Origin of the sequence: Paenibacillus vortex V453 (genome assembly GCF_000193415.1) — a bacterium.
GTDB lineage: Bacteria > Bacillota > Bacilli > Paenibacillales > Paenibacillaceae > Paenibacillus_AQ > Paenibacillus_AQ glucanolyticus.
This window is the reverse complement of the sequence record NZ_ADHJ01000001.1, coordinates 346,029-403,699: the sequence shown is the minus strand read 5'-3', so window position 1 is coordinate 403,699 and position 57,671 is coordinate 346,029. Positions and strand designations below refer to the sequence as shown.

General features: G+C 46.6%; 57 protein-coding genes, 1 tRNA gene and 5 pseudogenes (2 of these 63 cut by a window edge). 51 read left to right on the top strand and 12 right to left on the bottom strand.

All coding sequences use genetic code 11. The annotated features are described in order from the left end of the window. From recF to PVOR_RS31245, 5 genes are all read right to left on the bottom strand, one after another. Positions 1-419: the 5' end (the start) of a DNA replication/repair protein RecF gene (recF, locus tag PVOR_RS01910; RefSeq protein WP_006207388.1), read on the bottom strand. The gene continues 694 nt to the left of window position 1, outside the view; the window shows 419 of its 1,113 coding nt (coding positions 1-419); the start codon lies at positions 417-419; its stop codon lies off the left edge, out of view. A 56-nt stretch (positions 420-475) separates the two neighbouring features. Next, positions 476-691, bottom strand: a complete 216-nt coding sequence (gene yaaA / locus PVOR_RS01905) for a S4 domain-containing protein YaaA (RefSeq protein WP_006207387.1) — start codon at positions 689-691, stop codon at positions 476-478. A 38-nt stretch (positions 692-729) separates the two neighbouring features. Further along, positions 730-1,872: a DNA polymerase III subunit beta gene (gene dnaN, locus PVOR_RS01900; protein WP_006207386.1), complete on the bottom strand. Its 1,143-nt coding sequence runs from the start codon at positions 1,870-1,872 to the stop codon at positions 730-732. 203 nt (positions 1,873-2,075) lie between these two features. Next, complete coding sequence (gene dnaA / locus PVOR_RS01895) at positions 2,076-3,422, bottom strand: chromosomal replication initiator protein DnaA (protein ID WP_006207385.1); 1,347 nt, start codon at positions 3,420-3,422, stop codon at positions 2,076-2,078. A 143-nt stretch (positions 3,423-3,565) separates the two neighbouring features. Continuing rightward, positions 3,566-3,712, bottom strand: a complete 147-nt coding sequence (locus PVOR_RS31245; protein ID WP_155984610.1) for a hypothetical protein — start codon at positions 3,710-3,712, stop codon at positions 3,566-3,568. Positions 3,713-4,157: 445 nt separating this feature from the next. Between PVOR_RS31245 and PVOR_RS31240 the strand changes: the two genes are divergently transcribed. Beyond that, entirely contained in the window at positions 4,158-4,541 is a 384-nt protein-coding gene (locus tag PVOR_RS31240; RefSeq protein WP_234972742.1) for a hypothetical protein, read from the top strand. Positions 4,542-4,955: 414 nt separating this feature from the next. Here PVOR_RS31240 and gntK read toward each other — a convergent pair whose 3' ends face one another. The 4 genes from gntK to gnd all read right to left on the bottom strand — a co-directional run bounded on the left by gntK (position 4,956) and on the right by gnd (position 9,819). Then, entirely contained in the window at positions 4,956-6,503 is a 1,548-nt protein-coding gene (gene gntK, locus PVOR_RS01885; RefSeq protein WP_006207383.1) for a gluconokinase, read from the bottom strand. Between the two features lie 87 nt (positions 6,504-6,590). After that, positions 6,591-7,952 carry a GntP family permease gene (locus PVOR_RS01880; RefSeq protein ID WP_006207382.1) on the bottom strand — a complete coding sequence of 454 codons (1,362 nt, stop codon included), beginning with the start codon at positions 7,950-7,952 and terminating at the stop codon, positions 6,591-6,593. 155 nt (positions 7,953-8,107) lie between these two features. After that, positions 8,108-8,785: a GntR family transcriptional regulator gene (locus PVOR_RS01875; RefSeq protein WP_006207381.1), complete on the bottom strand. Its 678-nt coding sequence runs from the start codon at positions 8,783-8,785 to the stop codon at positions 8,108-8,110. Positions 8,786-8,919: 134 nt separating this feature from the next. Then, positions 8,920-9,819, bottom strand: a complete 900-nt coding sequence (gene gnd / locus PVOR_RS01870; RefSeq protein WP_006207380.1) for a phosphogluconate dehydrogenase (NAD(+)-dependent, decarboxylating) — start codon at positions 9,817-9,819, stop codon at positions 8,920-8,922. Positions 9,820-10,274: 455 nt separating this feature from the next. On the opposite strand from gnd, the gene rpmH reads away from it, so the two are divergent. From rpmH to PVOR_RS01815, 12 genes are all read left to right on the top strand, one after another. Beyond that, entirely contained in the window at positions 10,275-10,409 is a 135-nt protein-coding gene (gene rpmH, locus PVOR_RS29460; protein ID WP_006207379.1) for a 50S ribosomal protein L34, read from the top strand. 221 nt (positions 10,410-10,630) lie between these two features. Beyond that, entirely contained in the window at positions 10,631-10,981 is a 351-nt protein-coding gene (rnpA, locus tag PVOR_RS01865; protein WP_009591465.1) for a ribonuclease P protein component, read from the top strand. Positions 10,982-11,056: 75 nt separating this feature from the next. Further along, positions 11,057-11,947, top strand: coding sequence for a YidC/Oxa1 family membrane protein insertase (locus PVOR_RS01860; protein WP_006207377.1), 891 nt, complete (start codon positions 11,057-11,059; stop codon positions 11,945-11,947). Further along, positions 11,944-12,726, top strand: coding sequence for an RNA-binding cell elongation regulator Jag/EloR (gene jag, locus PVOR_RS01855; protein ID WP_006207376.1), 783 nt, complete (start codon positions 11,944-11,946; stop codon positions 12,724-12,726). Before PVOR_RS01860 ends, jag begins: the two co-directional genes overlap by 4 nt. 188 nt (positions 12,727-12,914) lie before the next feature. After that, a complete protein-coding gene (gene mnmE / locus PVOR_RS01850) occupies positions 12,915-14,291 on the top strand; it encodes a tRNA uridine-5-carboxymethylaminomethyl(34) synthesis GTPase MnmE (protein ID WP_006207375.1) in 1,377 nt (458 codons plus the stop codon). A 108-nt stretch (positions 14,292-14,399) separates the two neighbouring features. Beyond that, positions 14,400-16,286 (top strand): tRNA uridine-5-carboxymethylaminomethyl(34) synthesis enzyme MnmG, encoded by a 1,887-nt coding sequence (gene mnmG, locus PVOR_RS01845; RefSeq protein ID WP_006207374.1) that lies wholly within the window; start codon positions 14,400-14,402, stop codon positions 16,284-16,286. A 3-nt stretch (positions 16,287-16,289) separates the two neighbouring features. Further along, entirely contained in the window at positions 16,290-17,012 is a 723-nt protein-coding gene (rsmG, locus tag PVOR_RS01840) for a 16S rRNA (guanine(527)-N(7))-methyltransferase RsmG (protein WP_006207373.1), read from the top strand. Between the two features lie 1,293 nt (positions 17,013-18,305). Next, positions 18,306-19,124: a nucleoid occlusion protein gene (gene noc / locus PVOR_RS01835; RefSeq protein WP_006207372.1), complete on the top strand. Its 819-nt coding sequence runs from the start codon at positions 18,306-18,308 to the stop codon at positions 19,122-19,124. A gap of 291 nt (positions 19,125-19,415) precedes the next feature. Beyond that, positions 19,416-20,177 (top strand): ParA family protein, encoded by a 762-nt coding sequence (locus PVOR_RS01830; RefSeq protein WP_006207371.1) that lies wholly within the window; start codon positions 19,416-19,418, stop codon positions 20,175-20,177. Beyond that, positions 20,170-21,009: a ParB/RepB/Spo0J family partition protein gene (locus PVOR_RS01825; protein WP_006207370.1), complete on the top strand. Its 840-nt coding sequence runs from the start codon at positions 20,170-20,172 to the stop codon at positions 21,007-21,009. Before PVOR_RS01830 ends, PVOR_RS01825 begins: the two co-directional genes overlap by 8 nt. Positions 21,010-21,252: 243 nt before the next feature. Further along, positions 21,253-22,401, top strand: a complete 1,149-nt coding sequence (locus PVOR_RS01820) for an aminotransferase class V-fold PLP-dependent enzyme (protein WP_006207369.1) — start codon at positions 21,253-21,255, stop codon at positions 22,399-22,401. 38 nt (positions 22,402-22,439) lie between these two features. Beyond that, a complete protein-coding gene (locus PVOR_RS01815) occupies positions 22,440-22,940 on the top strand; it encodes a DUF4446 family protein (protein WP_006207368.1) in 501 nt (166 codons plus the stop codon). Here the strand turns inward: PVOR_RS01815 and yyaC are convergent. Further along, positions 22,915-23,520: a spore protease YyaC gene (gene yyaC, locus PVOR_RS01810; RefSeq protein ID WP_036640550.1), complete on the bottom strand. Its 606-nt coding sequence runs from the start codon at positions 23,518-23,520 to the stop codon at positions 22,915-22,917. The genes PVOR_RS01815 and yyaC overlap by 26 nt on opposite strands. Before the next feature lie 272 nt (positions 23,521-23,792). Here yyaC and PVOR_RS01805 point away from each other — a divergent pair, with 272 nt between their 5' ends. The 8 genes from PVOR_RS01805 (at position 23,793) to PVOR_RS01770 (ending at position 28,812) form a co-directional block, all read left to right on the top strand. After that, positions 23,793-24,047, top strand: coding sequence for a DUF3343 domain-containing protein (locus PVOR_RS01805; protein ID WP_006207364.1), 255 nt, complete (start codon positions 23,793-23,795; stop codon positions 24,045-24,047). A gap of 16 nt (positions 24,048-24,063) precedes the next feature. Continuing rightward, on the top strand, positions 24,064-24,954 hold the full coding sequence (locus PVOR_RS01800; protein ID WP_006207363.1) for a mechanosensitive ion channel family protein: 891 nt from the start codon (positions 24,064-24,066) through the stop codon (positions 24,952-24,954). A gap of 67 nt (positions 24,955-25,021) precedes the next feature. Next, positions 25,022-25,243, top strand: coding sequence for a DUF951 domain-containing protein (locus PVOR_RS01795; protein ID WP_006207362.1), 222 nt, complete (start codon positions 25,022-25,024; stop codon positions 25,241-25,243). Positions 25,244-25,410: 167 nt separating this feature from the next. Beyond that, positions 25,411-25,501 (top strand) — tRNA-Ser (locus PVOR_RS01790). 154 nt (positions 25,502-25,655) lie between these two features. Next, complete coding sequence (locus tag PVOR_RS01785) at positions 25,656-26,702, top strand: tyrosine-type recombinase/integrase (protein ID WP_006207361.1); 1,047 nt, start codon at positions 25,656-25,658, stop codon at positions 26,700-26,702. A 523-nt stretch (positions 26,703-27,225) separates the two neighbouring features. Continuing rightward, positions 27,226-27,477 (top strand): type II toxin-antitoxin system HicB family antitoxin, encoded by a 252-nt coding sequence (locus PVOR_RS01775; protein ID WP_006207358.1) that lies wholly within the window; start codon positions 27,226-27,228, stop codon positions 27,475-27,477. Beyond that, a complete protein-coding gene (locus tag PVOR_RS30900) occupies positions 27,477-27,653 on the top strand; it encodes a hypothetical protein (RefSeq protein WP_200860813.1) in 177 nt (58 codons plus the stop codon). Before PVOR_RS01775 ends, PVOR_RS30900 begins: the two co-directional genes overlap by 1 nt. A gap of 247 nt (positions 27,654-27,900) precedes the next feature. After that, positions 27,901-28,812: a tyrosine-type recombinase/integrase gene (locus tag PVOR_RS01770; protein ID WP_006207356.1), complete on the top strand. Its 912-nt coding sequence runs from the start codon at positions 27,901-27,903 to the stop codon at positions 28,810-28,812. A 334-nt stretch (positions 28,813-29,146) separates the two neighbouring features. On the opposite strand, the gene PVOR_RS01765 is transcribed toward PVOR_RS01770, so the two are convergent. Next, positions 29,147-29,359 (bottom strand): helix-turn-helix domain-containing protein, encoded by a 213-nt coding sequence (locus tag PVOR_RS01765; RefSeq protein ID WP_006207355.1) that lies wholly within the window; start codon positions 29,357-29,359, stop codon positions 29,147-29,149. 157 nt (positions 29,360-29,516) lie between these two features. On the opposite strand from PVOR_RS01765, the gene PVOR_RS01760 reads away from it, so the two are divergent. The 15 genes and pseudogenes from PVOR_RS01760 to PVOR_RS01690 all read left to right on the top strand — a co-directional run bounded on the left by PVOR_RS01760 (position 29,517) and on the right by PVOR_RS01690 (position 41,691). Then, positions 29,517-29,972, top strand: a complete 456-nt coding sequence (locus PVOR_RS01760; protein ID WP_006207354.1) for a hypothetical protein — start codon at positions 29,517-29,519, stop codon at positions 29,970-29,972. A gap of 919 nt (positions 29,973-30,891) precedes the next feature. Then, positions 30,892-31,545, top strand: coding sequence for a helix-turn-helix domain-containing protein (locus PVOR_RS01755; protein WP_006207352.1), 654 nt, complete (start codon positions 30,892-30,894; stop codon positions 31,543-31,545). A 49-nt stretch (positions 31,546-31,594) separates the two neighbouring features. Continuing rightward, the gene (locus PVOR_RS01750) at positions 31,595-32,143 is read left to right on the top strand and encodes a hypothetical protein (RefSeq protein ID WP_040680087.1); all 549 of its coding nucleotides are present in this window, start codon (positions 31,595-31,597) and stop codon (positions 32,141-32,143) included. A gap of 453 nt (positions 32,144-32,596) precedes the next feature. Then, positions 32,597-33,445 carry a hypothetical protein gene (locus PVOR_RS01745; protein ID WP_234972740.1) on the top strand — a complete coding sequence of 283 codons (849 nt, stop codon included), beginning with the start codon at positions 32,597-32,599 and terminating at the stop codon, positions 33,443-33,445. Positions 33,446-33,518: 73 nt separating this feature from the next. After that, the gene (locus PVOR_RS01740) at positions 33,519-33,743 is read left to right on the top strand and encodes a helix-turn-helix transcriptional regulator (RefSeq protein ID WP_006207349.1); all 225 of its coding nucleotides are present in this window, start codon (positions 33,519-33,521) and stop codon (positions 33,741-33,743) included. 248 nt (positions 33,744-33,991) lie between these two features. After that, positions 33,992-34,213 (top strand): hypothetical protein, encoded by a 222-nt coding sequence (locus PVOR_RS30275; protein WP_138917765.1) that lies wholly within the window; start codon positions 33,992-33,994, stop codon positions 34,211-34,213. A 297-nt stretch (positions 34,214-34,510) separates the two neighbouring features. Beyond that, positions 34,511-34,942: a hypothetical protein gene (locus PVOR_RS01735; protein ID WP_006207348.1), complete on the top strand. Its 432-nt coding sequence runs from the start codon at positions 34,511-34,513 to the stop codon at positions 34,940-34,942. 38 nt (positions 34,943-34,980) lie between these two features. Then, positions 34,981-35,274: a hypothetical protein gene (locus PVOR_RS01730; RefSeq protein WP_006207347.1), complete on the top strand. Its 294-nt coding sequence runs from the start codon at positions 34,981-34,983 to the stop codon at positions 35,272-35,274. Continuing rightward, on the top strand, positions 35,267-36,067 hold the full coding sequence (locus PVOR_RS01725) for a hypothetical protein (protein WP_006207346.1): 801 nt from the start codon (positions 35,267-35,269) through the stop codon (positions 36,065-36,067). Before PVOR_RS01730 ends, PVOR_RS01725 begins: the two co-directional genes overlap by 8 nt. Before the next feature lies 1 nt (position 36,068). Further along, positions 36,069-36,485, top strand: coding sequence for a hypothetical protein (locus tag PVOR_RS01720; RefSeq protein ID WP_006207345.1), 417 nt, complete (start codon positions 36,069-36,071; stop codon positions 36,483-36,485). Between the two features lie 46 nt (positions 36,486-36,531). Next, a complete protein-coding gene (locus tag PVOR_RS01715; protein ID WP_006207344.1) occupies positions 36,532-36,885 on the top strand; it encodes a hypothetical protein in 354 nt (117 codons plus the stop codon). Continuing rightward, positions 36,875-38,665: a hypothetical protein gene (locus tag PVOR_RS01710; protein ID WP_006207343.1), complete on the top strand. Its 1,791-nt coding sequence runs from the start codon at positions 36,875-36,877 to the stop codon at positions 38,663-38,665. The genes PVOR_RS01715 and PVOR_RS01710 overlap by 11 nt, the downstream gene beginning before the upstream one ends. Before the next feature lie 79 nt (positions 38,666-38,744). After that, complete coding sequence (locus PVOR_RS01705) at positions 38,745-39,035, top strand: phBC6A51 family helix-turn-helix protein (RefSeq protein ID WP_006207342.1); 291 nt, start codon at positions 38,745-38,747, stop codon at positions 39,033-39,035. Between the two features lie 539 nt (positions 39,036-39,574). Further along, positions 39,575-40,391: pseudogene (locus PVOR_RS01695) on the top strand (AbiTii domain-containing protein). Between the two features lie 106 nt (positions 40,392-40,497). Beyond that, positions 40,498-41,691: a transposase gene (locus PVOR_RS01690; protein ID WP_006207339.1), complete on the top strand. Its 1,194-nt coding sequence runs from the start codon at positions 40,498-40,500 to the stop codon at positions 41,689-41,691. A gap of 1,041 nt (positions 41,692-42,732) precedes the next feature. Here PVOR_RS01690 and PVOR_RS01685 read toward each other — a convergent pair. Next, on the bottom strand, positions 42,733-42,927 hold the full coding sequence (locus PVOR_RS01685; protein ID WP_006207336.1) for a YjzC family protein: 195 nt from the start codon (positions 42,925-42,927) through the stop codon (positions 42,733-42,735). 258 nt (positions 42,928-43,185) lie between these two features. On the opposite strand from PVOR_RS01685, the pseudogene rpsF reads away from it, so the two are divergent. The 15 genes and pseudogenes from rpsF to PVOR_RS01605 form a co-directional block, all read left to right on the top strand. Next, a pseudogene (rpsF, locus tag PVOR_RS01680) lies at positions 43,186-43,456 on the top strand (30S ribosomal protein S6). A 46-nt stretch (positions 43,457-43,502) separates the two neighbouring features. Beyond that, on the top strand, positions 43,503-44,000 hold the full coding sequence (gene ssb / locus PVOR_RS01675) for a single-stranded DNA-binding protein (RefSeq protein WP_006207334.1): 498 nt from the start codon (positions 43,503-43,505) through the stop codon (positions 43,998-44,000). Positions 44,001-44,021: 21 nt separating this feature from the next. Beyond that, entirely contained in the window at positions 44,022-44,294 is a 273-nt protein-coding gene (gene rpsR / locus PVOR_RS01670) for a 30S ribosomal protein S18 (RefSeq protein WP_006207333.1), read from the top strand. Positions 44,295-45,128: 834 nt separating this feature from the next. Beyond that, a pseudogene (locus PVOR_RS01660) lies at positions 45,129-45,804 on the top strand (SOS response-associated peptidase). Between the two features lie 730 nt (positions 45,805-46,534). Continuing rightward, positions 46,535-48,302 (top strand): annotated as a pseudogene (locus PVOR_RS01655) (ABC transporter substrate-binding protein). A gap of 66 nt (positions 48,303-48,368) precedes the next feature. Then, entirely contained in the window at positions 48,369-49,331 is a 963-nt protein-coding gene (locus PVOR_RS01650; RefSeq protein ID WP_006207328.1) for an ABC transporter permease, read from the top strand. Positions 49,332-49,343: 12 nt separating this feature from the next. Then, positions 49,344-50,267: an oligopeptide ABC transporter permease gene (gene opp4C, locus PVOR_RS01645; RefSeq protein WP_006207327.1), complete on the top strand. Its 924-nt coding sequence runs from the start codon at positions 49,344-49,346 to the stop codon at positions 50,265-50,267. Between the two features lie 11 nt (positions 50,268-50,278). Then, positions 50,279-51,256, top strand: coding sequence for an ABC transporter ATP-binding protein (locus tag PVOR_RS01640; RefSeq protein ID WP_006207326.1), 978 nt, complete (start codon positions 50,279-50,281; stop codon positions 51,254-51,256). Continuing rightward, complete coding sequence (locus tag PVOR_RS01635; protein ID WP_006207325.1) at positions 51,253-52,218, top strand: ABC transporter ATP-binding protein; 966 nt, start codon at positions 51,253-51,255, stop codon at positions 52,216-52,218. Before PVOR_RS01640 ends, PVOR_RS01635 begins: the two co-directional genes overlap by 4 nt. Positions 52,219-52,435: 217 nt before the next feature. Further along, positions 52,436-53,428 (top strand): D-alanyl-D-alanine carboxypeptidase family protein, encoded by a 993-nt coding sequence (locus PVOR_RS01630; protein ID WP_006207324.1) that lies wholly within the window; start codon positions 52,436-52,438, stop codon positions 53,426-53,428. A 242-nt stretch (positions 53,429-53,670) separates the two neighbouring features. Next, a complete protein-coding gene (locus PVOR_RS01625) occupies positions 53,671-54,657 on the top strand; it encodes an LCP family protein (protein WP_006207323.1) in 987 nt (328 codons plus the stop codon). Between the two features lie 231 nt (positions 54,658-54,888). Then, positions 54,889-55,332: a CBS domain-containing protein gene (locus tag PVOR_RS01620; protein ID WP_006207322.1), complete on the top strand. Its 444-nt coding sequence runs from the start codon at positions 54,889-54,891 to the stop codon at positions 55,330-55,332. Positions 55,333-55,584: 252 nt separating this feature from the next. Then, complete coding sequence (locus PVOR_RS01615) at positions 55,585-55,887, top strand: MazG-like family protein (RefSeq protein WP_172964086.1); 303 nt, start codon at positions 55,585-55,587, stop codon at positions 55,885-55,887. Between the two features lie 5 nt (positions 55,888-55,892). Then, positions 55,893-56,810 (top strand): DUF2232 domain-containing protein, encoded by a 918-nt coding sequence (locus tag PVOR_RS01610; RefSeq protein ID WP_006207320.1) that lies wholly within the window; start codon positions 55,893-55,895, stop codon positions 56,808-56,810. Positions 56,811-56,821: 11 nt separating this feature from the next. Then, positions 56,822-57,671, top strand: a pseudogene (locus PVOR_RS01605) (DHH family phosphoesterase) (it continues 1,152 nt past the right edge of the window).

Genomic DNA, 57,671 nt, shown 5'->3' with positions numbered 1-57,671 from the left:
CCGATCTCCATGTCAAGAAACCGGCGGCGAACCCCCGGCGTGCCTTTGACAATCTCCAGATCCTCGGGCGCAAACATCACGACATTGAGCGAGCCGATGAAATCGCTGAGCTTCCGCTGCTCCAGCCCGTTAATCTTTGCCTTCTTCCCCTGCTGAGACAGACTCAGCTCAAGCTTTAAGGCGCCATACTTGCGATCGATCTCTGCCGAGACATGGGCATGCGATTGCTCGAATCCAATCAATTCGCGATCCTTGGAGGTGCGGTGGCTCTTCGTTAAAGCCAATACGAAGAGCGCCTCCATCAAATTCGTTTTTCCTTGCGCATTGCGTCCGATAATCAGATTGACATCACCAAACGCCTCAAGCTGCAGCTTCTCATAGTTGCGATAGTGCTGCAGGCTGACATTTTTGACAAACAAGCTTATCCTCTCCCTCGTCTTCCGCGCTTAGCGCCAAAGCGGCTGCGGGAGGCTGTCTATTGTGCTGCCACCTGAAACGTTCCGCAGTCCTCCACCTTGATAATGTCGCCGGGAACCAGTTTGCGTCCGCGCCGCTCTTCCTTTTCGTCGTTGACCAGGACTGCTCCTTCCTGCAGCAGAGCCTTTGCCATTCCACCTGTGGATACGCAATCTGAAAGCTTCAGGAACTGATCCAGCTTGATATATTCACTGTGGATAAATATTTGCTTCATGACTTCGTCCTTTCATCCCTATCAACATGGGGATAACTTTAATTGGCCGTACGGTACGGCAGAATAATATATTGGCTCTTGCTGTCGTCCAGCGGCTTCAGAACGATCGGGCTCATCACGCCCATAAAAGCGATCATCAGCTGTTCACTCTCAACCACCTTCAACACATCGAGCATGTACTTTGAGTTAAACGAGATGCGCAGCGGCTCCCCTTTGAAATCAATCAAATCCAATTCTTCACGCACTTTACCGAGCTCCGATGAGCTGGAGGAAATTTCAATGCCTCCGTGTTCCATCGTTTGCAGGAGGACAATGTTCGTTTTTTCCTCTTTGGAGAGCAGATAGGCACGATCGATCGACTCGCTCAATTTTTTTGTGTCCAAAACAAGTTCTGTTTTATGCGATGTTGGAATAATTCTAGAAGTATCGGGATAAATTCCATCGAGTATACGGGAATAGAACAGAACACGGTCAATTTTAAATAATACCTGATTATCTGCCACAACGATATCTACAAGTGTATTTTGGTCCGGAATGATCTTGCTCAGCTCATTGAGTGTTTTGCCTGCAATAACGACATTGTTGAACGAAATGTCCTGAGTCCCCTCAAGCTGTGCTGAACGCGTAGCCAAGCGGTGACGGTCCGTAGCGGTAAATTTCAGCTCGTTATCGTTAAGATTCCACAATACCCCTGTCAAAATAGGCGTTGTTTCATGGGTGGAGATCGAAAATACCGTTTGCTTGATCATATTTTTCAGCAGATCCCCGGGTATAGACACGGTTTGGCTGTCTTCAATGTTGGGCAATACCGGGAATTCTTCGGGATCCAAGCCGACCATCTGAATTTCCGTTGCTCCTGAAGAAATAAAGGTTTGGAAGTTGTCTTTAACCTCCATCTGAATTTCTTGGGAAGGCAGTTTCTTGATGATTTCAACGAAAAATTTAGCCGGCAGCACAACACTACCAGGCTGCTCTACTTGCACGATCGTATGTTTCTCATCTTCCGAAGGAATAAACGATTGAATGGAAATATCAGTATCGCTAGCGGTTAGTGTAACACCTGAATAAGTGACGTCCAGTTTAATGCCGCTGAGGATCGGGATTGTGGTTCGGCTGGAAATCGCCTTCGATACGTGTTGAATGGATTCGTTTAATACATTTTTTAATATGCTGATTTTCATCAATTTCACTCCTTACGGAAAAATGAGAGGGGTTTTTATCACGTGGCGAATGCCATGATGATCCCCCTCTTTATGGTTAATTTATTTATTAATTATTATTAGTAATAGTAATAGGGGCACTGAATATGTGGATAAGCCCCAGAAAAGGCATAAAATTAAGCCTATCCACATGTGTATAGATTGTGCATAGGCTTTGAACTTGTTCAGGATGGATTTTTGATTTTCTCTGTAAGATTATTGACCACTTTGAAAAGCTCCTGGTCATTTTTCAGAGATTGGGTAATCTTCTCATGGGCATGTATGACAGTGGTATGATCCCGGCCTCCGAATGCCTCTCCGATCTTGGGAAGAGAGTAATCGGTCAATTCGCGGGACAAGTACATGGCAATTTGCCGCGGAAACGCGACGGCTTTGGTCCGTTTACGGGCTTTGAAGTCTTCGAGCCTCAGGTTGTAATACTCGCCAACCTTCTGCTGGATGTCCTGAATCGTAATCATTCTCGGCCGGCTGGACGGGATGATATCCTTCAATGCCTCAGCTGCCAGATGTGTTGTAACGTCCTGATTGGTCAGGGAGGAATAAGCAACTACACGGATAAGGGCACCTTCCAGCTCTCGAATGTTCGTATCGATCTGATTCGCGATATACATCATGGCTTCGTTCGGGATATCCAAATTCTCGGCCTTCGCCTTCTTGCGAAGGATGGCGATCCGTGTCTCCAGATCCGGCGGCTGAATATCGGTGATTAGTCCCCATTCGAACCGGGAACGGAGCCGTTCTTCCAGCGTCGGAATCTCCTTAGGCGGACGGTCACTGGATATGATAATCTGCTTCCGCTCTTCGTGCAGGGCATTGAACGTATGGAAAAATTCCTCCTGCGTCGACTCTTTGCCTGCCAGGAACTGAATGTCGTCAATAAGCAGAATATCGACGCTGCGGTACTTGTTGCGGAAGCTTTCAGCGCGGTTGTCCCGAATGGAGTTGATGAATTCGTTGGTGAATTTCTCGGAGGAAATGTACACGACTTTGCTGCTGGGATTGTGCTCCAAAATATAGTGGCCGATGGCATGCATCAAGTGTGTTTTTCCAAGCCCTACCCCACCATATAGGAATAATGGGTTGTACGCCTTAGCCGGAGCTTCGGCAACAGCGAGTGAGGCAGCATGTGCAAATCGGTTGCCCGAACCGATAACAAACGTGTCAAACGTATACTTCGGATTCAGCATATGGGACTGAATTTCTTCCCCGGATATCTCAAGCGGCGGCGATGGCTGCTGCAGCACAGGTTCGTGTCCTTTTGCCTCTTCAATAACAAAGCGAACATCAACCTGCTTGCCCACCACCTCCAATACAGTTGCACTAACCAGCTTGGTGTATCGGCTCTCCAGCCATTCCACCGCAAATGTTGTCGGTGCAGAAATGACGACGGAGTGATCGTTAATGGTCAATGCCTTCGTAGCTTTAAACCAAGTGTCAAAACTCGGTTTGCTCAGCTTGGTTTGTATAATCGATAATATTTCTTGCCATAATTCGGAAGTATGGCTTTCCAAAACTGTCACTCCTTTAAATCTTCCAAATGTGGCTAGAGCCATGTGTGGAAATGTCGAAAGAAAATGAATGATGTCTAATTATCCCCAGAACTAAACCCTGTGGAAACAAAAAAATAATGGATAAATTGAAATTGTTCACAACTTTATCCACAGCCTGTTGATAATATTATAGCTTCATTCACATATTCACAACCAAAAGTAATATCATCATAGCAAAAGAAGGCCTTATTTTCAATGTATGTCGCTAATTTATCCACAAATTCAATACGTTGTGCATAATTATTATTCACACCACTATATATTGTTTATAATCTGTTTAGCTTTCGACATCATCGGCTTCAAAGCGCGAAAAATTATTCACAGGTTGTCCGATTCGCAAGCAGAATTTTCTTCTCTCACCATCTGTTCATAACTTTTGGTTGAATGTTCTAGCAGTAAATAAATCGACCAAAGGTGAAAAATGGCTGTGGATAGTCCTCGATGAAATCGAAAGATTTCAATTTGAGGGCTTTTTTTGATAGGGATATTGTGGTTTTGCATTTATGATGAGCTGTATAAACTATCAAATCGATGCATCTCATGAGTAGAACTCACATTGGCAGGTTTATATTACGCTGGATGTTGCTAGGGGCTGGAACGCTGGAAGTTTCATTGCAACCTTCTTTATCCTGAACCCGTACTATTAAAAAATGGGATTGGGGGAAACCCAGCATGTGGACAGAGGAGGAAAGCAGCTTGGAGTGGAGAAAAATAGGGCTTGTACTCTTCTTAGCCATCGCATTGGTTCTGATCGGAGTGTGGGCGAAGGGCTATTATTCGAAGAAAGTGTTTTATGTGGAAGGAGTAAAGTACTCGAAAGTTGTCGAATCAGGGAGCGGGGTCGATCGAATACAGGGCGTTCATTCGGCCGTGGGGAGGCCGTTATACGTCCATTCCTATGATGAGGAAAAACGGGTTGAGATGGGCGGCGAGCAGTATGAAATCCGGCCGAATGATCCGAAAACGGGCCATTCTACGTCATATGATGTGCTTTATCCTGACGGAAAGAAATATCGTGTGGAATTGTTCGGAGAACGGAACGGAAATTTATTTCATACGATGAACAGGGGGAAATGGTGATCCCCGGCATGAGGTTCACGGATAGCGCTGGCCAAATTCATCGATCCGATCCGCAAGAGCCTCGCTACTATCCTTACAGAGCTTGCTAAAGCTTCTAATGAGCAGTTTCATGACCCCAACGGCAGCGTAGGATTCTTTTTGATAGCCCTCGGGTTAGGGATCATGAATTGGTGTTTTTTCAGATATGAGCCTTTTCAACGTTTTATGTTTCATATGTCACCCTCGAATCTGATGATAGATAATCCGGAGCCTAGCGATTTCTACTTCTTTATGTGCAAGGTGGGGGGCATATTCGGTATGGGATTTTCTCTGTGGATATTTTTTAGTCATGCGCTGTAATAAAAAAATAAGAAAAGCCCGTTTTTCGACATGGATTTCCTCCGTCGAAAACGGGCTTTTACTTATATAGTAAGTTTACGATTGTTCGAATCTGCGCTGGAATTCGGTAATCGCTTCATAATCTTCCTCCAGCTTCCGCGAAATGCGGATAAAGATGGGCAGCAGCGCCTTATAAACGTCGGAGCTTTCTTTTACAGGATGGTGTTCGTGGGTACCGCCGACCATCGTTCCAACGATGTCGAGTGATTCCGCTCTTCCTGTAGCGTACAGACCGAGCACCACGGCACCAAGACAGGAGCTTTCATAACTTTCCGGTACGATAACCTGCTGATCAAAGATATCCGCCATCATTTGCCGCCAGATGGGAGAACGGGCAAAGCCGCCGGTGGCGTGGATTTTGGCCGGTCGGCCGATTTGCTCCTCCATCGCCAGCAGCACGGTGTACATATTAAAGATCACACCCTCCAAAACGGAGCGGATCATATGCTCTTTTTTATGATTCAGGGTCAAGCCAAAGAACGATCCCCGGGCATTAGGATCCCATAATGGTGCACGTTCTCCGGTCAGATACGGGTGAAAGAGAAGCCCGTTCGACCCTGGTGGAATACGGTCCGCGATTTTGGTTAACACATCATACGGATTGATGCCAAGCCGCTTGGCCGTTTCAATCTCCGAGGCTGCGAATTCATCCCGCACCCAGCGGAATATCATGCCGCCGTTATTAACCGCGCCTCCGATGACCCAGTGCTTCTCGGTAAGGGCATAACAGAAGATACGACCCTTGGGATCGGTCATCGGCTTGTCCACTACGGTGCGGATCGCACCGCTCGTTCCGATCGTGGCCGCAACGACGCCCGGCTGGATGGCGTTCACGCCCAAGTTGGATAGAACGCCGTCGGCAGCTCCCATCACAAATGGCGTGGACGGGGAGAGGCCCATGGCTGCAGCAAATTCATTTTTCAAGCCCTTCATGATATGGGTGGTGGGTACAATCGTGGACAAGTGGTCTTCGGTGATGCCGGCAAGTTCGAGGGCCTGCTGATCCCATGCCAGCTGCTCGAGGTTCATCATCCCGGTGCTGGATGCAATGGAATGGTCGACAACATACTGCCCGAATAATTTGAAATAGACGTATTCTTTAATCGAAATGAATTTGGCAGCTTGATTATATACGGATGGCAGCTCGTATCTCATCCACATGAGTTTGGTGACAGGGGACATGGGATGAATCGGTGTTCCGGTACGTTGGTACAGCTCCATGCCGCCCAGTTCTTTTTTTAGCTTCGCAGACCAGGCTGCGCTGCGGTTATCCGCCCAGGTGATGCAGCGGGTCAGCGGGGTGCCATTCCCATCAACGGCAATCACGCTGTGCATGGCCGCGCTGAATGAGACAAACAGGACTTGAGCAGGGGCTATTCCGCTCTGTGTCATGACCCCTTGGACAGAAGCAATGACGGTTTGAAAAATTTGCTCCGGATCTTGCTCTGCCGTAGAGGGGGTAGGGGTGAGCAGGGGATATTCACCGCCGGCTTTGGCTACAACCTCGCCATTCTCTTTGAACAGCACCGCTTTGGTGCTTGTTGTTCCGATATCAACACCGATCATATAGTTCTGCGTACTCAAGAGACATACCTTCTTTCTACGTAAGGGCACCCAGGCAGCTGCTTGAATATCAGCCTTCCGGGAGCCCTCATGTGTCTTATAGCTTTATTATACAATTACATTCAGAACAAGAGCCAACACAAGTCCAGTTACGGACAGGATGGTCTCCAGCACGGTCCAGGATTTGAGGGTCTGTGATACCGTCATATTGAAGAATTCCTTTACCATCCAAAAACCTGCATCGTTTACATGAGACAATACGATGGAACCTGCGCCGGTAGCGAGCACCACAAGCTCCACATTGACGCCTGGCGTCATGGCAAGCACGGGAGCGACAATACCGGCTGCTGTTGTCATCGCAACCGTTGCAGAGCCGGTTGCGACCCGTATAAGCGCAGCGACAAGCCATGCAAACAGTATGATGTTGATGTTTGCACCCGTCGCGATTTCGGCGATGGCGTTACCAACGCCGCTATTGATCAGCACCTGCTTGAACGCACCGCCCGCCCCGATGATCAGAATGATCGTTGCAACAGGGGCGAGACATTCACTGGTGAAGCGGGAGAGATCATGTTTGTTGAAGCCGCGGGCGAATCCAAGCGAGAAGAAGGAAAAGACCGCAGCAATCAGCAGTGCAATGATCTCATGACCGACGAATTTGCAGAACACGGATATAAAGCTGTTGGACTCCGGATCGATAATATCAGCCGCAGAACCAATGAGCATCAGAATAACCGGCAGCAGGATCGTAAACAGGGTGATGCCGAAGCCTGGCAACCCGCGGTCCGCTTTGCTTGAGAATTGCTCGGCCAGCTCTTCAGGCGGATCCGTCATGATACGTTTACCGATAAATTTACCGAACACCGGTCCAGCAAGAATTGCAGCAGGTATTCCAACCAGGAATGAGTACAGAATGGTCATGCCAAGGTCCGCATTATAAGCTTCAATCGCGATCATTGGAGCGGGATGGGGCGGCACCAGACCGTGTACGGTGGACAATCCGGCCAGAATGGGAATACCGATGTGCAGCAGGGACATTTTTGTTTTGCGGGCAACCGTGAAGACGATAGGGATCAACAGGATGACACCAACCTCGAAAAATACCGGTATACCTACAATAAAGCCGACAACCATCATGGCCCAGTGGACGCGCTTCTCACCGAACCGATCCACGAGGGTGGTTGCGATTTGCTCAGCGCCGCCGGATTCCGCCATCATTTTCCCGAGCATCGTACCCAGGGCGATAACGATTGCAATCGTTCCAAGCGTACCTCCTAAGCCGCCTGTAATCGAAGTAATAACGTCTGCAGGCTGCATGCCTGTCAATAAGCCAAGCATCAGTGCGGAAATCAATAGCGTAACGAAAGGATTCCATTTATATTTGGATATCAGCACGATCAGGAAGACGATCGTCAGCAGTGTCCAGATCATCAAAGTAGCATTATGACTGAGACCGAATAGTGAATTCATACCTTGCTTCCTCCTATAGTTGACCCATATTGAATCAGGAAAAAGATAATAGTTGAGATGTTCCGGGATAGTATACCCAAAACAAAGCGAATCTCATTGTATACTTGTCGACAACTTAAAGCATGCCAATCGTCATAAAGGAAAGGAGGATTAACCTAACCCTCCGGAAAACTAAGATGAAGCGTTTGACGGGAATCATCAAAATAACGCTGAACCGCCGTCTGAATCCTTGCCGAATCCAGGGATTCCATCTCTGCGATGAGCTGCAGATGTTTATCCATGACATAACGGACTTTGAATTCCCCACCACTGAACACCTGACGTGTCGTAATTAACATGACAGTGATCACGATCGGACGAATGCTCTTCCATAGATGAAGAATTCGTTTATGACGGGCTTCCGTAATGATTCGTTCGTGGAATGCCAGATCCTGATAGGAGAACTCAACCGGGTCCTGGTGCTTGGCGGCAAGCTCCATTCGGTCCACGATTTGTTTTAATTGTTGGACTAATTCAGGCTGCGGATGTACAAATACATGTCCCTGAACGAAGCTCTCAATAAGATAGCGGACATCGTACAATTCCTCAACTTCCTTAAGCGATAAGCCCATAACCACTGCGCCCATGCGTTCCAATTGGATTAACCCTTCGCTGGACAGCGTTTTCATTGCTTCCCGGACAGGGGATCTGCTGGTGCCGAATTCTCCCGCGATTCGGTTCTCGGACAGGATTTCCCCCCGTTTTATGGTGCCGCTAATAATTTGCAGTCTCAGTTCACTTGCGATGGCCTCTCCGAGAGAGGCTCCCTGAAGCCAGGTTGAGGGATATTTCATAGCATGATTCTCCAATCCGATGCTGATTCTTGTGTTTCTAGTGGTAATAATACCACATGCGAAGAGAAGGGGACCATGAATGCGTTCTGCGCAGGATGCCCTTATGTATCAGCAGGGATTAACGAAGAAAAGAGCTATTCCGATTTCTCAACTGCATGGCCGCCGAATTCATTGCGAAGCGCGGCCACGACCTTGCCGTGGAACGCATCCTGGTCAAGGGAGCGGTAGCGCATAAACAGGGACATGGCGATAACCGGTGCGCTTGCTTGAACTTCGAGTGCGGTTTCAACGGTCCATTTTCCTTCGCCGGACGATTGCATAACACCTTTAATGCCTTCGAGCTTGGGATCTTTGGAAAAAGCATTCTGCGTCAGCTCCATAAGCCAGCTGCGAATGACGGATCCATTCGACCATACCCGAGCAACGTCCTCGTATTGGAAGTCAAATGCGCTTTTCTCCAATACTTCAAAGCCTTCCGCAATGGATTGCATCATGCCGTATTCAATTCCATTATGAACCATCTTCAGAAAATGGCCGCTGCCGCTGTTCCCTGCATACAAGTAACCGTTCTCAACTGCCATATCTTTAAACAGGGGTTCGATGGTAGCAAATACGTCGCGGTTGCCCCCGATCATAAAGCAGCCTCCGTTATGGGCACCTTCCATGCCGCCTGAAGTACCGGCATCAAAGTAGTGGATCCCTTGGTCCGTCAGTTTGGCTGCGCGGGCAATGGAATCTTTGTAATGGGAATTCCCGCCGTCAATCAGAATATCGCCTGGCTCCAGTAGAGGTGAGAGAGAATCGATGACGGAATCTACGATATTTCCTGCAGGCACCATCATCCATAGGATGCGTGGTTTATCCAGCTTGGCCACAAGAACTTCGGTTGACGATGCGGGTTCGGCTCCATATCCAGCAGCTTGACTGACCAACTCCGTATTTAAGTCGTAAGCGACGACCTGATGCTGCTGATGAATCAGATTTTGAACCAGATTGAGGCCCATTTTACCTAGACCGATCATGCCAATTTTCATAAAACAATGCAGCTCCTTCTTAGGTGTATACTTGTATACAACTTTAATTCAGTTATTTATACTACTCTTTTATAGCTCCTGTGTAAATAAGGAAGCTTTGGAGAAATGGAAAGGACATGATGATGTCCGAAATGACATTCTCAAGTTGTTTAAATAGGTTATCCCCATGTGGATAATTCAAAACTAGCAAAAATGACTACTTGTGGAAAACTTATGTGTGGGAGCAGGACAAGTTGGGTTTGACTTTTGGGCACGAACGTGATTAAATATATAAAGGCATTTTCTGTGAAGATGAGAACATTATCCGCTTGCTTTTAGCGGTCTGTTTACAAGATATACGTCCATAGACGTCGGTTCAACAAATCGCGGTCTATTCTTCCGTGAAAGTGCGTCAATTGACGTTTTGATCTTAAAATATGGGTAAGAGAGATTCCTGTAAGGGGGTGCATTAATTCATGAGACCGACTTTCAAACCGAATGTGAGCAAACGTAAAAAGGTACACGGCTTCCGTAAAAGAATGAGCACGAAGAACGGACGCAAAGTATTGGCTAACCGCCGTCAAAAAGGAAGAAAAGTACTGAGCGCTTAATATTGTGCCGCGAAGACCACCGAGGTGGTCTTTTTTTCGTAATATCTCCTGGAGTGTGAGGAGAGTCCTATATTATGAACACCATGCGCGTTAAATTGGTCGTAAAGTATTCAAATATAGGTGTTTATCGCTGTTTTGGCATGACTATACTATTATAATAGTAGAGATGCCGGGAAGCTTACGATGTGTTGAACTTGATTAACGGCAGGCGGGAGAAACTTGTGCATAGAAAACTTCGTTTACGAAACCGCGCTGATTTCAGCCGGGTATATCGACACGGAAAATCCTTCGCCAATCATCAGTTTGTTGTATATTGGTCACGCAAAAAAGAGGTAGAGCAGTTCCGCGTGGGCGTTTCATGCAGCAAAAAGATCGGCAATGCGGTGGTCCGCAACCGGATGAGACGGCTGGTTAAGGAGATTGTCAGGCACCACCAGCATCAGATTATCGAGCATATCGACTTGATCTTTATCGTTCGAAAAGGCGCCCTCGATAAGTCCTATCAGGAGCTGGAGAAAAGCGTGCTTCATGTATTGAGAAAATCGTCCCTTTTGAAAGCGAAGAGGGGCTGAACCATGTGTTTATTTGTCCATATAAATATGTTATGATTTACCGTGGAATGGAATGGCGAAGAGAGGGGTTTTGAAGTGTCGTTCATGAAGACAAGACGAGGAAAATGGTTCCTCCTCACCGCTGTAATTCTTGCAGTGGCCGTTATCTCAGGTTGTGCACCTGGAGCAGACCAAACGCGTACCATTGAAGATTTGAAAAATGGGGGCTTTTGGCAGAGCAACGTTGTTTACTACTTTACATTGGCACTGGATACGTTTGCTACATGGTTTAACGGTGAATACGGATTGTCCGTACTCGTGATGGTGCTTATCGTTCGTACCTTGATTTTACCGCTGACTCTGAAACAGGTCAGAAGCTCGAAGGCAATGCAGGCCATCCAGCCTGAAATTCAGAAAATTCGCGAGAAATATAAAGATCAGCCTGAAAAAGTTCAAATGGAGACGATGAAGCTCTTCCAGGAGAACAAGGTTAATCCGATGGCGGGATGTTTGCCGCTGATCGTTCAAATGCCAATATTTATCGCACTCTATCATTCGATTTACTATAACAATCTCCTTCGTGACCATGAATTCCTGTGGCTTCAGTTGGGACAACCGGACAAGCTGTTCATTTTGCCGGTGCTCGCAGCGATAACCACTTACCTGCAAACTAAAATGATGATGAAGATGAACCCGTCTCCGCAAATGGGGATGATGCAGTTCATGTTGTTCGTTTATCCGATTTTGATCTTTGTGATGTCCTTCCAGTTCCCGTCCGCACTTCCGTTGTACTGGTTCTACAGTAACCTTTACACGATCGTGCAGAACTACTTCTTGTACCGCAACAATGACAAGGCTGCTGTCGTGGCGAGCGTAGCCAGTGCAACCGAAGGTCAGAAGAGCAATAAAAGCGGCAATAAGAACGGGAAAAAGGGTGGCAGCAAAGGCGGGAAAAAAGGTTCGAAGGGAGCCAAGAAGTCGAGATGAGTAAAATCGTCGCAACAGGAAAAACCATTGAAGATGCTGTCGCACAAGGGCTGGCCCGATGGGGTGTAAGTCAAGACCGTGTATCGGTTCAAGTATTGAGTCAGCCATCAAGAGGATTCCTGGGCCTGTTCGGGGTCAAGGAAGCGAAAGTAGAATTAACGCTCCTGCCTGACCATGCCGGCGGCGATTCACCTGTGAAGGAAGCTCCTTCAAATACGCAAGCTGCATCGGCCAAAGAGGTTCAGATCTCTCATACCTCTGTTATGACGCCTGAGACGGCTGTCACTACGAAGGCAGAGGGCCCTGGTGCAGCTTATATTGAAGGGAAGGACCCCTACCAGGAAGCCATCGCCTTTCTCCTTGATACGGGACAAGCCATGGGGCTTGATATTACGGTGGAGTTGGAGAAAGGGAAAGACTATGCAACGCTTCAAATTTCCGGTGCCGGACTCGGGCTGATGATCGGCCGCAGAGGTCAGACACTGGATGCCCTGCAGTACCTGGCGAATATTGTTGCGAATCGGTATTCCGACAGTTATCTTCGTATTGTACTGGATGCCGAGAACTTCCGTGATCGCCGTAGAAAGACGCTGGAAGATCTGGCAGATCGATTGGCGGGACGGGTTCTGAAGACTCGCAAAGAGATTGTGCTCGAGCCCATGCCGGCTGCCGAGCGGAAGGTAATTCACGCCAAGCTCCAGTCACATGGAGCCGTGAAGACTTACAGCAAGGGAGAAGAGCCAAACCGGCGGGTTGTCATTACACCCAAGTCTTCCTAAATAAGTTGAAGAGCATATATGATCAATGACTCCTTAAGTTCCAAGAGGGAGTCATTGTTTTTTAAAGAGACCTATACAAAGAGACTCCGGCAGGGGTATTTCTTTTAAAGATCATCAATATGGCGGCCAAGCGAGTTCGTAGTGGTTGTGATATTGAGGTTTTTTTAATGAAAGAGGTGAAGGAAACTATGTTCAGTGATACTATTGCAGCTATTTCTACAGCAGTCGGCGAAGGTGGAATAGCCATCATTCGTGTTAGCGGACCGGATGCTGTTCAAGAAGTGGAACGTATATTCAAAAGCAAAAACAAATTAACGCAGGTGGACTCCCATACCGTACATTATGGTCATATTGCTGATCCGAAGACAGGAGAGAACCTGGAAGAGGTGCTCGTGACCGTTATGCGTGCTCCCCGGTCCTTCACGACGGAGGATGTAGTGGAGATTAGTGCTCATGGCGGGGTGATCTCCGTAAAGCGTGTGATGGATCTGTTGCTTCTATTAAACATCCGCTTGGCGGAGCCGGGCGAATTTACGAAGCGGGCCTTCTTAAATGGCCGGATTGACCTGTCCCAGGCCGAGGCCGTTATGGACCTGATTCGTTCGAAATCGGATCGTGCCTTCTCGGTTGCTCTAAAGCAGGTTGAAGGAACGCTATCCCGCAAGATCAACGAGCTTCGTCACACTCTTGTAGAGACACTGGCCCATATCGAAGTGAATATCGATTATCCTGAGCATGATGTGGAATCACTCACCTCGGAGTTCATTAAGGAGAAAAGCCAGCATGTGATGCATGAGATTGATAAGCTGCTGAAGACTGCACAAGAAGGGAAAATCCTGCGTGAAGGAATTACGACGGCTATCATCGGCCGTCCCAACGTAGGCAAATCCTCGCTCTTGAATACACTTGCCCAGGATAATCGGGCGATTGTCACGGATATTCCGGGAACTACGCGAGATGTTATCGAGGAATTTGTCACGATTAACAACATTCCATTAAAGCTGCTGGATACCGCAGGGATTCGGGAGACGATGGATGTGGTAGAGCAGATTGGCGTTGAGAGATCCAAGCATGCGGTAAACGAAGCGGACCTGATTCTGCTCGTACTGAATGCCAGCGAACCACTGCATCAGGACGAACTGGAATTGATGGAACAAATACGCGGTAGACAATGCATTGTCATTATGAATAAAATGGACTTACCGTCCCAACTCGATCTGGACATTCTGCATCGGTACTACCCTGAGGAATTGATTGTTCCGATGTCTGTGAAGGCAGAAGAAGGTATCGACCGGCTGGAAGAAGCCATATCGAATTTGTTCTTCAGCGGCCAGATTGAAGGCGGGGATCTGACCTATGTAAGCAATGTGCGCCATATTGCCTTGTTGAAGAAATCCAAGCAGTCACTCCAGGATGCTTACGATGCGGCGGAACAGCTTATTCCGATTGATATGATACAGATCGATGTCAGAATGGCCTGGGAGCAGTTAAGCGAGATACTGGGCGAAGCGGTTGGTGATTCGCTCATCGATCAGATTTTTTCACAATTTTGCTTGGGTAAATAAGCTAGCAGGTTTACTATATAGAGGTGAGATTCTTTTGAATTTTCAGGGATATCCGCAAGGGTGCCCTAGATTACGTATATAACACATTTTAGAACAGGAGGGTGAGCTATGAGTTATATGGGTGGCACTTATGACGTAATTGTCGTGGGTGCGGGTCATGCCGGCTGTGAGGCTGCACTGGCATCTGCACGTATGGGTGCCGAAACGTTAATGGTTACGATCAATTTGGATATGGTTGCTTTTATGCCTTGTAACCCGTCCATCGGGGGTCCTGCAAAAGGACATGTCGTGCGCGAAATTGACGCATTGGGTGGAGAGATGGGACGCAACATCGATAAAACCTTCATCCAGATGCGGATGCTGAATACGGGAAAAGGTCCGGCCGTTCACGCGCTGCGTGCTCAAGCTGATAAATTTTCTTATCAGCATACAATGAAAGAAACGATGGAGAAGGAAGAGAAGCTTACGCTTCGTCAGGGCATGGTAGACCAACTCATCGTTGAGGATGGAGTGTGTGTGGGCATCCTGACCCAGACAGGTACAGAATATCGTGCGAAGGCTGTTGTGCTGACTACCGGTACGTACCTGCGCGGTAAAGTCATTATGGGTGAACTCATGTATGAGAGCGGCCCGAACAATCAACAGCCATCGGTTAAACTTGCGCATAACCTGCGTGAGCTTGGATTCGATCTCGTTCGGTTCAAGACGGGAACGCCACCGCGTGTTCACAAGGATACCATCGACTTCTCCAAGACCGAAATTCAGCCTGGGGATGACAAACCAAAGTTTTTCTCTTATGAAACAAAATCCTCCGATAATGAGCAGCTTCCATGCTGGCTGACCTATACATCGGTGGACACACATCAGATCATTAATGATAATCTTCACCGTGCTCCTATGTTCTCGGGCATTATTGAAGGAACGGGACCACGTTATTGCCCGTCCATTGAGGACAAAATCGTTCGTTTTGCCGACAAACCGAAACATCAGATTTTTCTTGAGCCTGAAGGTAAAAACACAAAGGAATACTATGTGCAAGGGCTCTCCACCAGCTTGCCTGAGGATGTGCAGCTTGCGGTCCTTCGTTCCATTCCGGGCATGGAAAAGGTTGAAATGATGCGCAATGGCTATGCCATCGAGTACGATGCGATGGTGCCAACGCAGCTGTGGCCATCCCTGGAAACGAAAAAGCTACCGGGCCTGTTTACAGCCGGTCAGATCAATGGAACCTCGGGTTATGAGGAAGCAGCAGGTCAGGGTATTATGGCTGGTATCAATGCAGCACGTAAAGTGCAAGACAAAGAGCCGGTCGTTCTGGATCGTTCACAAGGCTACATCGGGGTATTGATCGATGATTTGGTAACCAAAGGAACGAATGAGCCTTACCGTTTGCTTACTTCCCGTGCCGAATATCGTTTGCTGCTTCGTCATGATAATGCGGATCTGCGTCTCACCGAAATCGGTCATGACATCGGACTGATCTCGGAAGAACGTTATGCTAAATTCCTTCAGAAGAAGCAGTTGGTAGAGCAGGAGATCGAGCGTCTTCGTCAAGCGAAGGTGAAGCCGGTTGAGGTGAATGCTACGCTTGAAGCAGCCGGTTCTGCACCGATTGTGGATGGAAGCAATCTGCTGACAATCCTTCGTCGTCCGGAAGTATCGTTTGCGATGATCGAGTCGCTTTCACCATCTCCATATGATCTGGATGAGGATATGAAGGAGCAGGTAGAAATTCAAATTAAATATGCGGGTTATATTGAGAAACAGCTGGGTCATGTAGAGAAACTGCAAAAGATGGAGAAGAAGCGTATTCCGGAAGATATCGTATATGACGACATTAACGGATTGGCTATGGAGGCTCGGCAGAAGCTGAACAAGATCCGTCCAATCTCCATCGGTCAAGCATCGCGGATCGCGGGTGTAACACCAGCGGATATTTCGATACTTCTCGTTTACCTGGAGCACTACAACCGGGTGACCGCAGCGAAAGGATAAGGAATGGACAACATTCAGAAAGCTTTTGTTGACCGGCTCGGAGAGCACGGGATCACGATAGATGAGAAACAGCTTCAGCAGTTCGAGATGTATTATGAAGTACTGGTAGAGTGGAATGAAAAAATGAATTTGACGGGGATTACGGAGCGGGAGCAGGTTTATACGAAGCATTTTTACGATTCGGTAACGCTTGCCTTTTATGTGGATATGAGCAAGATTGGCAGTATGGCGGATATCGGATCAGGAGCTGGCTTCCCGGGTATCCCTCTGAAAATATGCTTTCCGCATATTAAGCTGACGATAGTAGATTCACTGAACAAACGAATTACGTTCCTTAAGTTTGTTGTGGACACCCTTGGTCTATCCAGCGTTGAACTGATCCATGGTCGTGCGGAGGAAGTTGCCCGCAAGCAGGGGTACCGTGATGGCTTCGACCTGGTGACGGCAAGAGCGGTAGCCAGAATGGCTGTGCTGAATGAGTTCTGCTTGCCTTTCACCAAGGTAGGAGGACGTTTTGCGGCGATGAAGGGCAGTGACCCTGCTGAAGAGGTGAAGGAGTCTGCTAGAAGCCTGAAAGAGCTCAGAGGGGCGCTGAACAAGGTGCATTCGTTCTCCTTGCCTGTAGAGGAGTCTGATCGGCACATTGTGGTCATCGATAAAAAGGGTGCCACACCTTCCAAATATCCTCGCAAGGCAGGTACGGCAGCGAAAACACCAATTATATAATCTACTTCTCTTCTTTAGAAGGGAAGTCATAGTAGAGAAGGACTCGATGGAGTCCTTCTTTTTTTATGAGTAGGGGTAGGGTTGCCTCCATAAGGGTGAGAAACTCGAGCGATAGCTTTCTATCAGAGCTTCTTAAAAGCATGAGATTACGAATTTGCTAGTAGGCTTTTGTGTGAGGTATTGGATTTGTGTAAAAGGCAGCTTCATTTTTTTGAAATGGGAGTAATGAATGTTGTTTGCTCTTACGATAGGCTGAGTATCATGATGACATTCGTATTTCTATTCCGGTTGAATCTTGGATAGGATGGAATTGTGCCTATGGATATATACGTTAAAATAAGAGAATGTTTCACGTGAAACATCCCAGAAGATTTATAAATTAAAACAGTCTCTTTTTTACACAGTTGCTGATACTTGAATGAAGGCCTCTTTACTACCATTGCAAGAACAAAATCAGGTTAGAGGATTGCTGGACTCGCAAACATTACCTGATAGTGTTTTCTCCGAAATTTTGAACCTGGGTGGGTCCATTCCGGGGTACAGATACAGATTAAGACGTAATTCTATTGGTATATCCCACAATCATTCTGACAACTCATATCCCATGAAGCATCATAGGAGTGTAGATTTATCTACCATTCTTATTTTGGAAGTCAAAAGTTTGGAACTGTGCACAAATCATGTATAAACCAAGCGAGAAATGCAGGAAAAAAGGTGATATTGGAGAATAGAGTTATAGGACAAAAAGTGGTAGAATAGAATCGTAGTATCCATTTGAGCAGGTGGGCGATTCTGCCCGTTCTTTGATGGGATGAAAGAGTATAAATCCTGGTTTGGTCACTTTTCCATCCTTGCTTCGTGCAGTCTTGATTAGAGAACTTGCGACTGCTGTTATTTGGAAGTTCCATGTCACCCAAGGGGACAGTGGTCTCTTACGAAGTAGAACTAATATATACAACTTGTGAGATATCGAAAGTTAGACAACATCATGATATGGCCTCCTGATATATCTCTCAAGAAGCAACCGCTTCATGCAGCGGGGTTTGATCAGAGAAATGCGGTCTCGCCATTAGGGCTTATTCTCTAATCAGCATGAAATTTGTTTTTGCAGGGAAATGCCTGGCTCCACAGTGGAATCTAGCACCATGACAGCTTGGAAATTGCTATATCTAAAATGGGCGCTGGATTCATAAGGAGTTACCTCACATTGTGGTTGTCCAATCGCTTATACCGATTCCGGGATTTTCCGGAGGCTCATCCGTGCTATCATGAAATTAGGTGGTAATATACGGAATGAAAGAACAATTTTCGAGATTGTTTGGCTTAGCGGCAGAACGGAACCAAGGGGATGAAGTGAAGCAGATCCCGGTAAACGAGATTGTCAGCAGCCCATACCAGCCACGGACGATTTTTGATGATGATAAGATTGATGAGCTGCTCCAGACGATTAAAACCCATGGAGTCATCCAGCCTATCGTCGTTCGTGTCCGTAATGGCGTGTATGAGATCATTGCAGGGGAACGCCGCTGGCGTGCGGTTAAGAAGCTGGGTCTGGACACGATTCCGGCCATTGTTCGGGAGTTCAATGATTCACAGGCGGCATCGATTGCGTTAATCGAGAATTTGCAGCGTGAAGGACTGACTTCGATTGAAGAAGCTGTTGCTTATCAAAAGCTGATAGATCTTCACCAATTAACACAGGAAAGCCTGGCACAGCGATTAGGCAAGAGCCAATCGACCATTGCCAACAAGATCCGTCTGCTGCAGCTACCGGAAGCAGTCAAGCTTGCACTGATGGAACGTAAAGTGACGGAACGCCATGCTCGTGCATTGCTTTCATTGGATAATGAAGAAACCCAGCTCAAGGTGCTGGATGAAATCATAACCAAAGAGCTGAATGTGAAACAGACGGAGGCTCGTATCGCCTTCTATAAAGAAGTAACTACGATGAAGAAATCCAAGCGCATATCCTACAGTAAGGATGTTCGTTTGGCCCTGAACACGATTCGTCAATCGATTGACATGGTCTCAGGTTCCGGAATGGCTATCAAAACAACAGAGAATGATCATGAAGATCATTATGAAATCGTTATAAAAATACCTAAACGTTAAGATATGGTGTGAAGCGGTATACATCGTACCGCTTTTTCTGTTGACCGAGGAGGGGAGATACCTCATTCAATTGAAATTCTCTTAACTCTCTTCGGCAGGCAGAGTCATATAGGTTTATTCTTACTTACAGATGAGAAACACGTGATTAATATTGTTGCTCATTTTCATCGGCGCTATATCCTGGAGCATTCCGGTACATGGGGATTGTTCACATATTTTATGTACAGCTAATTTGCTGTATACATCTATTGCGACTACTTAGAAGAGTCTTCCTACATTGAGGTGAAATGAGTGTCAAAGATAATTGCCATAGCAAATCAAAAGGGCGGTGTCGGCAAAACGACGACTTCCGTCAATCTGGGAGCTGGATTGGCTTCGCTAGGCAAACGGGTGCTTTTGGTGGATATAGACCCCCAAGGAAACACAACGAGTGGGGTTGGCATTAATAAAGCCGATGTTGCAAACTGCATTTATGATATTATCATCAACGAAGTACACCCGAAAGACGCCATCTGTGGGACAAACATAGAAGGTCTGGACATCATTCCGGCTACCATTCAACTGGCTGGTGCTGAGATTGAGCTTGTTCCTACGATCTCCCGTGAAGTGCGTTTGAAAAAATCACTTCAATTAATCAAGCCCCAGTATGATTATATTTTGATAGATTGTCCTCCGTCGCTAGGCATTCTAACAATCAATTCTTTGACTGCGGCCGATTCCGTTATCATTCCGATTCAATGCGAGTATTACGCTCTGGAAGGTTTGAGTCAGCTGCTGAATACGGTACGTCTAGTTCAGAAACATCTGAATACATCCCTCAAGATTGAGGGTGTATTGTTAACCATGCTGGACGCGCGCACCAACCTGGGCATTCAGGTGATTGAAGAAGTGAAGAAGTATTTTCAGGAAAAAGTGTACAGAACGATTATTCCGAGAAATGTTCGTTTGAGTGAGGCGCCGTCTCATGGACAGTCGATCATCACCTATGATCCCCGTTCAAAGGGAGCGGAAGTATACTTGGAGCTGGCAAAGGAAGTGATCTCGTATGAGTAAACGTTTGGGAAAAGGGCTGGATGCGCTTATTCCTTCTTTGTCTATTCATGATGATGACAAGGTAGTGGAAATTCCGCTCAGTCAATTGCGAGCGAACCCGTATCAGCCGCGCAAGACATTTAACGATGAAGCGATCCAGGAGCTGGCAGAGTCGATTCGTCAGCATGGCGTAATTCAGCCGATTATCGTTCGGAGTGTGCTGAAAGGGTATGAGATTATTGCCGGGGAGCGCAGATTCCGGGCGTCTCAGTATTGTGGAAAAGCTACAGTTCCAGCGGTGGTTCGTTCTTTTAGCGATCAACAGGTAATGGAAATTGCCCTTATTGAGAACTTGCAGCGTGAGAATCTGAATGCCATGGAAATTGCGGTGGCCTACCAGGGACTAATGGAACAATTTTCCTTAACGCAGGAAGAACTGTCTCTGAAGGTGGGTAAGTCTCGCTCTCACATCGCTAACTTTTTACGGTTGCTATCTCTACCGGAAGAAGTGAAGGAAAATGTTTCACGTGGAACATTATCCATGGGTCATGCTCGAGCGATCGTTGGAATTAAGGATCCGATCCTTGTTAAACAATTAGCGAAGCAATGTGTGGAACAAGAGTGGAGCGTTCGTGAACTAGAGGAAGCGGTTAAGAATTTGGATCGCAAGCCTGCCGACAAAGCGAAGGCGAAAGTGAAAAAGCGAGATCCTTATATTGACCATCTGGAAGAGGATTTGAGAGAGCGATTTAAAACAACGGTGAAAATTAAGCACAATAAAGACAAAGGGAAGATTGAGCTTAACTACTATAGTAGACAGGATCTGGAACGACTGCTGGAGCTCCTTCAATAATAGATGAAGGTTGTTAGTGAAGAGGGCTCTAGCACGAGTGGGATAGGTTATAGTGTGACGGATTGAAAAGCAAACCAGAGTGATTAAAAACCAAAGACATGTCGACGTTCCTGTATGGGAATGAGATATGTCTTTATTTAACTGAATGTGCATGGTGACAGGGATGTGAGTGTACTACAATGTGTCGATGTTTGACCATGTATTATAAGGCATCCATTATAGAAGAGATGAAGGGGAAACATCATGGACCCGATCGTTTATCTGGATCATGCGGCTACTTCATGGCCCAAACCTCCTGAGGTGTTTGAGGCCATGAGGAAGGCGATGGAAGACGCTGCAGCTAATCCGGGACGGGGCAGTCACCGGATGGCCGTGAAAGCTTCCCGTGTGCTATACGGGACTCGGAAGACACTTGCGAATATCTTCGGGGTGAAGAACCCTAATGATATCGCACTAACCTCGAATACAACCGAAGCGCTGAATTTAGCAATCAAAGGATATTTGCATGAAGGAGATCATGTGATTGCTACGATGATTGAACACAATTCGGTGCGAAGACCTTTGGAATATTTAAAACGCACACGAGGAATACAAGTGGATTATGTCCCCGTGGATGAGGAAGGTCACCTGGATTTGCAACTAATTGAGGGTGCGTTTCGTTCAAATACCAGGTTGGTTGTATGCAGTCACAGTTCCAATTTGCTCGGCTCTATTGTTCCTCTCTATGAACTGGGAGACATAGTGAAGAGGAAAGGTGCTGTACTGCTCGTAGATGCCGCTCAGAGTGCGGGTATGCTGGATATCAACGTGGAGGACATGCATATTGGTATGCTGGCTTTTCCGGGGCATAAAGGGCTTCTTGGGCCACAAGGAACGGGCGGGTTGTATATCTCACCAAATATTGATCTGGAACCCTTAATGCATGGAGGTACAGGAAGCCAATCGGAAGCGATTGAGCAGCCGACGGTGCGTCCGGATCGATATGAGGCAGGAACACCTAATACGGTGGGATATGCAGGGTTGCAAGCAGGAGTGGAGAAGGTGCTGGAATGGACGCCGCAGCATATCTACCGGCATGAATGGGAGTTAACGCAATATATGATGGAGGGTCTGCAAGAGGTAAGAGATCTTCGCTTACTCGGACCAGCTTTAGGAAAAGCGCGAACGGGCATTGTAGCGTTTGTTTCAGAAAGGTACAGTGCATCGGAGCTTGCGTTTCGACTGGACCGGGAGTATGGGATTGCCGTGCGTGCCGGTTATCATTGCACACCGCTTGCACATATGGCATCGGGAACGGAAAAGACCGGTGCAGTCAGAGCCAGTGTAGGTATTTCCACACGCCGTGATGAGATTGATCTGATGAGAAGAGCTATTGCAGAAATTCACAGTTAAACGATTAGATCAAGATGGAGAAGAGGAAGGAAGAAAGCATGTCTGAATTAAATGAATTGATCATGGAGCAGCTTCATTGGTTTGTCGTCGGAATGATCATGATCATCTTGATCTTATGGATAACGATAATGGTTCAAGGGGCAAAACTGCGAAAAATGAGGCGTCGATACGATGCGATGATGGCAGGCAGCGGGGTAGAGGATATTGAAAGCCTGTTGGTCCAGTTGAAAATTCAAATGGATGAAATTGAAGAGGGACATGCCAGTCACCAAAAAATGCTGGATACGATCAGCAGCAGCATAAAAGGGATGAAGTCCAAGGTGGGCATCGTCCGATACAATGCATTTGGTGAACGAGGGAACGAAATGAGCTTCTCCCTGGCTATTCTCAGTGAACAAGAGGAAGGGATTGTTCTGACCGGCCTGCATAACCGGGAGAGCTCCTATGTGTACGCTAAACCATTGAAGGATGGACAGTCTAAATACCCATTGTCTCCGGAGGAAAAAGAGGCCGTTACTCTTGCGCTGCAAGAAGGGTAGAGCGGTTCCACTCTTTGATACCGGCAAAAAGACAGGTTGCAATGATATCAGATAACCGCATGACCAAGCTCAAGCGTGTGTTCTGCAATACAAAGTACTCCATAAAGCCGCCGACATTGACGATACCCGTTACATGGATATCGCCGACCGGCGGTAATTCTTTATGTACACCGGCTCCAGGCTTGAGAGGTCCGTCGGATACCTGAATAGAGCCTACACTTGATGATTGACCCAGACAGGCATCAATTCCGATCACAAAGGGGTTATCATATTTTTCATGAATAGCAGTCAGGGTATCCTTAAGATTCATAGCGTGGACAGGCTCGTCCAGTGTTCCATAGAGATGGAACAGGGGGCTGTTATAACGGGCAAGAGACGTGCCAACCAGAGGGCCCAGGCAATCACCCGTAGAGCGATCGGTACCGATGCAGACAATGACAAGCGGACGATGCTGAATACGAGCGTCAGAAAGATGGAAGAGCAGGCGATGTATAATAGCAGAATGGATGTTAGGGTCCGTATGTGGTATTTTTAAGCTTGAAGCCTCCGGGCGAGACGTGATTTTAGATAGACGGTTCATAGAATCTTCCTTTCGTCTGCATTTGGTAGTATCAGTATATGGATGAAAGACCGTTTTTATACTTTGGGATTTGCTTAAAATGTGATTTGGTGTTCATTTCAGACAGCTTCCTAGCTTAAAGAAAGAGGATGAGCCAGTCTTTACGGCTTTATACGGGTTTATATGAATAAGCTGAACTTTTTAACAGTTTATATAAAACTCTTATTATTAGGTCATGATGTTAAATAAGCATATTAATAGAAACGATAGGCATAATGGAGGAGGATGGAACAGTGGAGGGCGCGATGCTAATCGCATTTGATTCCACCCAGCAGGCGCTGCGTGCGGAGATGCTGCTGGAGTATGCGGATATCGAAATCGATCTCTTTCCTACACCGAAAGAGATTACGGCAGGCTGTGCATTATCGATTCAATTCCCGCCAGGTGCGTTAAAAGATGTTCAAGAGATCATCCTACAGGAGCATGTGGAGATCCGGGGCATATTTGCACTTGATAACAACATGAGGTATATAGGCATCGAAGAATAAGGGGAGGACATCAGGCTTGAGGAGCTTGGGTTATCTGACCGGGGAGACAGGTAGTTTACAAAACGTTGGTGAGGGAGCAGTGGACTTGAAAAATCAAATCGTTGGATTTTTTACCGATGAAGCGATGTGGATGAATATACTGACATCGGGCATTCGGGTCATTATCATTTTTATTCTGACACGTCTTGTTATTCGGGTTGTGTATAAAATGATTGATCAATTCCTGTTGAAGCAGGAGAAGAGTCGGATTCAAGTTAATTCACGACGATTTGTTACAGTGGGAGAGCTGTTAAAAAATGTAACTTCCGTCGTATGTAATTTTGTTATGATTCTAATCATTCTCTCGGAGTTCAACTTTAAGTTAGGGCCATTGTTAGCCGGTGCCGGGGTCCTTGGCCTGGCCATAGGTTTTGGGGCACAAAGTTTGGTTAAGGACGTGATTACCGGGTTCTTCATTATATTTGAGGATCAGTTTGCTGTAGGCGATGTGATTAAGAGTGGTGAATACCGGGGAACAGTAGAGATGATTGGACTCCGCACATCGCGTGTAAGAGGATTGAACGGAGAAACATATATTATTCCGAACGGGATGATTACGAGTGTCACGAACTACTCGCTGTCCAATTCGCTTGCAATTGTGGATTTGCCGGTTAAGAATGATCAGCAGCTTAAAGATACGGTTACACTTATTCAAACGGCGCTTGAGGGTATCACGGAACGTCGCCCTGAGGTGCAGCGGACACCGGATGTGCTTGGAATTCAAACCTTGAACACATCGGAATATGTCGTTCGAATTGTAGCGGAATGTAATCCCAATGCAAGGGAAGCTGTGGAGCGTCAGATTTTCACCGATATCAAACAGGCGATCGAAGCACGGGAGATGGGACAAGAACGTGCTCAGGGTTGATCAATTTCGTTATCTAATGATATATAATAGATAAGATGAAAGAGATGAAACCAAGGGAGCGGAAACCATGGAACGCAAGGTATTTCAGTTAGGGGATATCGTTCAGATGAAGAAACCTCATCCTTGTGGGAATAATGAGATGGAGATTATTCGCATGGGGATGGACATTCGGATCAAGTGTACCAAGTGCCAGCATAGTGTGCTGATACCCAGAGGAAAGTTCGAGAAGAACCTGAAGAAGGTTTTACGTTCGGCACAGGATTCCGAAGGGGCAGGGGATACTCCGTAATATCTCCTCCCGAGGAGGTATCCCAAGCAGCTGTATGCGAAGCAAGGGATCTAGGGAATGGATATTTGGATTTGAACTCCAGCTTCGGTCACTGTGTCTAAGGTAGGTCAGAGAACAGACAAGCTGTTGACGAGACAACGTTTCCATGCTATAATCAATCTTGCTGTGGAAAGGTACCCAAGAGGCCCAAGGGGGCTGACTCGAAATCAGTTAGGCGTCGCAAGGCGTGCGTGGGTTCGAATCCCACCCTTTCCGCCACCATCGTTTATACCCGCCATTACGCGGTTTCCAATACGGTATGTGATGCGCAAGCTGTTCGAAATACATACGTTATGGCGCTAGCTGATTATGAAGCGCCTTATTGATTCCGGAATACTCTCTACGTGATATCGCGTAGGGGGTATTTTTCGTTATGGATAAAAGAACCGGTCGTAAAACTGCAGGAGCGAGGGAACCGATCGCTAATGTAGCTCTGCCTTCGTATTCACTGCAGGAGGCCGTAGAGTTTGTCGTTAAGATTAAGCGCGCCAACAATCTAAAGGAGCGAACGATTAGCGGCTACATACAGAATATGAACTATTTTATTGAATGGATTACGGAGAGGTACGGCGAAATCACTATCCGCGAAGTGACGGCCGATCTATTGCGCGAGTATGTTTTATGGTGCGCGACGGATAAGGAATACTACGCAGGCCATCCGTTTAAGGCGGAATATGAGAAGGGAAAGCTCGGGCTGTCGCCGGCATCAGTAAACGTCCGCATCCGCGTGTTTAAGACATTCTTTGCGGTATTGCATGAGGAGGAGGTTATCGATCGGAATCCAGCCGTTAACGTCTCCCTATTACGTCAGGATATCGATACGATTATGCCGCTAAGTGACGAGGAGCTCAGGCGCTTTATGAAGTCGCCGGACCAACGCCAATGGGCGCAATGGAGGGATTACGTTATTATGACGCTAATCCTGGATACAGGCTTGAGACTCGGTGAAATATGTGCGTTAGAGAAAATGGAAATTGATTTCGTTAAAAAGTCGATTACGTTGCCAGCATCGAAGAACAAGAACCGTAAATCGAGAATGTTACCCCTATCGACAGAGACAGCGCGCCTATTAAAGCAACTTATTGCGGAAACGGAAAGGAATTTTGATACCACATATGTATTTACAACAAACTACGGTGAACAATTGAGCGAGAAGACGATCCAGAAGTCATTCGATAAATATGCAGAGAAGGCGAAGCTAGGGCGCAACGTATCGCCCCATGTACTGAGACATAATTTTGCCACGATGGCCGCCGAGAACGGAATGTCGGTATTCCACCTGCAGAAGCTCATGGGCCACGCAGACATTGCTACAACGCGTAAATACGTTCAGATTAGCGAGGGCAGCCTGGCGGAAGAACATAAGCGGTTTAGTCCATTAACACGCCTCACAAGCCGCAAGAAAGGTCCGCAATCATGACGAAGCCATCCGGAGGTATTGTTCGCGTCCAGAAGCGCGATAGCGGCTATGCTATACTGGACCCGTTCTTTCTATCCGACGATCAATTGTCCTGGAAGGCAGGGAAATTTAAAAGAAAATATACTTAATCGAGCAATTCTTTTAGCGAAGGCACACTATCCACAATGTGGTAGAATATATTTTGTGAGGTAAGTGGCCAGGGTGGTGATTCCTTGAACAAGAATTTATTATCCTTGATATTTACAGCAATGACATTCGTAGTGGTGTTATTCGGTGTTATTATTGATTTAATTGCATTAACGAAAAAATAAGAGTAGCCCATCTCTTGGCGGAGTTCCTGGGCTACTCAATTAAGAACATTCTATTACCCCTACCTCACAGTTTGTTTTTCAGGAGATAACGGAGTAACGATAATCAGATATCGTCAATTATATTTTACACCTGTCAAAGTAACGACACAACACAATTTGTTTCTGTTTATTTTAATACGTATGAATAATACTCTTCATGGGAGTGATAAGCGATGAAGTATCCCGCAATATTCACCTACGCAGACGACGGCATCTCCGTAGAATTTCCGGATCTCCCGGGCGCATTAACTTGTGGAGACACCGACGAAGAGGCGCTATACATGGCGAAGGATTGTCTCGCGCTGCATCTCTATGGAATGGAGACGGACGGCGACGAGATACCTGCGCCAAGTCGTGCGGCGAACGTCGTCGTTGGCGCCGATCAGAAGGTTGTCTTTATCGAAGTAAATCCAATAAACCGTTGATGAAGCAAGATTTAGCGGTAATCGATTCAGGCGGTATCTTCGGCTTTACGATTACACCGGAGCAGTATGACGGAGTTGTAGGCGCCGTTAACGCGGTGCTTGGCGTGCTGGTCGTTTTAGGTATCGTGAGCAATCCGGCAGATGGTAGCGGATATATGGACAGCGAAAAAGAATAAATAATTGCGCCCACGGCGGAGTTGATACGTATAGAATCGTATACACTTCGTAGTGGGCGCTTTTTTGCGTACGTGTTACCGAATATGAGCGTTGAATTAGCCGTTCTATTATGTGCTGAGAGTTAATATACGTTCGATAGTTAGAGCGCCTAATTTCGCGCTGAATGTTTCGCTAATAATCGCGTACATTTGTTCGTCAGCATTAGTCTTTGGTAATATTACAAGAAAAACTTCAAGGAGAATTATAATGTCTAGAATTCAAAGAACATCACAGATGACCAGTCGACATTGGGAGGATATATTAGAGGAGTTTCTAAGATTTAAGTTGCTTAACGGTATTGCTAAAACAACACACAAGGACTACATACGTACTGTCAATTTACTATTTAAAAGATTTCCGGATGCGTGGGGGTCTTATTATAAGTTGGAAGAGGCAGTTATCGATCATTTAAACCAAGAGGGAATAGCGCCAGCAACTTTCAATAGTCGTTTGACCTACTTACGGACGTTCTTCAAGTGGTGCGTGGAAGAAGGACATCTCAAAAAGAATCCACTTACCAAGATCAAAAAGCGTAAGGAGGGGTCGCGGATTGTAGCGATTAGCATAGAAACTTTGCAGGAACTGATTAGAGTACCCGACCAATCGACCTTCGTTGGTATGCGCGATTATACTCTCATAATTTTTACGCTAGACACTGGTATCCGGCCCTCGGAAGCACTGGCGCTTCAACCAAACGATTTTAATCTCATATCCGGCTGGGTTCGGATACCTGATGGCGCAGCAAAGACACGTGTTTCACGTACTCTTAATATTTCACCCGTTACTGTTGACGCTCTAAAACGGTTAATAGATATGAGGCCCCGATCGTGGGCGAATAAGGTTCCGGTATTTAGTACAGAGACTGGCAATGTCTTGAACAGGCATACGTGGGGCGACAGACTTGAGCGCCACAGTAAGCAGGTCGGCGTACATATCACGCCATATGCCCTTAGACATGCGTTTGCGCTCGAATTTCTTCGCAATGGGGCATCAGCGTTTAGTCTGCAAAAGACTTTAGGCCACGTAGATATATCGATGACTAAGCGGTATGTCGCCCTAGCAGATGAGGATTTAAAGAGGGATCATATTAAAGCGAGCCCACTAAATAAATTGATATAGCAAGAAAGACCGTTAATCCGTTAAAGGATTGCGGTCTTTCTTCGTTTCCTGTTACCGGTCTCAACGTTCCGTACGCGCACGTAATCGGCCGTATACCGTTCGATAAATCCTCGTTCGACTTCCGCATAGACTCCGGCCGAATCTTCCTCCCAAACGGAAATGAGCGTTTCCGATAAGGGTGCCGAAGAAATGGACGTCTTGATAAAGTTGCCGTAATTCGCGTTCTGTACTCATTGTGGCGATGATCCTATGCCGAAGAAGTATATGCCGGCAGCAATTGCACTTAATATTATGACAACAACGATAATTGCCGCTACAGTTCCCCATAAATTCTTCATTGCTTCTCATCCTCTATGTATTCGATAAGGTCGCCAGGTAACACGCCAAGCCCGCGGCAGAGTGCGTTCAGTGTCGGAAAGTCTATTCGCGCGTTTGCGTTTGTAGCCAAGGCTTTAACCGTATTCCGACTAATCCCCGAGATTTCTACTATATCTTTTTGAGTCAAATTACGCTTTTCCATTAATTTATCCAAAGAAAATCGAATCACAAATATTCCTCCAAATTAAATTAGTAAACTAGTTGACAAATGGTTGTCGTATAGTATACTAGATAACAAGTAAACTAGTTGACAAGTTCATATGTATACTAAGTATTACGTTCATTTTATCAGAGGGTTTCAACATATTCAATTAGGAGGTTTCATTATGAATATCGCATTCGAACGCACCGCCCGCCGCGGCTTTTACAGCGTCACACTAAACGGTAAACGCAGCTATGTCCCGTTCCGCCTTTTTTACGCAGTATTCCCACGCATGAATCGCCAAGTAACCAGAGGTACCGTCGAAGCCACGGACCGCCAGCTCGAAGCACTCGGCATCGTCGCGGAGATTATGGAGAAGGACCGCCACCAAATCCGCTATACAGTCGAACTCGGCTACGACATCTACGGGCGTCCTTGCGCCACGAACTACATAGTCAACGCGTTTCACCTCGGTCAGACTATCGCAATTGTGCCGGCCGCCTTCCGCCGCATTACTGGCGCACATGAACGGGCGACTGACGGTTGCATGGACGTGACCGGCGCGCAGCTCGGCGAACTCGGCTTTATCCGGAAGGAGGTCGTAAGTAATGCCGCAAGCAACGCAATATTATCCGCCTAGAACACGCAGGACAAGCCGCCGCGCACAACGTACGATTATCAAAGGCCTCGTTTGGGCTATCGGACTTATTTTACGGGAGGTGCTGTCGTGACCCTCGACTCTATTCCGGAGATCCGCGTTAGGCTCGAGAGTACCAGCGCATTGCAATTCCTTTGCCGCGACGTTCTTGATACCGGCGTCGACGTTGAATTTTCGTTATGATTTCGCTCCCCGATGATGCCGGCCGCGCGAACGGCTGATAAGCGGAGGGGAGTTCGGTACATACCGGCGGCAACCGGTAGTTGTGTAGTCGCGGCTCCAAACGTGACAGTCGGCGGTGCGCTAACACCGTTGATCCGAAGTTTTAATCGTCAGGATGGCGCCAAACATCGCTGGCGATCGATCAAAAACGCGCGATATGAGGCATGCAGGCCTCCCGGAAAGTATCGCGTAATCACGGCGACAGGCTGGCCGTTGAGACAATTGCGGATGAGGGAAACGGAATCCTTCGTCCGCTTTTGTTTATGTAATACGAGGGAACATACGTTTGGTTTCAGGTTTTTGTCCCATTTTCAAAAAAATTTGTCCTTATATTTTAGTAGACAAATGTGCGAATCGCCTCCGAATGTTGTTGAAGATAGTGTAGGCGGAAATATTTCACGCTAAAGTGTACGGTCCAGCCGATCGCGGTGTCATAACGTACGAAAGCGGAAATAAATTTCGCTGAGTTGTGCGGATCGCATTCAGTGTACGCGGAAATATTTAGCGACGGCCTGTACGGTTTCCGATCGGCGTCTGTCTAGGTAAGTGTAAGCGCGGAAATATTTTACGCAAAAAGTGTGCAGATGCTAAATGTCGCGTAGATAATACGATATCAGCGAAGAATTTTACGACAAATACAGTACAACCAAAAATTAAACGAAAAGGGAGACGATGAACAATGAAATTATACGTAATTAACGGGGGCCAAGGAAAAGCGGAAAAGGTGGAGGCCGAGCCTCAGTTGATTGATACTGTACTTTCGGAACAGAACAGTGCAACCGACTGGAAGGAAGAATTAAGAGAAAAATTCATCGCAGAAAACGAAGAAGAATGGGCGGAAGTAGGAAACGACTTGCGCGCGGCTCGAATTGAGCGGGGGATTTCTTTAGCAAGTGCAGCACGGCAGATTGGATTTTCTACGAGTACGTTAAGCAGATTTGAAAAAGGGCAGCCAGTTCGAAATGCTAATGTGATCGAGAGGTCTTATGGAATGATGATGACTATTCATGAATTAGAGTCGAGGCTTATGGCTGAGGGGAGAGATATTTATTATGACGAGGATGAAGAGCTCGAATTTGAGATACCTGAAGAAATTCTAAAATTCTCAATGCATGTAATGGGACGTGAGCATGAAGTGTGGGATTACGACTATAAGCGGATTCGCATCGACGCAGGTGGAGAGGAGTTTGTGATCGGAAAATGGGATTTCAAGTTCTCGACTGGGGATTTTAAGTGGACATTGTGTAAGATTGTTCGTAATCCAGACGGGTCGCAGCATCATATGGAAGAGTTAAAAAGTGGCTCAGCCAATTTCGAACAATTCACTTATTAATTCAGGAAAGAGGGGCGTCATCCTCGGCGCCCTACTATACGCAAAGGAGATGATTGGTTTGCCCGAAACAGCAACCGTTAGAAAGCCGCTACCCAACGATAAGACAACGTTATTAGACAATCCGCAAGGTTTCGAGGTTTATAACCGCGAGTTGGTCCGTAAAGTATTCCCACGTATTATAAACGAAGCATATGACGTTGTGTATGCGGACAAGGGTCGGAAACCGGAGATTCGCGATATAGTAGCGTTCTATTTCACGCTTCAATCGTATATTGACGGTAACCACTTGCGGGCGGACGGCACATATAATGACCGGTTCGGCGCGTGTTTCCTATCCTACGAAGCACTCATATCGTCGCTTCGAATCGATCGAACGCGAGTTAAGCTACTGGCAGACATACTAGAGACGAACGGTATAATCCGGATCGCGTCACACTACGAAGGGACGAAGCGCTTTAAATGGTATTTTCCGTCTTACTGTCCGCGAGTAACGGATGATGGATATATCGTTAACGAGGATGGCGAGATTATTAAGCCGGATTACTCCGTATATGGACGGAGAAAAAGAGGAAAGTCGCGCAGGACACACGACGGTTAGTATGCACAGGACACACTATGCATAGTATGCGCTGGACACACGGTAAAAAGAGAAAGGTGTAAAAGAGAAAGGTGTAAAAGAGAAACAAATAATACCGCGCCTTAACGGAATAGAACGGAATAAGAAAACCTTAAACACCGGTTTCGGAATAGAAGAACACTATTCCTCACGCGTCGTCACTTCGTTCCTAGCGAATATATACGAGTTAAACCTTTATATCACAAGTCAAAAGAATATCGCGATAGAAGTATATAAAACATATACCTTTGCGATGAAGATTATTCGAAGAAGAAAATATGCCCAGCCGTCGCGTCGAAATCGGAGGAGGAACCGTCCATGTCTACATCAGCGCCAGCCGCACTGCAAATAACACGAGAAGAGGTGTTTCGTCGCCATCGTGAGCATTTCACGGCACTACACGCGTCTATGATGCCGGCGGAAGTCCGCGCTGCATTGCCGAATACAAAACGAAAGCACTACCGATTATACGCGAGAACCTCGCAAACGGACCGGACAGACATTGTCGCGGATATGGCAGATATCTCCGATCGGTACTTTCGGGAGACACAACCGGACGGTTACGTTACTGAATTCGGAAAGCCAGCTCGCTGTCCAAAGCTACGCACACTTAACGCCTGCCAATCGCTTGAACTGCTTACGGATTATTTATTGGCGGAAGATCATTCAAAGGGGCTGTCACTGCGCGATAAGGCCAGGATAGAAGCTGGTGAGGACGAAGAGTACCCACCGTTGGACGCAGGTGCGCGGAGGTACATGGATTACGCCTATTACCTTGAATGCATTGGGGGAGGGTTGTCAGAACGGGAGAGCCACCGTTTGAAGGTTTGCGAAACCTGCCGTTGTGAATTTATTGACACATCGCCAGCTATTAATGCATTGGTTTGCGGAGAAAAATGCCGGCTTAAAAAGGACGCCATTCGTAAACGAATTGAACGAAACGATGACGATAGACTCAAGCGAAATCGCGAACGGCAGGCGCAGGAATATCCGTTCTACTCTCCGGTAGAAATGTACGAAATAACAACGCGTGGAGAGTCTGTCCGCGGGGATGTGATAGAAGCTGCAGATCGGGCCAGGATTAAACAAGAACGAGGTAAACGTAAACCTACGAATGTGACGATGGACTCCGACCGTCAGTATTACCCGAACAATCATAAACGTTGGCGTTCACAGAAGGAAGGGAAGGAACTAGCCGGCGAGGTAGTAACATATAATCTTCGCAACCAGCCTCTAACAGAAGAGTGGAAGAGTTGTCGACACCTCGGACATTTATCCTTATAGTTGGGAACGGATGTTCCTGCGTCTTTTATTTGACTAGCATGTAAGAAATTTAAATAAGAGAGGGGAATGTAAAATGGATGGGTTGGGTGTAATGGCGGTTAGAATCAATGCTGACATGACTCAGGTTGAATTTGCCGAAAAACTTCGTGTCAGTCCGGCGCTAATTTCTTTAGTGGAAAGCGGTCGAAGGACCGTTACAGAAGAATTACAGGTTCGGATCGCTCAAGCATTTGGAACAGGTCCAGATGTTATTCAAGCGATCGAGCGCGCGAGAGATTCGAAAAAACTAGCGCTTTAAAGCGTCTCTTTTATTTTTCGCACTCATATTTGAAAAAGTTTAAAATATCCCAATTTAATTTTACAACGAAATCAAACGGGGGTCAAGACTTGGGGGACCAAATTTTAAAAAGAATCCAAACACTCGCCCGCAATCACTGCGCAGCCTTCACAGGTACCTCCGGATGCCGATACGAACCCAACGGCCAGTCACGTTGCCAATGGTTTCGCGAAGATCCGCAGGCGCTACCGTTCATCGAGGCCGGTGACATGCAGTGCCTGGAATTTGAACGCGCTGTGCTGCCGACAGATCCCGAATTAGAATCGCGCTACTTTAACCGCGAAGAGAACTCGGCGACTTGCGAGCGCTGTTCAACTCCGATCGTTAAGACGTCGAACCGTACGAAGTATTGCGGAGAGTGTCGCGAGGTCAGACGGAAACAAGGCGCAGCTGATCGGGCTAGGAATCGATATTGGACGGCCAGAACCTAACGTTTTAGGACGTAAAAACCCGCGTAGTGATGCGGGTTCTCGGGCGTCAATTTAACGAGGTAGGGTGTTTATACCGGAAAGCTGAAAAACGACATCTAAAGCGTTAGAAAGAGAGGTGGAACATGAATGACAAACAAGCCGACGCAAAGCATTACTGTCCTTATTTTCGAAGCGATTGCGGCTGCGTTTTGCTTCAAGCGATGAATAAGGCGGATTTTCGTTGCAAGGTTTGGCGCGGCGCGGAAAGCATTCGCTGCAGATTCTTAGATACTCAAGTTGCGAAAAGGAGCGATTGAGATGATTAGCGTTGAATACGGCGCACGTTGGCCGATTAAATTCGAGCCATTTCCTGTGGACGAGGTGCCGGAGTTATATGACGAGTTGATTAGGTTCGTCGGCGGCCGGATCAATATCGAAACTTGGCGCGAACTGGATGACGTTAAACGATGCCGGCTAATCGAGAAACTTACGATCGAGTTCTGCAAAGAAACCTCGCCTAAGAAGACGTACGGAGTCGGACAGGCTATGGTGCGCGGCGGCATTATTGAATCGCTGGACATTTTCGGAGGAGGCGGCAGTCAGTGGCTAAGCAAATACGGGTCGTATCAATCGAACCCATCGAGTATTACCGAAGACTTGTCACCTTGCGAGACGAAGACGGAGCCGAGTATACGATTCATTACGGCGAGGCGGTCTCCGAGGAGTTCATACGCAAGTTCGCGCCAATGATGGTTACCGCAAAACATAAAAAACGGAGGTAGAAACTAATGACTAAGCCGGCAGATTACTACGTGTTCCATCGGGTTTATGAGATTGGATTCTGCGAGTACGCGACGGACACCACCGTCTTTATTGACGAAGATCCGACGCGATTCGAACGTGAATACGCCAACGTAAAACCGGAAGAGGCCATTAACTTCTCGCTTTCTGAGGCGGTAGCTCTTGCCTGGGAAATGATCGGCGAAGACGCCACCTGTATCATCGATTCCAACGGTTCGCCCTACGTGGATTGGCAGGCATTCAACGCAACACAATACGAGGAGGAAACAGTATATGAATAACGTTTACATGCTTCAAGATCACGTAGACCACGACCAGACAAGACGCTTAGAAGGAAAGGCGTACGCAGTTGATGCGGACAAGGCTCAGGAGTTAGTAGCGCGAGGAATCGCAGTTAAGGCGGATTTCCCAACGCTGGATAACATAAAGAGGAATATTGAGCGCGCGGTTGAGATGTACAAGGAACACGCCGACCGTACCGATAAGAACGCCGTCATGAGTGCGCATGAGCGGCAATACTCCGTACTTAAAGCGCGCGAAGCTCTTGACGAGAAGGTCGAGCAGCTAAAAAAGGACTACGAAACGGAACTCAAAGCGCTGACAGTTGTTGCGGCACAAAACGCATTTAAGGCAGAAGCGTCCACTCCGGAAGCACAGGCGTTTGTTGACGGCGTTCTCCTGCAAGTTCGAACAGGCAAGGCGGAGGATGTCGCGGAGATGATCCGTGCCCAACTGCCTACCATGCCCGCGGCTACAAAGGCTGAGTTAATGCGTAGGTTTGACGAGATCGAAAAGTATGCGCCGGCAACCGTTAACTCGTCCGGATCTGTTAGCGGTAAGACTGCGGGGATATTCCGTTCCTTGTTGCCGGCACTTCGTGATAACAGTTCCACGTTAGAATACAAGATGCTGACCACGATTCAAAGAGACGGCGCACCGGATACACCGTACCGTCTCCTTAAGATGAGACACCGTACGTACCAGCCGGGTTATCTTGCGTCAGAGGTATTTGGTCAGTACAGATCGGACCGCGAATATGAGGCCGCTATGCGCTCGCTAAAGGACGGTGAGTAATATGGGGAAACGTTTCAGGCTACCGCTGAACCTGCAGCTATTCGCGGAGGAAATAGAAGGCGAGGAACAGCCGCCAGCCGAATCGGATATCGACGCTTTGACCGGTAGGATTGACGAGTTAACAACCGCAATTAAGCGCCAGACACTCGCTAAGCTCGGATTGAAACCGGAGGAAATCGACTATGCTATCGAGCACATTGATGCGGATAACGAACGGGACATCCTGGCCGCAATATCGGAGTTTGGCGATGACTTGCCGGTCCTGGTCCGTGTTAAGCAACTGCAGCAATTGAGTGTACACGGGGCTGACCCAAACCTTAATAACGGATTTAGACAAATGCCGAAGCAGATTGACTATGCGGCCAAGGCTAAGCAAACAATCGAACGACTTAAAGCAAGCGGAAGAATAAGAAGATAACGGAGGCCCTTATCGGGGTCTCGTTTTAATTTAAGGGGGAATTGACATGTACGAAACAGAGATAGACGCACTATCAGCGCTCGAACCTGCCGCACGCCTAATCGCGCAGATAACGGAATGGCGGCGGCCAGGCGAGTACCGGTTCAAAGCGGATTTTCCAGCGGAATATAAACAATGGGTCCGCACCGCTAACATACTGCGTAAGTCTAAAGACCGGGATTTCCGCGACTACGGCCAGCACATGCGCCGGTTTAGCGATGTAACTACGGAACTGGACGAGCTGCCGAAGGATTCGCGCAAGTTCAGACGGAAGATGGCGGAGTTCGGGCGGGTCGTGGATCACGGCTTGAAGGTTCACGCCAGGATTAGCGAAAGGGTGGTGACTGACGATGGCATTTGATTTATTGGGGCGCATCAAGATTACCGATGATGGTGCGTCTCGAACGCTGGATAAGGTGCGCAGGGAAACCGACCAGTTACGGAGGATGACGGATCGGGCTAAGAGGGCAACGGATCTTTATACCGACTCGTCAGGCCGGTTACGTGACGCGCAAGGACGGTTTGCGGCCGCCGCTAGTCAGTCAGAATCCGCGCTCGGGCGATTCCGTAACTCGCTCGGAGGAACAAGCCGCGCACTCGGAACGGCTACGCGTCAGACAGGCGGACTTATTCGTCAGGTGGCCGCGCTTGGTACGGCTTATCTCGGAGTGCAGGCAGTCCAAGGGTTGTTTAGCAAGACGATAGGGGCGGCAGCTAATTACGAAATGAACAAAGTTTCGTTTGATGCGATGTTTGGCAAAGATTATACGAAGCAGGCTGGAGAATACCTTGCCTTTCTTCAAGAACGCGCGGATATATCCTCGCTCGAATTAAGCGACTTTATCACTGGGGGTAGAAGTGTTATCCCACTTACCAAAGACGTTGAGCAGCTTAAGAAGGCAACGAACCTTATGGAACGTTTGGCCGCGCTTGATCCCCTACAGGGAATGGAAGGAAGTTCACTAGCGATCCGTGAGATGCTATCCGGAGATTCCCAAAGTCTAGTGGAGCGATTCGAAATGCCTAGAAAAGTATTGAACGATATCAAGAATTTAGATATCGCGGATCAGCTCCGAGAACTCGATAAGTTATTTGAGAAGATGGGCGCAAGTAATGAGTTGATCGAAGCGCAATCCAAGACTTCACTCGGCCAATACAACAAGGCAATAGGGCGGATAACCACGTCGCTGAGAGAAATGGGGACGCGTGGACTCGATAAGATTGCGCCGTTGCTTCGTGATTTCAATAAATGGCTGGATAGCGCCGACTTCGAAAAACTCAAAGCGTGGGGTTCTGATGTGTTCTCTGGATTCGTTTCAGGTGCCGTGAATATGGTACGGAAGGCAACAGATTACCTCAATACCAACTTCATCAATAATCCGGAGTTCCAGCGGCTGCCCGACATCCAAGCCAAAATAAAATACATCTTTAACACTCTGTGGGATGACTTTACAGCATGGTACAACACTGACGGGTCGCGCAAAGGTTCAGGCGACTCGCAACGGATCTCACGAACACGCTCGGACGCCGCATTAAGTGCGTCGCCTCAATTGCTTGGTGCTGCCGCTAAGTTGGGCGTAGATATCGGCGCAGGCATCATTAAAGGCGTTCTATCCGATCCGTTACTCGCAGCGTTACTTGGCGGTGGTGCTGCGGCGAAGTTCCTCGGTGGTGGCGGAGGTAAGGGCGGCAAAGTCGCGGCATTAGCGATCAATCCGTACGTAGTCGGCGGTGGCGCAGCGTTGGCCGCGATGGGCTATAGTTCAAGCGTGTGGGAGAGCGTGAAGAGTAATCCGGACTCGATCTATAGTTCGAAGGTTATCGGCGGAGGCAGTAACGCGCCAGTAGTGCCGAACACGACGAAGATAACGGAATCGCAGGTTGACACCCTAGTCGGACATTTACGCGGCCATAACGGCGGACTCCTCCACGTCCCATACAACGGATATACTGCATCGTTGCACTCCGGTGAGGCCGTGTTGACTCGCGAAGAGGCCAAGCGTTGGAGGGGCGAGAGTGGCGCTAATTATGGTGACGGCGGTTCAGGCAGCGTAGTTATTACCGGAAATACGTTCCATGTACGCGAGGAAGCCGACATACAAAAGATAGCGCGGCAACTGGCGTATGCGATGGCGAGATAATTAACACTTGCGGAATCATTGGCGTTTAACACTGCGCTAGTGGTTCCGCCTTTTTTATTTACGAAGGAGGTACGCTAGTATGGCGAAGAAGAAACGCCGTTCACGTAGGCTGCCGCTAAATGAGCGCCACTATGCCGCAATCGAGTTATTATCGGATGTACCATCGCGTAATCACGAAGACATAGCGTATATTCTCGGGATTAGCCGCATGACGTTATACCGTTGGCGCCAACGTGAGGACTTCGACAAGGAATTACACAAAGCCATTATGCGGAAGGTACGCGCTAGACATCCTCGCAGAAAGACCCGATGGGAACTCGATACGCCTGCGCAGGTGGAGCGATTCTTTGTTGTTTCGGGATGGCTGTAACAAAAACGACAATTTAGTCGGATTATCCGAAATGTCTGCGGAATGGCTAAAAACGGCTGTATTTACGAGGAATAACCGTCGATTCGGCGGTAATTCTAGCGCGATTAACCTGTTACAAAACTACACTTTTCGGAAATTTTCCGTAGCCGACTACGTACGACTACTAGCGAATTTATCCGCCGCATGCCTGGGACGGACGTGCCCTCGAAAATTTCAGGGGGGTCCAACCGCATATTTATGCGCTAAATCGGTGTATAAACGGTTTGAATACGATGCATAATCGGACGTAATCGGACTAATGGCGTAACCATGCGGATTACAGCGTTAGCCGACACCGTTATGATTATCAATCAGCTAGGTATCGCGATGAATAACGAATGCATAACGGTCGATCCCGCGAAGGGCGGGGTGTGCCTCCCGCGAACGAACCCGAAATCTGATACCCGAAGAATCCGCGTAAAATTTTAAACTCATGGTGTTTGGGTAAGTATGGAAATGTTATTATATTTAGAGTAGGGAAATAGAGAGGGGCAAACTTTATGACGTCATTGGTTGTGGAACTTCAACGAGATGCACTAGACTCTAAAGTAAGTATTGCTGACTTAATAAAGAAGGCATATGTTGTTGCAAGAAAGCTGAATATTCCAGACTTCCAAAACTGGCTCCAAAATGAGATGAATCGGGTACACTGGCGGGGATACAGTACCGGAGTATCGAAATATAAAAGGGCAGGCTCAGTTCTATAATCCTTACTATGGGTGGAGGCCAATTGAGTTTGATGGTAGTAAACTACAAATGTTATTTAGTTCAAGAATGGTAGGCCAATCTGTAACAGAGCTTGAGTCAGCTGTTAAGAATTCAAAGGGAACTTTAGAAATGAGTTATCCAGTAGAGGGAGTAAAATTACTACAAAAACAGACTCCATTTCAAACTTCGTTTAGAATGCAAATTTCAAGTTCACAGGTAGAACAGATTCTTCATTCTGTTAGAAATATAATATTGGAATGGTCAATAAAGCTAGAAGAGGATGGTATAACAGGAGAAGGGATGAGTTTCTCGGTGAAAGAAAAAGAAACAGCAAAAGAGCACTCCTATAATATTGTAAATATTATTGAAAATATGAACCAGTCTCAAATACAACAAGCTACAACAGGATCTGAACAATCCTTAAGTATATCAAATTATAATAGCGATTCCCTGATTAAGTTTGTAGAAACCTTCGATGAGAATCTAAGCAAACTCAACCTGGCAGCTGACATTGAAAATGAAGTAAAGAAAGAATTGGCTAACATTAAAGAAGAAGCTAACTCTGAGAATCCTGATCATGGTGTAATTGAGCATTTTGCATTAATCTGAGTCCTTGATACACAAGGATTTCCACACATAAAAAAGGGACTTCACCCCAACTTGGCGAAGTTTTTCGGTGACCAAACCAAAAACCTCAAGAATGGAGGAAGTCACCTTGTATATTCTCCAAGAAAGTCTGTTTTCCTTTGAAGACCTGATACAAATTCATTCGAAAGATCGGTTGCCTATCTTTTTTAGTGCCTTGGATCTTCGTCCTTACGCGAAAGAACTGCGAAGTCGTTCACCCCGAGGGGCTGGTGGCCACTGTCGAGAAGGCATTTTGCGTGCCCTTTTAGCTGCTCCTCTTGAGCATATTCAGACCTTTACCGGCTTACATCATCGACTGGAAACTGATCTTCGATTTCGCTATCAATGTGGACTTTCGCTCGATCGTGAAGCTCCATCCATCGCTACATTAAGCCGAGTCTTTGCTGATCTGACGAAGAAAAACTTGGCTAAACAGTTGTTCGATGATTTGGTAAAACGCTGTAGACAAGAAGGCGTCATCGACGGCAGCCACGTCGCGATCGACAGCGCTGCGATCCATGCTTACGAAGAAAAGAAGCCCAAGAGAAAGAGCGAGCAAACGGGCAATGCCAACTGGGGAGCGAAGTTCGACTCCTTTGGCAACAAGGTCACTTGGTTCGGTTACAAGCTCCACCTGGCTGTGGATACGCAAAGTGAACTTCCGCTCGCTCTCGAAGTCACGCCAGCGCATGTCAATGATGGGGAGATGGCTCCAGGCTTGATTAAAACCGTAACTGCCGAAACCGACGTGAAATTCTTTATGCTCGATGCCGGCTACGACCAAATGAAGGTTTACGAAGCTGCCCGGAACGTGAAGGCGCAAGCTATTGTACCACTCAATCCTCGGGGAGAGAAGGAACCTCCTGCTGGAATGTCAACGAACGGAACGCCTTGCTGCTCCATGGGGTTTGCGATGACGTATTGGGGTGCTGACGACGATGTTTTGAAATTTCGCTGCCCTCACGCCACCGGTAAAGTCGATTGTCCACTAGGTATGACCGCTTGTTCCTCTTCCAACTACGGTATGGTGGTGAAGGTAGATGTGAAAGACGACCTGAGACGGTACAGCAGTCCGCATCGAGATACCAAGCGTTGGAAGGAACTTTACAATGAACGTACCAGTGTGGAACGATGCAACTCCAGAATGAAAACCCACCTTACCGCAGACAGCTTGCATGTCTGGGGGATTCAGAAAGTCACAACTCACCAGTATCTCAACGCTATTGTACTGCTCGTCTCTGCGCTTTCTGTAACAGGTAAAAAGAACAAAATAGCAGTTTAAAAAATAGAAACGGCAAAATTCTGCAGGTCTGTCCATTTTTAGAATGGAGCCACCATATAAGCTTGATCCTTATTGGATCCTGTTGTCTTTACGTCAATTTTCGAATTATGCAAAATGCTCAATTAAGAAAGGACTCACTTTGCTTAAGAAAACTCTTGGGGGGGTAAGTACCAATCTAATTGCCTCCGGATTGATACATGAGATGTCCAAATTAGACTTTCCATATCTATAATTAGGTTGATGAGGTTGTATCTTCATGCTATTATAATAGTAGAAACTAATCCGATAAGCGTAGATGTGACCGAATCAATCCGTTATGTGGCCGTAAGCTGAACGTTGATAAAACGCCAGTTATACCGGAAACGATAACGAAAATGTGACTCGAAATCAGTTAGGCGTCGCAAGGCGTGCGTGGGTTCGAATCCCACCCTTTCCGCCACCATCGTTTATAAGTTCCGCTGTTATGGATGTAAACGAGACGGTTACATAAGTTAGGTGTAAGCTGTATATGCACCTTTGAATAAGACACTCTCTTGCAAGGTTATCCTGCAGAGAGTGTTTTTCGATTTGCTAAGGAATTTATCCAATCCACTTGCTGAAGTGAAAAAAAGAAGGACCCGATTGGGCCCTTCCTTCTGGGTAGGCGGTGCTTGTGAATTGGAATCATTTTATCAGCACTTATGCGAACCTTGTCAATAGCTTCACTTGTCCAAGAGGTCAAGCATTCGGCTCATTTCCTTAGCTTGCAATCCGTGTGAATATCAGAAACCTCATGCGTCGTTCAGCTGCAACGTTCAACGGAACCACACCTCTCTCATGCACCGCCTGATTATAATGTGCGCCTGAAGCATGATTTGTATGCATGGTTACGTTGATGGAAATATATGCCTCGCTGTTCAATGAGGGATTCACGTGGATGGATATGTGGATCCATAAAGCCCAATTGATGGCGGAACCTGTATCACGCGAATGCCATCTGCAGATACAATGAATCAACAGTGACGCGGCTTATTTGATAAAAGTGAGCACAGCTTTCTTTTGTTACTTAGGCTGTACTCTGCGTTTATTCAACCATACACGGTCATCATTCTGGGTTTCTGGAAAGGTGTCACCCCGGCTCATTTTGATCTGGCGCGGATTCTCGATCCCCATGATATGGTCTCTGACGCCTACTTCCATATAAACCCCGTTGTTAGGGGCCTTGTCGCCTGCACGAAATTCGGTCTGTTCTCCCATTGCGGGTCTACCTCCTCATTATGATGGATGGACTGCATGTATTATCATGCGCCAATGGACGGCAAATCATCGCAGGGAATGTGAGAAAAGCGCGGTAATAAAGGGAAGAGTGCCTGTACGACAGGGAAAAGAAACTTGCATCCGATCATCCGTTCTGATATAGTATTATGGTGCGAGTTAGACTCGCTCCTTGCTCTCAACAGGGATTGAGGGCCGAAGTCCATAAGGAGGTGAAACATATGCGTCAAATATGAAGTGATGTACATTATTCGTACCTGACATTAGAACAAGAAGACTGTTTCAAGCTGCAGTCGATAAATTCCAAGGCATCATCTCCAACGGCGGAGAAATTACAAAGCATGACGTAATGGGTAAACGCCGTCTTGCGTATGAGATCAAGAAATTCCGTGATGGCGTATTCGTTCTGGTAAACTTCAACGCAACACCTGAAGTTGTAGCTGAACTTGAGCGTCTCATGAAGATTTCTGACGAAGTTATTCGTTATCTCATCACGAACGACGTTGCTTAAGATGTAGAAGACTTTGTAATTGATTTCGTTCTAGGAGGGGATTGGATTGTTGAACCGTGTCATTTTGATTGGCCGACTGACTAAGGATCCCGAGCTGCGATATACTCCTTCAGGTGTTGCTGTAACGCAATTTACACTTGCTGTTGATCGTCCATTTACTGGACAAGGCGGGGAGCGCGAAGCGGATTTTATTCCGGTCGTGACCTGGAGACAGCTTGCGGAGACTTGTGCCAACTATCTGCGTAAAGGCCGTCTGACGGCTGTTGAGGGGCGCATTCAAGTGCGGAATTACGAGAATAACGAAGGTAAGCGTGTATACGTCACCGAAGTCATTGCCGATAATGTTCGCTTCTTGGAGTCAAACCGTGAAACAAGCGGTGGCGGAGGAACTCGTGAGGAATCGTCGTTCAGCGGAGGAAGCAGCAGCAGCAATAGCAGCGGCGGAAACCGTGGGAACAATAACTACTCGCGAAACAACAATCAGGATCCTTTTTCCGATGAAGGAAAACCGATCGATATATCGGATGATGATTTGCCATTTTAATACGGAAAGGACTGACAACGCATGGCTTTTAAACAAAGAGAAGGCGGAGACAACGACAAAAGACCGGCACGCCGTGGCGGCCGTAACAAGCGTCGTAAAGTATGTTTCTTCACTGTGAACAAAATTACTCACATTGATTATAAAGATACAGATCTGCTCAAAAAATTCATCAGCGAGCGCGGAAAAATCTTGCCTCGTCGTGTAACAGGCACTAGTGCAAAATACCAGCGTGCTCTGACGATTGCGATCAAACGCTCCCGTCAAATCGCATTGCTTCCATACACAACTGAGTAATCATTGTGCTCCAGCGATCCAGCCTAACCATAGGCTGGATCGCTTTTTTATTGTGTAAGTCAACAGCTTGTCTGCGAGCAGAGGTAGCTTAGCAGGCATGATCCTTCTTGCTAGAGGTATAAATTGCCCCTCTGATAAAAGCTGAACGATCAGCAAAGAGAAAATGCCTGGGCTCATATCATCACAGCAGTGAAAGTAATCATCAAATTTATGGTGATATCAGTTTAACCAAATGTTGGGATACAATGTCTTCGTAGAAGAATACTGTCTCCTCAGAGTGTACATTTTGATTACATGGCTGTGCACAAGAAATACAAGTGCGGTGTAAAGCTTTCCAGTTTTAAAGCCCTGAAACCCTGTCTGTTTCAAATGGACATTGTCTATTGCAAGCAATACATTGTCAAGAATGATTTAGACCTTCATTCAGAAAGAAAAATTAAAAATAAACGGCTGAAAACCACCCTTCGAAAAAAATTCCTTCTATTATATATAGCTATACAGAGGCCACCTTAAATAAGCATGAAACCCATTAAATAAACAGTCCAAGAAATCTACAAGAGATGTATCGAAAAATGAGATCATTACAGCATCATTTATGCCTCTATATAGAAGAGGATGTTCTGCCTATTTAATCAGAGAGAACGCACATTGCTGTAATATTGCACTAAAGAAAATTTAATATTGTGATTACATAAAATTTGCAGAAATCTTTCAGTTCCCTGATGTCCACTCCAGGGATACAAGCGTACATGAAGTGGAAGCTCAATGATGTTAGTCTTATTATGCATATTCCTCCTCCATTATCCAAACGATAAGGAAAAAGGAGGTAGTTGTATGTGCAGAAGATTCTCACTATCCGCAGGGATCGATGAGGTGAATGAACGTTTTGGTATCCATCGGGTAATGTATTATTATAAGAGCCGGTATAATATTAGTCCAACCCAAACCATGCCCGTCATCGTACAGGAGCAGGGGGAGCGCGTGCTTGATGAGTATCGCTGGGGGCTGGTTCCATATTGGGGAAAGGACGCGGTCAATGCCGATTTTACGACAGTGGATCAGAACCCAACATACCGGAGAGCAATCGATACGAGACGATGCGTTATTCCATGCAACGGTTTATATTACTGGAGAACGATTGGTAAACGGGGTTATGCTGTCAGAACGGTTATCGGGGAGAATGAAATTTTCGGCATGGCAGGGCTATATGAGACATGGCGGGATGCCAGTAGGCAACGAAATGAGAACATGCACGGTCTTAATGACAGAAGCGAATGAAGCCATTCGGGAATTCGAAACGCGCATGCCAGCTATTTTGTCAGAAGAGAATATGCGCAAGTGGTTAGATCCTGAGGTCCAGGGAACGAATGCGGTCTATCCGCTGCTTAACACGTATCGGGGACAGATGCGGATGTATCCAGTAACACCACTTATAGCTGACGATTCGCATGATCATCAGCAGTGTATTGAAGAAATGGATTTAAAATTAGCTTGGGTGAAGAACCTATAGTTCGTAAGTATGAAAGACAAAGGTCGATTTATCTGACATGGAATTCAAAGCAAAAAGCAATCTGGAGCTGTGCTCGGGTTGCTTTTTTAGCGTTAATGGAGCAGTGGACTAAACTATGAAAATATGGAAAGCGGATGAATTACGTCATCTAATAACGAGTAAAAGCTTATGGTCAGAATGATATATAACATGGAATTAAGTTCTTGCTTTATCAAGAAGGAACTAAATGGTATTGTGTAATATAACATAACATTTATTTGACCGAAATATTGAAAAACAAAAGGTTTTAAATGATTAATAAAATACTGTGTTATGATTCATGACGTAAACAGTGCAAATACCAATGAGTTTATAGTTATTTATTGTAAATAAATCTTGATATTACATACATTTTCAGTAAACTAAGGATATACAACGGAAATAAACTTAATTATTACCCCCAAAAACGACGTTAAAAACATGATTTTTGAAGAAAAATAGAAAAAAAGTAATTGACGTTACCTAAATTTACACGTATCATAACATTAATTTTATAGGCAAGAAGATATTGCTAGAGACTTTGGCACTAATTGACCAATGGTATATTTTCTGTAAATCTTTCAATTTATTTCACATCATGCAATGACATCCCAGGAACTTTTAAGTATAAGTACCCGAAATTATTTAAGGATGATTTCAATATTCGTCCTGATAATTTATAGCAACAACATTTTTTAAGAGGAGGATTCGCATGAAGAAAAGAATGTCACTCTTGTTCGTGATCATGCTCATGGCCGTTACGGTTCTGGCAGCGTGCTCGGGCGGAGGAACAGCAGAACAGCCACCAAGTCAAGGGGAGCAAACAGAGCAACCACCAGCTGAAGGCAATGGCACAGAAACTACAGAACCGCCAGCCGAAGGTGGAGATGAGAGCCAAGGTTACTTCGAAGCTACTGATCCATCATTGAACCCAGCAGCTGCATTGAATCGTAAAGATACACTTATTGTTGGTATGACAGCACCAAAAGGGGTATTTAGCCCATTCTACTGGCAAACTGCATATGACAAATTTGTTGTAGAAGCTATGTTCGACTCTTTCTTCTCTATTCAAGGTGACGGTACTTACGCGAACCGTTTGGCTGAAAGTGTTGAGGTTTCCGAGGATAAGTTGAAGTATACATTCAAATTGAAACCAGGCGTTACCTATTCAAACGGTGACCCGGTTACAGTAAAAGATTATGCGTTTGCAATGAAGGTTTATCATGATTCCAGCTATGACGGTCAAACCGATATGCTGTCTGTCAACATCAAAGGCGGTAAAGAGTATAACGAAGGCAAAGCTACCGATATTTCCGGTATTAAAGTTATCGATGATAACACGATTGAAATTGAAGTTACAGAAGCAAATGCGATGACAAAAGACAATCTCGGAACCGTTTCGTTTGTTCCAGAATCTTACTATGGCAAAGGTTACAAGCAAGGAAATCTCGAGTACATGAAAGAACTGCACGCTAAACCTATTGGCAGCGGTCAATATGTACTGAAGAGCTTCTCCCCAGGTCAAGAGGTAGTATTGGAAGCAAATCCTAACTATTTCCTGGGCGCACCAAAAATCAAAAACGTAATTTACAAAACAACAACTGAAGAAACCAGATTGGCTATGTTCCAATCCGGTGAGATCGATATGGATATGGTTACAGTAAACGAGGATAATGTAGAGGCTTTGAAAGAAATGGGTCTTCCTGGACATTAACATTTTCCCAACCAATGGTTATGGCTATGTTGCAATGAACCATAAAGATCCAAAATTCCAAGATCCTAAAGTCCGTCAGGCTTTGATCTATGGTTTGAACCGTGCAGAAGTTGTAGAAATCATCTATGGTCAATATGCTAACGTGATCAACATTCCACAGTCCAGCCAATCATGGGCTTACACAGAAGAAGGCATTGAGCCTCACGAGTTTGATATGGAGAAAGCGAAGCAGCTTCTTGATGAAGCAGGCTGGGCACCAGGTGCTGACGGCATCCGCGAAAAAGACGGCAAGAAATTTGAAATTCATTTCTCTGCTACAGCAGACAACCCGGTAATTGATGCGCTGATTCCAGTAATGACTCAAAATTACCAAGAGTTGGGTATCAAATTAACCGCAGAAACTTTGGATTTTAACGCCATCATGGACAAGAAGGATAAAGGCGAGTTCGAAATGTTCTTTGCTGCATGGGGCTTGACTCCAGATCCAGACTCCACTGTATATATTACGGATGGAAATCAGAACGATATCGGATACTCCAATCCTGCTTATGACGCAGCTATGAAAAAAGGTTTGAACGCCTTTGATCTGGAAGAACGTAAAGCAGCTTATGCAGAAGCATATCGAATTCTGAACGCAGATGTTCCGGACCTCCCGATTTATCAAAGACGTGATGCATGGACAATCAACTCCAGATTGAACGGCATCGATATTACGCCTTACAAAACTTTCGCTATTGATCTTTACAAAGCGGAAATTGAACAATAGCATCAAGAAACATATGCTCAGCTCGCAAGAGCTGGGCATATCCACTTATAAGCCGGGAGGAATATTATGAAGCAGTACATTATCCGGAGGCTGCTGCAGATTATCCCGACAATGATCGGGATTTCAATTATCATATTTGCTATATCATCTTTGGTACCAGGTGATTATATCACTGCAGTGAACAACCCGACGATGACTGCTGAGAAGGCAGCACAGCTTCGGGCAATTTACGGTTTGGATAAGCCGCCAGTCGAGCGTTATCTGACGTGGGTCGGCAATATGTTAAAGGGTAATCTCGGAGATTCCCTTGTGCACAAACAACCTGTTACAACCGTAATGGGGAACTATGTATGGAATTCCTTTTTTATTGCCTTTTTCAGTTTGATATTGAGTTGGATTATTGCAATATTTGCTGGCGTATTCTCAGCCAAGTTCCAATACTCTTTATTTGATAAGATTGTCACATTAGTTATCTTTTTGTGTATGTCACTGCCTTCTTTCTTTATTGGACTCCTTCTTATCAAGTTTTTAGCTTTGGATTTAGGGTGGTTCCCGGTTGGCGGCATGAAGACTTCAGGGTTTAATGGAAACACATGGGATCAACTTGTTGATATTGCATGGCATATGTTCATGCCGGTTACCGTACTTACCATGCTAAGCACAGGTGGTTTGACGCGGTATTTCCGTACAAGCATGCTGGAAGTTATCCGTCAGGATTACATTCGGACTGCTCGGGCTAAAGGCTTGAAAGAACGTACGGTTATCTTCAAGCATGCGCTGCGCAATGCAATGCTCCCTGCGATCACTTTGATGGGCTTCGAACTACCAAGCTTATTTGGTGGGGCCATCATTTTGGAGAAGATTTTCATCTGGCCCGGGGTAGGTCAAGTATATCTGGAATCCATCAGCATGCGGGATTATCCGTTTATGCTAGGTTTCACGGTATTCATATCTATACTGACACTTCTCGGCAACCTGTTGTCTGACGTTCTGTATGGAGCTGCAGATCCAAGAATTCGCTTAAAGTAGGAGGAGATTCATTTGTCCGCAGAGGCTGCACCATTAAAAACGAATCTACCAGTTCAGAAGAAGCAGCCGGATTCTCCATGGCGAATAGCTATTCGCCGTTTTTCCAGAAACCGTCTCGCTGTCATTGGACTTTTCATAATCGTATTTATGTTTTTGTTATGTTTTGTTGGCCCAGTATTCTCACCTTATTCCTTATATGATTACAGTGTAGCTGACAAGAATTTGCCCCCAAGCTCGAAGTTCTGGCTAGGAACCGATAAACTGGGGCGTGACATTCTCCTGCGTATGATGCTCGCGGGCAGAATATCCCTTACGGTTGGACTTGTAGCCACAGGGATTTCCATTATTATCGGTGCCACCCTTGGCGCTTTGGCAGGATTTTATCGCAGATGGGTAGATACGCTGATTATGCGTATGGCTGACATCTTCATGGCCTTGCCTACACTGCCGATCCTCATTATTTTGGGTGCTATCTTGTCCGACTTGAAGGTCGAACCAGCAGATCGTATCTATTTCCTAATGCTGATTATCGGTGTACTCGGCTGGAGCGGTATTTCCCGTCTCGTGCGGGGGCAAATATTGACTCTTCGTGAACAGGAGTTTATGCAGGCAACGGAAGCTTTGGGGCTTAAAGATCGTCGGAAAATCTTCCGTCATTTGCTGCCCAATACGATTCCTATCATTATTGTATCGGCAACATTAGGCGTAGCAGGTGCGATTATTTATGAATCTGCATTAAGCTTTCTCGGGGTTGGTGTTGTTCCACCAACGCCATCATGGGGGAATATGATCTCAGCCGCAAACAATTTGATTGACTTCCGTAAGAGACCGTGGCTCTGGATACCGCCAGGCATGTGCATTCTTGTAACGGTTGTAGCAATCAACTTGATTGGTGACGGGCTTCGCGACGCACTTGACCCGAAAATGAAGAAGTAGGAGATGCGAATATGGCAAAAGAATTAGTTGAATTCCGTAATTTAAAAACGCATTTTCAAACCTCCGCAGGTACTGTAAAAGCCGTCGACGATGTCAGCTTCAAAATCCGTGAAGGCGAAACACTGTGCGTGGTAGGTGAATCGGGCTGTGGTAAAAGCGTGACAGCCATGTCACTCATGCGTTTAATTGATACACCTCCAGTAGGGGGCGAGATTTTTTATGATGGCAAGGACCTTCTGAAGATGAGCAAGCGCGAAATGAGCTTGATTCGTGGTAATGATATCGCCATGATCTTCCAGGAACCGATGACCTCACTCAACCCGGTATTGACGATCGGGGAACAAATTGTTGAACCGATTCTGCTTCATCAGTTGGTTAATCGTAAAGAAGCAAAAAAACGTGCAATTGACCTCATTAATCTCGTTGGGATTCCGCGTGCGGAGAAGATTTTCGACTCTTATCCGCATGAACTTAGTGGCGGTATGCGCCAGCGGATCATGATTGCCATTGCACTCAGCTGTAATCCGAAGCTCTTGATCGCTGATGAGCCAACAACAGCACTCGACGTTACGATTCAGGCCCAGATTCTGGATCTGATGCGCGATATTAAAGGGAAGCTGAACACATCCATTATGTTAATTACGCATGACCTGGGTGTGGTCGCCGAGATGGCGGATTATGTTGTAGTTATGTATGCAGGCAAAGTCATTGAAGAAGCGCCTGTAATCGAGCTCTTCAAGCATCCGAAGCATCCTTATACCAAAGGACTTCTGAAAGCTAAACCGATTATTAACCAGACGCAGGAACGTCTGTACTCAATTCCGGGACAGGTTCCAAACCCGGTGGATCTTGGAGACAACTGTCATTTCCATGATCGCTGTGAATCGTGCATGCAGATATGTACAGAGAAAACACCTCCGCTCGGTACCGATCCGAATGGCCACAAGGTCGCTTGCTGGTTGTATGAAGAGGAGGGGAAAGCACAATGAGTCAGGCACTGGTCGAAATTGATGGTTTGAAGAAATACTTTCCCATTACCGGCGGCATATTGCAGCGGACGGTGGGCAATGTAAAAGCGGTCGATGGCGTCAGCTTTTCCATTAACAAAGGCGAATCATTTGGGCTTGTAGGCGAATCAGGCTGCGGTAAGAGCACCATTGGCCGGACCATTCTTCGCTTGCTGGAAAAAACAGAAGGTAAAGTAATCTTCAATGGTCAGGATATCCATTCATTATCTAAAGAGAAATTGCGTGCACTTCGTCCGAAAATGCAAATCGTGTTTCAGGATCCATTTAGCTCGCTGAACCCAAGAATTAAAGTAGGGGAAGCGATTGGCGAGGCTCTGATTGACCACGGCTTAGTTAATCGCAGAGAACTTAAAGACCGGGTTATTGAAACGCTTGAGATCTGCGGCCTTGCCGCATATCACTATGATCGTTATCCGCATGAATTCTCTGGCGGACAACGACAACGGATCGGGATTGCCCGTGCGTTGATTCTAAATCCCGACTTTATCGTAGCGGATGAGCCCGTATCGGCATTGGATGTTTCAATCCAAGCGCAAATCATCAACTTGCTTAGTGACTTGCAGCGTGAGAAGCAGTTGACCTATCTGTTCATTTCTCATGATCTCAGCGTTGTAGAGCATTTGTGCAATCGAATTGGGGTAATGTATCTGGGATCGATGGTAGAAATGGCCAGCAAGGAAGAGCTGTTCCGCAATCCGCTGCATCCTTATACCAAAGCGTTGCTGTCAGCCGTACCCGTACCGGATCCAACGCTGAAGCGCGATCGGATCGTACTGAAAGGCGACATTCCAAGCCCGGCGAATCCGCCATCCGGCTGTAAGTTCCACACTCGCTGTCCGCTGGCTTCGGATCTGTGCAAACAGGAGATTCCAGAATACCGCAATATGGGCGATAATCATTTTGTAGCTTGTCACTACGCTTAATATGACTCTTCTTATCTAAATTTTCTGACAATTAACTTCATATGGATAAGAAGTTTAACAGAGTTACTGAAGGATTTCCTCCGTCTATGGGCGGATGGGGGTCCTTTTTTCCGTTAAACCAGTGAATGAACTTACAAATATTCCTAAATATTTTTTTTGAAAAAAAGCAGACCAAATGCCCGTTTCATCCGTCTAATAGTATGGAGGGCTAAATTCTATGAAAAAACGGTGGCTTTGGCTGGTGATGGTATTGTTAATAACCGTACCCATTGGGGCGGTGGTCATAGGAAATATAGAACGAGCGGGGTTTAGGCCCAAGGTGGACGCGCGAGCGGTTGTCTTGATGGATCTGAACACCGGGCGTATTTTGCTCAGCGAGAACGGCGATATCCCCTTACCGCCTGCAAGCATGTCCAAGCTGATGACAGAATTGGTGATACTGGATGATATCAAAACAGGAAAAAAATCCTGGGATGATGAAGTTCAGATCAGCGATACGGCAAGCGGCGTAAGTGGAATTAAGATTGCCTTAAAGTCCGGTGAATTCCTTACGGTGCGCGAGTTGTTCCAGAGCATAACGGTTTATTCGGCCAATGATGCCGCCGTCGCTCTTGCGGAGCATTTTGCAGGTTCCGAGGAGGCGTTTGTCCAGAAGATGAATGCCAAGGCTAAAGAGATCGGGATGTCCAGTTCTACGCATTTCGTGAATGCTTCGGGCGTAGAGAGCCATACGGACAACGACCAGGAATGGTCTTCGGAGAGAGAAACCGTGATGACAGCCGAAGACACTGCCAAGCTTGCCGCGCATTTGATTAAAAGCCACCCCGATATTCTCAGCACCTCCAGCAAGACTCAAACGAAAATAAGTGGACGAAATTTATATTTAAGCAACACCAACTGGATGCTGCCGTCACTGGGAGGCCCCTACTCTTATGAAGGTACAGACGGCTTAAAGACAGGATACACGGTCAACGCAGGGTACTGTTTCACGGGTACAGCCGAGAAGCAAGGCAGCCGGCTTATCGCGGTTGTCATGGGAACTGAATCCAAAGAAGCAAGATTTGAGGAGACCCGAAAGCTATTTGACTACGGATTTGCCAAAACGTTAACATGGAAAGAGCGGCTGGATGACTGGTTTCAATATTCGGGAATCGCAGCTGCTCTTTCGCATGATAAGCTTGCTCTTTCACATGATAAGCTTGCTGTTTAGCTGATAGATGAAGATTTGGTAGATTTATAGAACTGCCCGTGAAGGGTTCACAATTGATAATCATCTGGTTTACAATAGATGATGTGCTGAAGCTGGTCTTCTAAATAAAAGTGAGTCAACGGGAGGATATCCCGTTTAATAAGGAAAGGAGGGTGAGCCAAGTAGCTTTGGGTGCAATTAAGGGCCTTTAACGATCTGACTTATCCATTAATTTATTTTATAATAAAGAAGGAATCGAACTCATGAAGAGGAAATCAATATATATTACTCTCGCTGTTGTCATACTGCTGGGATCATCCGCATTTTTGTTCAGAACACAGCTTGCGGTTGTAGCCTTTGATTTGTTTATGGCAAAGGATGTAGAGGAATCATTGCAGAAATCGTATAAACCGCTGCAGAGCGACAAGACACCCGAGCCTGTAGTACTTCAAAGCGAACCGTTCTCTGTCATGCTGCTGGGCAGTGACCAGCGGGAGGATGAGCCTGCGCGTTCGGACACGTTGATCTATGCAGTTGTGCGTCCACTGGATTCCAAGGTGCTGCTCATTTCAGTTCCAAGGGACACGTATGTCGATATTATCGGTAAGGACAAGAAGGATAAGATTAACCACGCATTTGCCTTTGGTGGTCATCAGATGGCCAAAGATACGATGGAAGCATTTTTTGAGGAGGACCTCAACTATTATGCCTCCATTAATTTTCAGGGATTGAAGGACGTGGTTGACGCCATTGGCGGGGTTGAACTGCCGATTGGCAAGGATATCGTCAATAAAGGCAAAGACCACGAGAAATTTACAATCGAGGCAAACAAGCCGATTTACAACGGTGAGGAAGCCTTGAATTATGTGCGTTACCGTGAAGATAGCGACTTTAATCGGGCGAAGAGACAACAGGTGTTTCTGGATGTCGCTGCCAAGCGGGTCATGAAGCTTGATCAGATCGGCAAGGTGCCGGAGCTGATTGAGATCATGGGTGATAATTTCCAAACCGACATGCAGCCAAAGTTCATTATTGATCTGGCCAAGCAGATGCTGACTGGAGGCAAGGTGGATATGACCAGCTATACGATTATGGGCGAAGGCATGAAAATAGGCGGTGTTTATTATAATGAACCCGATATGGAAGATGTGCAGGAAGCCCGCGATCTGATTGACAGCTGGATGAATCCGAACACACCGGCCAACCAACTGCTGCAGCCAAAAGATGCAGAGAAGCAAAAACTGAAATAAATAAACACCGGTACTTCCGGATGATGGTCATAGTGCGTTGCTTCACCTCAATCAGCAGTCCGGGTTGTCTGGCTGCTGATTTTCTGCCCTATACAAGGGAATCAGAACGATGAAGCTAACGTATGTATGAGTATGGATAGGGGAAGGAGTAACCTGCATACCTAGGCTTCATAAGAGAAGGTTACTTAACATGGCTTCATGATGTTGAAGTCATAAGGAGGATAATGTTTTATGAATATCGCTTTTTTTCTATTGCCGAAGCAGGAAGTAATCTGTTTAACGCTGGATTCCACACTCAGACAGACGCTGGAACGCATGGAGTTTCATCGATATACGGCTGTGCCCGTACTCGGTAAGAACGGCGAGTATGCTGGAACGGTGACCGAAGGGGATCTGTTGTGGCATATGAAGAACTCGGATGGCAAAATCACATTTGAGAACGCTTCGAAATTTTTGCTAAAGGATGTTCCTTTCCGCATGGACATGAAGCCGGTGTCCATCGATGCCCGGATGGAGGATCTGATTAATCTAGCAAAAGTGCAGAACTTCGTGCCAGTTGTGGATGATATGAATCGCTTTATCGGGATTGTGCGCAGAAGCCTCATTATTGAGTACTGTGAACGGTTTGTTTCCAAGGAGACGATGGAGTCCCAAGGGGCGCCTCAATCCATCTAGGATTGTAAATAACAAGGGTGTGGGACCGCGATGATGACGTGGGTAACACGCCCTGTTTTTTCATAGTTATCCAAAAGATCAGAAGTCGGGGGAATAAGCTGGGCCTAATTGGAGTACAAAGAGAAGGTAGGTTATCTCTTTCCCATGGGACTAAAGGATGGACAGGGTGCCCTGGGCCTTTGTGTGGGTGGCTTTTTTTTATGCTATAATGGAGAATAAAGCTGTTTTCAGGGAGAGATGGATATGCCAAATATGCCGAAGGACTTGGATGTAGCTAAACGCGCTAAAGTGATTGAATGGCTCAAAACCGAAGTAATCGATAATGTATCCCGGTTATTCAAAGCTCTATGGGAAGGCAGCACTACAAAGGTTGGAGATAGTTTGGCAAGCCTGATGATGAGCTCGTACATACTGGGCCGAAGGCTCGGCTTGACCTATCGGGATATGGATGATCTCTTGTTAGAAAAATTGAAAAAGCATAAGCAGGAAGGACATCAGCTGGAAGATTGGTACCAGGATATTTCCGCACTCGAAGAACATTTGCGTAAGAGGTGAACATATTGAAACTGCGCTGGACTACGGCGGTATGGAGCGTTATTTATTTGCTTCTGCTGCTATCATTACTCACACCCTTTTCGATCGTAACGGCTTTCTTGTTAGTTCTGCCGGTTGCGATTCTATTTACGGCTTTGAATACAAAATCTTTTTTTATGCATGTGGTGCCGGTGTGGCTTATTGCGCTTCTGATTGATCCCATCTATCTGTTATTCGCGATTTATTTTGCGGTTCCGGGAATTATTATGGGGTATTTGTACAGGAAGCGGAAGTCGGCAATGCAAGTATTGAAGTATGGCATGGCTGTCATGCTGGTGGAGATGCTTCTGCTGCTGATGATCAGCACAGCTTTCTTCCAGTTAAACCTGTCGGATTATGTGGATGAGATCGTGAAAATGACGACCGCTCCGCTTTCGGAGATGGGCGTTGAAGGCGGGATCGGTGGTCAGTTCCTGGGAACGGAGCTTGATACGCAGCTGATTAAGGATCAGACGATGCGCTTGGTTCCATTTGCGATGATCATCAGCTCGTTTCTCATGACCGTGGTAACCCACGCGCTGGCTCGCCCTACACTCCATAGCATGGGATTGTCTGTGCCTCGGCTGAAGCCGGCTAGAGAATGGATGCTGCCGCGCTCCCTGATCTGGTACTACCTGCTTATTTTCTTCATCAATATTGCAACCATCGATTCGGACAATACCTTCATGAAGATGATTGTGGCCAATGCTACGCCATTGCTGCAGATCTGTTTCATGATTCAAGCGCTGGGGTTCTTCTATTACCTCGCTCACGAGCGGAAATGGCATCCGATTGTGCCGCTCTTGACGGCTATCCCGATTGTTCTGTTCCCGCCGGCTATGATTATCGGAATCCTGGATCTGGCGTTTCCACTTCGTCAGGCCTTTAGTAAAAACAAAAGATAGGGTGATGAGTCATGCCTAAATTTCTGCAGAAGCGCTGGCACGGCTATCATACCGTCTGGGCGTTTGCGCTAGTGCTTTTGCTTGTTATTTTCCTGTCGTTCTACAACACGATCCTGGGCCTGGTCGGGCTGCTGCTTGCGGTAACAGGCGGATACGCCATGCTGAAGACGGAGATGAAGTTCCGCCGCGAGCTGGTAGATTACATCGGTGACCTCTCATTCCGGATTCAGCGGGTAGAGGGTGAAGCCGTCAGTGTGCTGCCATTTGGCATTGTGCTGTACAGCGAGGACAGGACCTTGGAATGGCATAATCAATTCGTGGTCAACATGTTTCCGAATCAGACTCTGGTTGGCGTATCCTTGCAGGAGCTGTTTCCCCAGCTGGTGGTAGCGTTGCAGGAGTCCCAAGAGAAGAAGGAACACAAGGAGAAAATGCCGAAGGAAATCAGGCTGGAGATCTCTCACGAGGATAAGTTCTACGGAGCCACGGTCATTCCGGATGAACGACTGATTTATCTGGATGAGATCACCGAGCTGGCGGTGCTAAGGCAGCGTTATGAGGATGAGCGTCTGGCCCTGGGCATCATCATGTTGGATAACATCGATGAGGCTTCGCAGGGCATGGATGATCAGCAGCGGACCGCGCTGATTGCAAAGGTAACCAGCGAGATCACGGATTGGGCACGTGAATTTAACGTTTATCTGCGGAGACTTTCGTCGGATCGTTATCTAATGATGCTGAACCACAGATCTCTGGAAGCACTGGAGAACAGCCGGTTTCTGATCCTGGATGAAGTCCGGGAGATGACGGCTGATTTGAAGGTGCCATTAACCTTAAGTGTCGGCCTTGCCTTCGGCTCTG

Coding starts and splice junctions, on each gene's coding strand:
- yaaA (WP_006207387.1), bottom strand. CDS start 691: ATGAAGCAAATATTTATCCACAGTGAATATATCAAGCTGGATCAGTTC.
- dnaN (WP_006207386.1), bottom strand. CDS start 1,872: ATGAAAATCAGCATATTAAAAAATGTATTAAACGAATCCATTCAACAC.
- PVOR_RS01880 (WP_006207382.1), bottom strand. CDS start 7,952: ATGAATTCACTATTCGGTCTCAGTCATAATGCTACTTTGATGATCTGG.
- PVOR_RS01875 (WP_006207381.1), bottom strand. CDS start 8,785: ATGAAATATCCCTCAACCTGGCTTCAGGGAGCCTCTCTCGGAGAGGCC.
- gnd (WP_006207380.1), bottom strand. CDS start 9,819: ATGAAAATTGGCATGATCGGTCTAGGTAAAATGGGCCTCAATCTGGTT.
- rpmH (WP_006207379.1), top strand. CDS start 10,275: ATGAGACCGACTTTCAAACCGAATGTGAGCAAACGTAAAAAGGTACAC.
- jag (WP_006207376.1), top strand. CDS start 11,944: ATGAGTAAAATCGTCGCAACAGGAAAAACCATTGAAGATGCTGTCGCA.
- mnmE (WP_006207375.1), top strand. CDS start 12,915: ATGTTCAGTGATACTATTGCAGCTATTTCTACAGCAGTCGGCGAAGGT.
- mnmG (WP_006207374.1), top strand. CDS start 14,400: ATGAGTTATATGGGTGGCACTTATGACGTAATTGTCGTGGGTGCGGGT.
- rsmG (WP_006207373.1), top strand. CDS start 16,290: ATGGACAACATTCAGAAAGCTTTTGTTGACCGGCTCGGAGAGCACGGG.
- noc (WP_006207372.1), top strand. CDS start 18,306: ATGAAAGAACAATTTTCGAGATTGTTTGGCTTAGCGGCAGAACGGAAC.
- PVOR_RS01825 (WP_006207370.1), top strand. CDS start 20,170: ATGAGTAAACGTTTGGGAAAAGGGCTGGATGCGCTTATTCCTTCTTTG.
- PVOR_RS01820 (WP_006207369.1), top strand. CDS start 21,253: ATGGACCCGATCGTTTATCTGGATCATGCGGCTACTTCATGGCCCAAA.
- PVOR_RS01815 (WP_006207368.1), top strand. CDS start 22,440: ATGTCTGAATTAAATGAATTGATCATGGAGCAGCTTCATTGGTTTGTC.
- yyaC (WP_036640550.1), bottom strand. CDS start 23,520: ATGAACCGTCTATCTAAAATCACGTCTCGCCCGGAGGCTTCAAGCTTA.
- PVOR_RS01795 (WP_006207362.1), top strand. CDS start 25,022: ATGGAACGCAAGGTATTTCAGTTAGGGGATATCGTTCAGATGAAGAAA.
- PVOR_RS01785 (WP_006207361.1), top strand. CDS start 25,656: ATGGATAAAAGAACCGGTCGTAAAACTGCAGGAGCGAGGGAACCGATC.
- PVOR_RS01775 (WP_006207358.1), top strand. CDS start 27,226: ATGAAGTATCCCGCAATATTCACCTACGCAGACGACGGCATCTCCGTA.
- PVOR_RS30900 (WP_200860813.1), top strand. CDS start 27,477: ATGAAGCAAGATTTAGCGGTAATCGATTCAGGCGGTATCTTCGGCTTT.
- PVOR_RS01770 (WP_006207356.1), top strand. CDS start 27,901: ATGTCTAGAATTCAAAGAACATCACAGATGACCAGTCGACATTGGGAG.
- PVOR_RS01760 (WP_006207354.1), top strand. CDS start 29,517: ATGAATATCGCATTCGAACGCACCGCCCGCCGCGGCTTTTACAGCGTC.
- PVOR_RS01755 (WP_006207352.1), top strand. CDS start 30,892: ATGAAATTATACGTAATTAACGGGGGCCAAGGAAAAGCGGAAAAGGTG.
- PVOR_RS01750 (WP_040680087.1), top strand. CDS start 31,595: ATGATTGGTTTGCCCGAAACAGCAACCGTTAGAAAGCCGCTACCCAAC.
- PVOR_RS01740 (WP_006207349.1), top strand. CDS start 33,519: ATGGATGGGTTGGGTGTAATGGCGGTTAGAATCAATGCTGACATGACT.
- PVOR_RS30275 (WP_138917765.1), top strand. CDS start 33,992: ATGCAGTGCCTGGAATTTGAACGCGCTGTGCTGCCGACAGATCCCGAA.
- PVOR_RS01735 (WP_006207348.1), top strand. CDS start 34,511: ATGATTAGCGTTGAATACGGCGCACGTTGGCCGATTAAATTCGAGCCA.
- PVOR_RS01730 (WP_006207347.1), top strand. CDS start 34,981: ATGACTAAGCCGGCAGATTACTACGTGTTCCATCGGGTTTATGAGATT.
- PVOR_RS01725 (WP_006207346.1), top strand. CDS start 35,267: ATGAATAACGTTTACATGCTTCAAGATCACGTAGACCACGACCAGACA.
- PVOR_RS01720 (WP_006207345.1), top strand. CDS start 36,069: ATGGGGAAACGTTTCAGGCTACCGCTGAACCTGCAGCTATTCGCGGAG.
- PVOR_RS01715 (WP_006207344.1), top strand. CDS start 36,532: ATGTACGAAACAGAGATAGACGCACTATCAGCGCTCGAACCTGCCGCA.
- PVOR_RS01710 (WP_006207343.1), top strand. CDS start 36,875: ATGGCATTTGATTTATTGGGGCGCATCAAGATTACCGATGATGGTGCG.
- PVOR_RS01705 (WP_006207342.1), top strand. CDS start 38,745: ATGGCGAAGAAGAAACGCCGTTCACGTAGGCTGCCGCTAAATGAGCGC.
- PVOR_RS01685 (WP_006207336.1), bottom strand. CDS start 42,927: ATGGGAGAACAGACCGAATTTCGTGCAGGCGACAAGGCCCCTAACAAC.
- rpsR (WP_006207333.1), top strand. CDS start 44,022: ATGGCTTTTAAACAAAGAGAAGGCGGAGACAACGACAAAAGACCGGCA.
- PVOR_RS01650 (WP_006207328.1), top strand. CDS start 48,369: ATGAAGCAGTACATTATCCGGAGGCTGCTGCAGATTATCCCGACAATG.
- PVOR_RS01640 (WP_006207326.1), top strand. CDS start 50,279: ATGGCAAAAGAATTAGTTGAATTCCGTAATTTAAAAACGCATTTTCAA.
- PVOR_RS01635 (WP_006207325.1), top strand. CDS start 51,253: ATGAGTCAGGCACTGGTCGAAATTGATGGTTTGAAGAAATACTTTCCC.
- PVOR_RS01630 (WP_006207324.1), top strand. CDS start 52,436: ATGAAAAAACGGTGGCTTTGGCTGGTGATGGTATTGTTAATAACCGTA.
- PVOR_RS01625 (WP_006207323.1), top strand. CDS start 53,671: ATGAAGAGGAAATCAATATATATTACTCTCGCTGTTGTCATACTGCTG.
- PVOR_RS01620 (WP_006207322.1), top strand. CDS start 54,889: ATGAATATCGCTTTTTTTCTATTGCCGAAGCAGGAAGTAATCTGTTTA.
- PVOR_RS01615 (WP_172964086.1), top strand. CDS start 55,585: ATGCCGAAGGACTTGGATGTAGCTAAACGCGCTAAAGTGATTGAATGG.